Raw genomic sequence first — 47196 nt, forward strand, 5'->3', positions numbered from 1 at the left:
GCCGCGCGCCCCCGCTTCATTGCGCTGCCCACCCGGGCGCCCCCGCCGCCCCCCCCCCCCCCCCCCCCCCCCCGGGGGCGGCGGGCCGCGCCCCCCCCCCCCCCCCCCCCCCCGCCCCGCGCCGTACGACAGGAGAACACCAGCCGTGCAGCTAGTAGTCGCCCGGATCGGCCGCGCCCACGGCATCAAGGGCGAAGTCACGGTCGAGGTGCGCACCGACGAGCCGGAACTGCGGCTCGCACCCGGCGCCGTCCTCGCCACCGACCCGGCCGCCTCCGGCCCCCTGACCATCGAGACCGGACGCGTCCACAGCGGGCGGCTCCTGCTCCGATTCGCCGGCGTCCAGGACCGCTCCGACGCCGAAGCCCTCCGCAACACCCTCCTCATCGCCGACGTCGACCCCGACGAGGTCCCCGAGGACCCCGACGAGTACTACGACCACCAACTGGTCGACCTCGACGTCGTGACCACCGACGGCACCCCCGTCGGACGCATCGGCGAGATCTCCCACCTGTCCGCCCAGGACCTCCTGGTCGTCGTCCGCGCCGACGGTGCGGGAGAAGTCCTCGTCCCCTTCGTCGCCGACATCGTCACCGACATCGACCTCGAAGAGCAGCGCGCCGTCATCGACCCGCCACCCGGTCTCCTCGACGCCACGACGGGGCCTCCCGCGGCGCGCTCCGACGACGCCGCGGACGAAGCGCGCGACGTCGCCACGTCGGACGGCACCGACGTCGCCGACGCCGACGCGCCACACGCCGCGGACGACACATCGGGCGACGTACGTCGCGACGTGCCCGGCGACGTATATCGCGACACCCCGGTGCGCGACGTACCGGGCGACGTCGCGGAGGACGACGCCTGATGCGGCTCGACGTCGTCACGATCTTCCCCGAGTACCTCGACCCCCTCGACGTCTCCCTCGTCGGCAAGGCACGCGCGCGCGGCCTCCTCGACGTCCGCGTCCACGACCTCCGTGACTGGACCCGCGACAAGCACCACACCGTCGACGACACCCCCTACGGTGGCGGCCCCGGCATGGTCATGAAGACCGACCCCTGGGGCGACGCCCTCGACGACGTCATCGCCGACGGCTACGAACACGGCGCCACCCGCCCTGTCCTCGTCGTCCCCACCCCCAGCGGAGAGCCCTTCACCCAGGACCGCGCTGTCGAACTCTCCCGTCAGCCCTGGCTGATCTTCACTCCCGCGCGTTACGAGGGCATCGACCGCCGCGTCACCGACGAGTACGCCACCCGCCTGCCCGTACGCGAACTCTCCATCGGCGACTACGTCCTCGCAGGCGGTGAGGCGGCCGTCCTCGTCATCACCGAAGCCGTGGCACGTCTGCTCCCCGGCGTCCTCGGCAACGCCGAGTCCCACCGCGACGACTCCTTCGCGCCCGGCGCCATGGCCCACCTCCTGGAGGGCCCCGTCTACACCAAGCCGCCCACCTGGCGCCGCCGCGGCATCCCCGACGTCCTCCTCAGCGGCCACCACGGCAACATCGCCCGCTGGCGCAGGGACGAGGCCATCCGCCGCACCGCCGCCCACCGGCCCGACCTGCTCCGCCGCAGCGCCCCGGACGCGTTCGACAAGAAGGACCGGGCGCTGCTCACCGCCCTGGGCTGGTACCAGGACCAGGACGGGCACTGGCAGCCACCCGCCCAGGACGCGCCGTAACGCCCACCACTGCGCGACGTGGCGCCGGGGCCGCCGATTTTGGGCGCGGCGGCACCCCGTGGAAGAATGGCCCGCTGTTGTACGTCGCCCGATCGCGCCCCTGCCACAGGGGGACACGACGCGAACCGGAGCGGCCAACACCCACAGACCTCACCCACGTCCCGCCGATGACCTGTGGCATCGGCGAAGAAAGCAGACGATCATGTCCAACCTGCTCGACTCCGTCGACAGCGCCTCGCTGCGCGACGACATCCCGGCGTTCCGCCCCGGCGACACCGTCAACGTCCACGTACGCGTCATCGAGGGCAACCGCTCGCGTGTGCAGCAGTTCAAGGGCGTCGTGATCCGCCGCCAGGGCTCCGGGGTCCGCGAGACCTTCACGGTCCGCAAGGTCTCCTTCTCCGTCGGCGTCGAGCGCACCTTCCCCGTGCACACCCCGATCGTCGAGAAGATTGAGCTCGTCACTCGCGGCGACGTCCGCCGCGCCAAGCTGTACTACCTGCGCGACCTGCGCGGCAAGGCGGCGAAGATCAAGGAGAAGCGCGAGAGCTGATCGCGCGCGGGTGTTCACAGGCGGGCCGGATAGCATCCCGCTGAAATGGACACCGAAGCAGACGCACCAGAGCGCGGCCGCACCGAACTGGCCCCCGACGACGGGGCCCAACCGGTGCGGCCGCGTCGTGTCCGCGCCGCCGCGCTGCTGAGCCGGGTCCCCGGCGGCCGCCTCACCCTCACCGCGCTCCTGCTCGCCGCCCTCGTCCTGGTCGTCCTGCGCTGCGTCGTCCAGCCCTTCACCATCCCCAGCGGCTCCATGGAGCCAGGGCTGCGCCCCGGCGACCGGGTCCTCGTCAACAAACTGGCGTACCGATTCGGCGGGACGCCCCGGCGTGGGGATGTTGTCGTCTTCGACGGTGGGGAATACTTCGGCGACGGCGACTACATCAAGCGCGTCGTGGGAGTGGGGGGAGACCGGGTGGTCTGCTGCGACAGCGGGGGACGGCTTGAGGTGAACGGCAAGCCGCTCACCGAAACCCGCTACCTGTACCCCGGCGACGCCGCCTCCCACGCCCCTTTCGACGTACGCGTACCCGAGGACCGTCTCTTCCTGCTGGGCGACCACCGCAGCATCTCCAGCGACTCCCGCGACCGGCTCGGAGCCCCCGGCGGCGGGACGCTCCCGGTCGACGCGGTCATCGGCAAGGCCGAGTGGACCGTGTGGCCCCCCGGCCGTTGGGAGACCGTGTCGCGAGGCGCCACGCCGCCCACGACGACGTCGTACGGGAGCGATGCCCCAGGGGAGCGAGAGGGGTCGCCTCAGGCCGCTCAGGCGCTACGTGACGTCGCCATGCCGCTACGTGACGTTCCCACGTCGCTACGTGGCGCCCCCACGCTGCCGCCGACGACGCCGCGACGTAGCGGCGACACATCCACGCACCACGCCGCCACGGACGCGGCATACGGTGCGGCGGCGCCATCGCGCCCCGACGTAGCCGTTCCCCTGAAGCAGCAAGCCGCCGCGCACCGCCGCGACGTCCCCCCGCCCCGCACCGTCGCCAAGACTCCGAGGGCCCCGCGCCGGCACGCAGCCACGGTGCGCCACCACGCCGCCGCCGAACCGTGCGACGGCGACACCGCGCGCCCGCGCCGGGGCGGCGGCCTCCATGGGTGAGCGGGGACGTCGCCGCGGCTCGGACCCCGGCGACGGCTCCGCCGCGTCGCGCCCCGCGTTGGGCGGCCGGGCCGAACGCCGCAGACGTGCGCGACGTGTCAAACGCCGCAGACGCCGCTCCGCGCTCCGTGAGATACCGCTGCTGCTGGGCATCGCCCTGGGCATCGCGCTGATCCTCAAGACCTTCGTCGTCCAGGCGTTCGTGATCCCCTCCGGCTCCATGGAGGACACCATCCAGATCGGCGACCGCGTCCTGGTCGACAAGTTCACACCCTGGTTCGGGGCGGAGCCGCACCGCGGCGACGTCATAGTCTTCCGCGACCCCGGGCACTGGCTCGACGCCGAGAAGGGCACCTCAGGGGATGCACCCGTGGTGATCCGTCAACTCAAGGCGGGCCTCGCGCAGATCGGCCTGCTGCCCTCGGACGACGACCGCGACCTGATCAAGAGGGTCGTCGCCGTCGGTGGCGACACCGTGAAGTGCTGCGACGCCGCCGGAAGGGTCACCGTCAACGGTCGGCCCCTCGACGAGCCGTACATCCAGCGGGGCAACAAGCCGTCCGCGTTCCCGTTCGAGGTCCACGTCCCGGCGGGACGGCTGTTTGTGATGGGCGACCACCGCGCGAACTCCGCCGACTCCCGCTACCACCGCGACGAGGGCTACAGCGGCACCGTGTCCCTCGACAGCGTCGTGGGCCGGGCCCGCCTCATCGCCTGGCCCTTCGGCCACTGGAGCAAACTGGACGAACCGGCCACGTACGCGTCCGTGTCCGGCGCGTCCACGGGGCCGGGCACCGTCACAGGGCCCTCGCATAGGGTGGCCCCCGCGGATCTCAACGGATTGATCCCGCTCCCGAGCCCTGCGGAACCCCCGCTCGTTATGGGAGTGGTGGGCCTGTACCGGTACCGGAGCAGGCAGCGGCACGGACTGAGGAGTGGATGTGGGGGATGTGGCGGTCGGCGCACGTTCCGGGCACGACGGGCCCGAGGAGCCGGAGCACTCCGGTTACGGCTCGGGCACGAGCACCGAGGCGGTCGGTGTGACGCCTGATCCCGCCGACGGAGACGGTGAGGGACGCTCCCGCCACCGCAGGAGTGAGAGCACGAAGAAGCCGCGGTCCTTCTGGAAGGAGTTGCCGCTGCTCGTCCTCATCGCCCTGGTCCTCGCCCTGCTGATCAAGTTGTTCCTGGTCCAGGCGTTCTCGATCCCCTCGGCCTCCATGGAGAACACCCTCCAGATCGGCGACCGGGTACTTGTCGACAAACTGACCCCCTGGTTCGGCTCCGAGCCGGAACGCGGCGAGGTCGTCGTCTTCAAGGACCCCGACAACTGGCTCGCGGGCGAGCCCGCTCCCAAGCCGAACGCGGTCCAGCGGGTCCTCGGCTGGATCGGCCTCATGCCCTCCGCCGACGAGAAGGACCTCATCAAGAGGGTCATCGGCGTCGCCGGCGACACCATCGAGTGCAAGGGCACGGGCCCCGTCAAGGTCAACGGCAAGCCCCTCAACGATTCGTACATCTATGCGGGCAACACCCCGTGCAGCGCGGACAATCAGGGCGGCCAGTTCAAGGTCACCGTTCCCCAGGGCAAAATCTGGGTCATGGGTGACCACCGGCAGAACTCCCTGGACTCCCGCTACCACCAGCAGGACAAGAACCACGGATTCGTGCCGGTCGGCAATGTCGTGGGCCGCGCCTTCGTCATCGCCTGGCCGCCCACCCGCTGGTCGACCCTGCCGGTCCCGGACACCTTCCACCAGTCCGGCATCAGCGCGGCCGCGTCCAGCGCCGCACCCGACGCCCTCGGCCTCGCCGGAGCCGTACCACTGGTGATCTGGCGCAGGAGGCGGATCGCCGCCCGGCACTCCCGGGTTACCGACGGGCGTACCGCCGGGTAGGGTGCCGACCCGGACCACCGAACCACCCGGGTACCGCGCCCGGCCGCGGGAACGGTGCACGGGAGCGCTGGAGCTGTGGCATGAGCAGGACAAGCCGTACGGACGAGGGCCGCGGACGGCTCGGCAGCAGGCTGTCGGGCATCGCCGTGGCCCTCGGCTGTGTGATGTTCCTCGGCGGCTTCATCTGGGGCGCCGTCGTCTACCAGCCCTACACGGTGCCCACCACCTCCATGTCGCCCACCATCAACGCGGGCGACCGCGTGCTGGCACAGCGCATCGACGGCGGCGACGCACGCCGCGGCGACGTCGTCGTCTTCGAGGACAGTGACTGGGGCAACCTCCCCATGGTCAAGCGCGTCGTCGCCGTCGGCGGCGACCACGTCGCCTGCTGCGCCGACGGGCACCTCACCGTCAACGGCAAGAAGATCGACGAGCCCTACCTGGAGAAGGGGAAGCCCGCGTCGTCCAGCGGCATCCCCTCCACCGCCGTCCCGCGCGGGCGCCTCTTCCTCCTCGGCGACGAACGCAACAGCTCCCTCGACTCCAGCGTCCACCTCCAGGACGCAGGCAACGGCGCCGTGCCGCGCGGCGACGTCACCGCGCGCGTCGACGCCGTCGCCTGGCCCCTCGACGGGATGCTCGCCCGCCCCACCGGCTTCGCCGCACTCCCGGGCGGCACCTCCCGGCCCGGGCCGCTCGTCACCATGGTCGTCCTGGTCATCGTGGGCGCCGTCCTCATCCTCGGCGGCGCCGCGTACGGGCCCCTCGCGCGCCGCGGCGCACGCAGGCGCGGGCGCGCGGGACACCAGCGGGGGGAGTTCGCCGGTGTCGGCTGAGCACGCCGCGGACGGCCCCGGCGCACCCCCCGGGCCTCCGGCAACCCTCTCCGGCCGGCCGCTGCGCAGGGTGGCGCGCGTCGTCCTCCTCGATCCGGACGACCGCATCCTGCTGCTGCACGGCCACGAGCCGGGCGACGCGGGCGACGACTGGTGGTTCACCCCCGGCGGCGGCCTGGAGGGCGACGAGAGCCACGCCGACGCCGCCCTGCGGGAGCTCGGCGAAGAGACCGGGATCACACAGGTCGACCTCGGCCCCGTCCTGTGGCGCCGTATCTGCTCGTTCCCCTTCGCCGGAGAGCGCTGGGACCAGGACGAATGGTATTTCCTCGCCCGTACGGCCCAGACCCGTATCGCCGCCACCGGCCTCACCGACCTGGAGCGCCGCTCCGTCGCCGGAGCCAGATGGTGGACCTGCCGGGATCTCTCCCGCACCCGTGAGACGGTGTATCCGACCAGGCTCGCCGGGCTGCTGCGCCGTGTGCTCGACGAGGGGCCCCCGTCGCGTCCTGAGCTTCTTGACACGGAAATCGTCTGAGAGTCCGAGTGGCAGGCGCACAATGAGGGGACGCACGGCTGAAGGGGAACTGCCATGAGCGCCGAGGACCTCGAAAAGTACGAGACCGAGATGGAGCTGAAGCTCTACCGGGAGTACCGCGACGTCGTCGGTCTGTTCAAATACGTGATCGAGACGGAACGGCGCTTCTACCTCACCAACGACTACGAGATGCAGGTGCACTCCGTTCAGGGTGAGGTTTTCTTCGAGGTTTCCATGGCTGACGCCTGGGTGTGGGACATGTACAGGCCGGCCAGGTTCGTCAAGCAGGTGCGCGTTCTGACGTTCAAGGACGTGAACATCGAGGAGCTAAACAAGAACGACCTCGACCTTCCGGGTGGCTAAGTTATCCACAACTCGTGAGTTATCCACCAAGATCCACAAGGGGGCGGGGACTGCGCGACGGTGAGTGCCGAAGGAGGCACCCACCATGAACGCACCCCGCCGCAAGCCCGCCCGCACCCCGCGCCCCGCCCTCAGGACCCCCGCGCCCCACCGCGCACACCGCCCGGCCGCCCGCCGCACGGGCAGGCCCCCGGCCGACCGCTCCCGCACCGCCCTCGGCCGCTACGGCGAGACCCTCGCCGTCCGCCGCCTCACCGCGAGCGGCCACACCATCCTCGACCGCAACTGGCGCTCCGGCCCCGCGGGCGAGATCGACATCGTCGCCCGCGACGGCGACACCATCATCGTCGTGGAAGTGAAAACACGCAGGTCAGGTGCGTACCAGCACCCCATGGAGGCCATCACGGCCACCAAGGCGCAGCGCCTGAGAACCCTCGCGGAACACTGGCTCCACGCCCACCCCGACGCCCACGCCGCATCCGTGCGCATCGACCTCGTCGGCGTCGTCCTGCCCCACCGCGGAGCCCCCCTCGTCGAGCACGTCCGCGGGGTGGCCTGATGGGATTCGCCCGCACCTGCTCCGTCGCACTCGTCGGCGTCGAGGGAGTCGTCGTCGAGGTCCAGGCCGACCTCGAAGTCGGCGTCGCCGCGTTCACCCTCATCGGCCTCCCCGACAAGAGCCTCAGCGAAAGCCGCGACCGGGTACGCGCCGCGATCGTGAACTCCGGCGCCGAATGGCCCCAGAAGAAACTCACCGTCGGCCTCAGCCCCGCCGCCGTGCCCAAGAGCGGCAGCGGCTTCGACCTCGCCATCGCCACCGCCGTACTCGGCGCGGCCGACCGCATCGACCCCCGTGTCCTCCTCGACATCGTCATGGTCGGAGAACTCGGCCTCGACGGCCGCGTCCGCCCCGTCCGCGGCGTACTGCCCGCCGTACTCGCCGCCGCCGACGCCGGATACGAACAGGTCGTCGTCCCCGAGCGCAACGCCGCCGAGGCCGCCCTCGTCCCCGGCATCTCCGTCCTCGGCGTGCGCAGCCTGCGACAGCTCATCGCCGTGCTCACCGACGAACCCGTCCCCGACGAGGAGGAAGCCGACCGCGAGCACACGGGCCCCGACCCGTTCCTCGCCGCGCTCGCTCTCCCCGGCACCGGCCTCGGCGCGCCCCTCGCCGCCGGTGAGCCGGAGCCCGACCTCGCCGACGTCGCAGGACAGCACCAGGCCCGCACCGCGCTCGAAGTCGCCGCCGCCGGAAACCACCACATCTTCCTCAAAGGGCCCCCGGGAGCGGGCAAGACCCTCCTCGCCGAGCGGCTCCCCGGCCTCCTCCCGCCCCTCACCCCCAAACAGGCCCTCGAAGTCACCGCCATCCACTCCATCGCCGGGACGCTGCCACCGGGCCAGCCCCTCGTCGGACGGCCGCCCTACTGCGCGCCCCACCACTCCGCGACCATGGCCTCCCTCGTCGGCGGCGGCACCGGAATGCCCAAGCCGGGCGCAGTGTCCCTAGCCCACCATGGCGTACTTTTTCTGGACGAAGCGGCGGAATTCGCCAGCAAGGCGCTCGAAGCCCTCCGCCAGCCCCTCGAATCGGGCCACGTCGTCGTCGCCCGCGCCGCCGCCATGCTCCGCATGCCCGCACGCTTCCTCATGGCGCTCGCCGCAAACCCCTGCCCCTGCGGACGCTACGGCGCCCGCGACGGCGGCTGCGAATGCCGCCCCTCCGCCATCCGCAACTACCAGGCCCGACTCTCCGGCCCCCTCATGGACCGCGTCGACCTCCGCCTCACCGTCGAACCCGTCACCCGCGCCGAACTCCTCCAGCAGCACACCGGCGCCGAATCCACCGCCACCGTCGCCGCTCGTGTCGCCGCCGCGAGGGAACGCGCGGCCACCCGCTACGCGGACACCCCCTGGACCACCAACAGCCAAGTCCCCGGACACGAACTGCGCACCCGATGGCACCCCGCCCCGGGAGCGCTGCGCACCGCCGAGGACGACCTGGAACGCGGCCTCCTCACCGCCCGCGGGCTCGACCGGGTCCTGCGCGTCGCCTGGACCCTCGCCGACCTCGCGGAACACGACCGCCCCACCGCCGACGACGTCGCCCACGCACTCGAACTCCGCACCGGCATCCGCCGCGGCGTCCCCCTGGAAAGCACCCCCGCATGACCCGCCCCACCGACGAGGAGCGCCACGCGCGCGCCGCCCTCACCCGCATCCTCGAACCCGGCGACCGCCTCACCGCCCGCCTGCTCACCACCCACACCCCCACCGCGCTCATGGACCACCTCACCCGCGGCGGCGACCCCCCGCCCGGCGTCACCCCCACCCGCTGGGCAGGGCTCACCGCCCGCGCCGCCCGCACCCGCCCCGACGCCGACCTCGACGCCGCACACGCCGCGGGCATCCGCTTCATCTGCCCCGGCGACCTGGAATGGCCCACCCAACTCGACGACCTCGGCCCCGCCCGCCCCATCGGCATCTGGGCGCGCGGCGCCCCCGACCTGCGCGCCTGGGCCCTGCGCTCCGTCGCCATGGTCGGCGCCCGCGCCTGCACCGCATACGGCGCCCACATCGCCACCACGATCGCCGCACAGCTCGCGGAGCGGGGCTGGATCGTCGTGTCCGGCGGCGCCTACGGCATCGACGCCGCCGCCCACCGAGGCGCCCTCGGCGCCCGCGGAGCCACCGCCGCCGTCCTCGCCTGCGGCATCGACCACCCCTATCCCCGCGGCCACGAGCAGCTCATCGCCCGCATCGCCGCCCAAGGCCTCGTCCTCGGCGAACTCCCCCTCGGGGACCACCCCACCAGCAGCAGGTTCATCCAGCGCAACCGCGTCATCGCGGCGCTCACCCGTGGCACCGTCGTCGTGGAGGCCGCCCTCCGCAGCGGCGCCCTGTCCACCGCACGCCACGCCCAGCGCCTCGGCCGCCATGTGATGGGCGTCCCCGGCGCCGCGACGAGCGCCCTCTCGGCAGGCGTCCACGAACTGCTGCGGGCCGAGGGAGCGCTCGTCACCGACGCCGCCGACGTCGTCGAACTTGTCGGCGACATCGGCGAACTCCCCCCGCCCCGCCAGGGCCCCGTCCTGCCGCGCGACACCCTGCCTCCCGAGGCCGCCCGCGTCCTCGCCGCCCTGCCCGGCCGCGGCGGCGCCACCGCGCGCGACATCGCCTACGGAGCCGGTACGACGGCCGACGACGCGGTCGCCAGGCTGTACGAACTTCACTCGCTGGGGTTCGTCGAACGACATGGCGACAACTGGCAACTGACACGCCGGAAAACCCCGCCACCTTCACCCTTCACCCCGGACGTTGACCTTCCACATTGCGCCAACCGGTCGACGCCCGAAAGCCTTGACAAGCACAGCAGTTGAGATCGACACCCCCGGCGGCGAGCGCCGCACGCACCCGCTCCGGGGGGTCGAGCGGAACGTATCTGCGCATGTGCGGGCCGCCACCCTTCGCGGACCGCGACGCCTCAGTCACGCTACGCTCACGAGGAATCCGGCATCAGTCGCTCACCCCGCACCGACGGCCGGAACCGCACGGGCCGGCAGACCGACCGGCCCCACCAGATCACGGCAGAACGGCACAAGGCGACGAATGCCCCAGCACACCTCCGGGTCCGACCGGGCGGCGGCTCCCCCCGCCGCCCGAGGCGGCGTGCGGCCACCCGGCCCCTCGACACTCGACGAGCTGTGGCGGACGTACAAGGAGACCGGTGACGAGCGGCTGCGGGAACAGCTCATCCTGCACTACTCGCCGCTGGTCAAATACGTCGCGGGACGAGTCAGCGTCGGCCTGCCGCCCAACGTGGAGCAGGCGGACTTCGTCTCCTCGGGAGTCTTCGGACTCATCGACGCGATCGAGAAGTTCGACATCGACCGCGCCATCAAGTTCGAGACCTACGCCATCACCCGCATCCGCGGCGCCATGATCGACGAACTGCGGGCCCTCGACTGGATCCCCCGCTCCGTCCGCCAGAAGGCCCGCAACATCGAGCGCGCCTACGCCACCCTTGAGGCCCGGCTGCACCGCACCCCCACCGAGAGCGAGGTCGCCGACGAGATGGGCGTCGCGCTCGAAGACCTCCACAGCGTCTTCAGCCAGCTCTCCCTCGCCAACGTCGTCGCCCTCGAAGAACTGCTCCACGTCGGCGGCGAGAGCGGCGACCGGCTCAGCATCATGGACACCCTGGAGGACACGGCGGCCGACAACCCCGTCGAGGTCGCCGAGGACCGCGAACTCCGCCGCTTCCTCGCGCGCGCCATCAACACCCTCCCGGACCGCGAGAAGACCGTGGTCACGCTCTACTACTACGAGGGCCTGACCCTGGCTGAGATCGGCAACGTCCTCGGTGTGACGGAGAGCCGCGTCAGCCAGATCCACACCAAGTCGGTCCTCCAGCTCAGGGCCAAGCTGGCGTCGTTCGGACGGTGAGCGGGGCGGCGGCCGCGGGGGAGCGGCACCCGGCCCGCGCCTCATCCCCCGGCCGGCACCCCCGCCACCGGCAGCAGCCGTGAAGGTCCCGCGGGCAGCAGCCAGGGCGGCAGGAGCGACATCGGGTCCAGATACGCCTTCCCGCGGCGCAGCCCCCAGTGGAGACACGGCGCGGAACAGCGGTGGCGGCCCCGCTCCAGCAGCCCGACCTGTTGGCCGGGCCGAACCCGGTCGCCCTTCCGCACCGTCGGGAGCACCGGCTCGTACGTCGTACGCAGCGGTGGGCCGCCGGTGCCGTCCAATTCGATGGCGACGACGCCGCGTCCGGCCACCCGCCCGGCGAACGACACGGTGCCCGCGGCGACGGCCCGCACCGGCTCGCCCACGCCTGCCGCGACGTCCACCCCGCGATGGCCAGGGCCGTACGGGGTCGCCGGGGGCTCCCAGCCCCGCAGTACCTGCGGGAGCTGGTCCACCGGCCACGCCCTCGCCAACGGGGGCACGCTTGTCACCCCCGTCTGCGGGGACGGCTCCCGCGCGGCCGACCGGGCGCGTGGAGACCGCACGCGCTTGCTCTTGCGGGCCGCCGCAGGACGGCGCAGCGGCCTGCGTCCGCCGTCGCCCGTCTGGAACGAGGAGGCATGCGGCGCGGTCGGCCCCGAGGGCGGCGCGGACGCAGGAGGCGGTGCGGGCGGGGCGTCGCCGGGCGCCGGTTCCTGGGCGGCGCGCGCCATCCCGGCGGCCGCGGCGGCGGCGCCCACGGCCAGGGCGGCGGCTAGGCCGAGCACGCAGGTGGCGGCGCGGCGGGCGGTCGAGGTGCGGGCTGCGGCGCGCACCGCCTCCCGGGCGAGGGAAGCGGCGGGGGAGCGGCGCAGCAGGAGACGAAGACGCGAAGTGGTGGTCATGCCGGAACGATCTCGTGCCGGGACGATCCGTGGGGATCTTGGCCTGGATCTGTGGACTACTCGCCAGTTGTGGATAACGGCGTCACCCGCCGGGGTGTAGGTCCCGTACACTTCATGTGGCGATCCGGGACACCGGGTCGACTTCGCACGCCCCGACATCCTCCTCACCCGACGATGTCCGCGCTCCTCGGTCCCTCGTGGCACAGCGCGCCGGGGCGTCAGGTGCGACCGCCATCCGGCGGGCGCGACAACCGAGAACCAAGGAGAACACGGCCATGGCCGTCGTCACGATGCGGGAGCTGCTGGAGAGCGGCGTCCACTTCGGTCACCAGACCCGCCGCTGGAACCCGAAGATGAAGCGTTTCATCTTCACGGAGCGCAACGGCATCTACATCATCGACCTGCTCCAGTCGCTGTCGTACATCGACCGCGCCTACGAGTTCGTCAAGGAGACCGTCGCCCACGGCGGCACGGTCATGTTCGTCGGCACGAAGAAGCAGGCGCAGGAGGCCATCGCGGAGCAGGCCACCCGCGTCGGCATGCCCTACGTCAACCAGCGCTGGCTGGGCGGCATGCTCACCAACTTCTCCACCGTCTACAAGCGGCTCCAGCGCCTCAAGGAACTGGAGCAGATCGACTTCGAGGACGTCGCCGCCTCCGGCCTCACCAAGAAGGAACTGCTCGTCCTCTCCCGCGAGAAGGCCAAGCTGGAGAAGACCCTCGGCGGTATCCGCGAGATGCAGAAGGTGCCCAGCGCCGTCTGGATCGTGGACACCAAGAAGGAGCACATCGCGGTCGGCGAGGCCCGCAAGCTCAACATCCCGGTTGTCGCCATCCTCGACACCAACTGCGACCCCGACGAGGTCGACTACAAGATCCCCGGCAACGACGACGCGATCCGCTCCGTCACCCTGCTCACCCGCGTGATCGCCGACGCTGTCGCCGAGGGCCTCATCGCCCGCTCCGGCGTCGCCACCGGCGACTCGAAGCCGGGCGAGAAGGCCGCGGGCGAGCCGCTCGCCGAGTGGGAGCGTGACCTCCTCGAAGGCGAGAAGAAGGCCGACGAGGCCGGCGACAAGGCCGCGGCCCCCGCCGCCGACGCCGCCCCCGCCGAGACCGCCGCCTCCACCGAGACCGCCGCCCCCGCGGAGGCCGCCCCCGCCGACGCCGCGGAGAAGCCCGCGGAGCCGCAGGCCCCCGAGGCCCCGGCCGCGGAGACCGAGCAGTCCTGACCCGGGCAACGCCCTGACGGCGGAAGCGATGGCACCGTCCACCGCTTCCGCCGCCCCTCCGTGGGCCCGCGGGGACCGCCCCCCTCGGGCCCACGCCCTCCAAGACTTCGAGAAAGATTCAGGGACTCATGGCGAACTACACCGCCGCCGACGTCAAGAAGCTCCGTGAGCTGACGGGCGCCGGCATGATGGACTGTAAGAAGGCGCTCGACGAGGCCGAGGGCAACGTCGACAAGGCCGTCGAACTGCTCCGCGTGAAGGGCCAGAAGGGCGTCGCCAAGCGCGAGGGCCGCTCCGCCGAGAACGGCGCCGTCGTCTCCCTCATCTCCGACGACAAGACCTCCGGCGTCCTCGTCGAGCTGAAGTGCGAGACGGACTTCGTCGCCAAGGGCGACAAGTTCCAGACCGTCGCGAACGCCCTCGCCGCCCACGTCGCCAAGACCTCCCCCGCGGACCTCGACGCCCTGCTCGCCTCCGAGATCGAGGCCGGCAAGACAGTCCAGGCGTACGTGGACGAGGCCAACGCCAACCTCGGCGAGAAGATCGTCCTCGACCGCTTCGCCCAGTTCACCGGGGGCTACGTCGCGGCGTACATGCACCGCACCATGCCCGACCTGCCGCCGCAGATCGGCGTCCTCGTCGAACTGGACAAGGGCAGCGCCTCCGACGACACCGTCGCCGACGTCGCGAAGGACGTCGCGCAGCACATCGCCGCGTTCTCCCCGCAGTACCTCGCCCGCGAGGACGTACCCGCCGAGGTCGTCGAGAACGAGCGCCGCGTCGCCGAGGAGACGTCGCGCAACGAGGGCAAGCCCGAGGCCGCTCTCCCGAAGATCGTCGAAGGGCGCGTCAACGGCTTCTTCAAGGAGGTCACCCTCCTCGACCAGCCCTTCGCGAAGGACAACAAGAAGGCCGTCCGTAAGGTCCTGGACGAGGCCGGTGTCACCCTGAAGCGCTTCACCCGCATCAAGGTCGGCATCTGAGTCCGTTGGGCGACAGGGGCCCGGCCCGGCTAGGGTCGACCCAGCAGTCGCGCGCGTACGGTGCCCCCGTACGCGACGGACGCACGCAGATCTGACGAGGAGGCCATTGCCGCGCATGGGATGCCCATCACTCCCCACCGGCAATGGCCTCCTTCGTATGCGCACCGCGAGGAGATCTCCATGACCACCAGGGCCGACAAGGGCGACACGAGCGACGACGGCAAAGTAGCCGGACGCTTCCTGCTGAAGCTGTCCGGCGAGGCATTCGCCGGCGGCGGAGGACTGGGCGTCGACCCCGACGTGGTGCACGCCATCGCCCGGGAGATCGCCGCCGTCGTACGCGACGGCGCCGAGATCGCGGTCGTCATCGGCGGCGGCAACTTCTTCCGCGGCGCCGAACTCCAGCAGCGCGGCATGGACCGGGCCCGCTCCGACTACATGGGCATGCTCGGCACCGTCATGAACTGCCTCGCCCTCCAGGACTTCATCGAGAAGGAGGGCGTCGACTCCCGGGTCCAGACCGCCATCACCATGGGACAGGTCGCCGAGCCGTACATCCCGCTGCGCGCCGTACGGCACCTGGAGAAGGGGCGCGTCGTCATCTTCGGAGCCGGCATGGGGATGCCGTACTTCTCCACCGACACGACCGCCGCCCAGCGCGCCCTGGAGATCGACGCGGAGGCCCTCCTGATGGGCAAGAACGGCGTCGACGGGGTCTACGACTCCGACCCCAAGAAGAACCCCGACGCGGTCAAGTTCGACTCCCTCGGCTACGGCGAGGTCATCACGCGCGACCTCCGCGTCGCCGACGCCACCGCCGTCACCCTCTGCCGCGACAACAAGCTGCCCATCCTCGTCTTCGAGCTGCTCAAGGAGGGCAATATCGCGAGGGCCGTCAAGGGTGAGAAGATCGGCACCCTCGTAGGCGACCAGAGCGCCCGCGCCTGACACCGGGCGCAGCCGCCACCAGAGGGATGGACAAAGCCCTGCCGGAGGGACACCGTGCAGGGAAAGAGACGCGACCCAGCCGGCCGCCACCCACGGGATGCCGGACCCGCTCAAGACACGCAGGAGCAAGTGGTGATCGAAGAGACCCTCCTCGAAGCCGAGGAGAAGATGGAGAAGGCCGTCGTGGTCGCCAAGGACGACTTCGCCGCGATCCGCACCGGACGCGCACACCCGGCGATGTTCAACAAGATCGTGGCCGACTACTACGGTGCGATGACCCCGATCAACCAGCTCGCCTCGTTCTCCGTGCCCGAACCCCGCATGGCCGTGGTCACCCCGTTCGACAAGACCGCGCTGCGCAACATCGAGCAGGCCATCCGCGACTCCGACCTCGGCGTCAACCCCAGCAACGACGGCCACATCATCCGGGTGGTCTTCCCCGAGCTGACCGAGGAACGCCGCAGGGACTTCATCAAGGTCGCCAAGACCAAGAGCGAGGACGCCCGGATCTCCATCCGCGCGGTACGCCGCAAGGCCAAGGAGACCATCGACAAGCTGATCAAGGACGGCGAGGTCGGCGAGGACGAGGGCAGGCGCGCCGAGAAGGAACTGGACGACACCACCACGAAGTACGTCGCCCAGGTGGACGAGCTGCTCAAGCACAAGGAATCCGAGCTGCTCGAGGTCTGATGAACCACTCTTCCTGGGGAGCGCCGCCACAGACCGGGCACCCGCAACCCTGGCCCCCGCACGCCCAGGGGGCGGCCCCGGCGGGTCCCGCATACGATGCGCACGGCGCCCAGCAGACTCGGCCCATGCCCATCGTGCCCGACGAACCCGCGAGCGGCGGATACCAGGGGGACGGTGCGGGAGCCGGCTCACCGAGCGGCGCCCCGTTCCGTGCCCCCACGTCGCAGCCGCAGCCCGAGCCGCAGGAGCCCATGCCCAGCGCCCCCCAGCCGCAGCCGGCGCCGGCCCCGCAGAAGAAGAGCGCGGGCCGCGACCTGGGTGCGGCCATAGGGGTCGGCCTCGGCCTCGGGGTGGTGATCATCGCCTCGCTCTTCGTCGTCAAGGCCGTCTTCGTCGGCGTGATAGTCGTCGCCGTCGTCGTGGGCCTCTGGGAACTCACGTCGCGCCTGAGCGAACGCAAGGACATCAACGCGCCCTTTGTACCGCTCGCGGTCGGCGGCACCGCCATGGTCGTCGCCGGTTACGTGCGCAACGCCGAGGGCGCCTGGGTGGCCATGGCGCTCACCGCGCTCGCCGTCCTCGTCTGGCGCATGGCGCAGTCTCCGCACGGCTACCTCAAGGACGTCACGGCGGGCGTCTTCGCGACGTTCTACGTGCCATTCCTCGCCACGTTCGTCGCACTGATGCTCACCGCCGACGACGGACCGCGGCGCGTACTGACGTTCCTGATACTGACGGTCGTCAGCGACACCGGCGCCTACGCCGTCGGCTGGCGCTTCGGCAAGCACAAGCTCGCGCCCCGCATCAGCCCCGGCAAGACCCGCGAGGGCCTGGTCGGAGCCGTCGCCTTCGCTATGGTCGCCGGGGCGCTGTGCATGCAGCTCATGGTCGACGACGGGGCCTGGTGGCAAGGGCTCCTCCTCGGCCTCGCCGTCGCGGCCAGCGCCACGCTCGGCGACCTCGGCGAGTCCATGATCAAAAGGGATCTCGGGATCAAGGACATGGGCACGCTCCTGCCCGGCCACGGCGGCATCATGGACCGCCTCGACTCCCTGCTGCCGACCGCGCCCGTGGCCTGGCTGCTGATGGTGGTCTTCGTCGGCTCCTGACCGCGTTACGTCGCGCCCGCATGGCGCCCTGGTCCGCGTGCGCGGCGGGGGCGACGGTGCGGGCGCTGCGTATGTAGCGGAGCACTCGCGATATACGGGGCGCGCTACGTCGGTCCGTGCGCCGTAGCCTCCGCGGGCCCCGTTACGTCGCTACGTAGCCTTTCGCGCCGCTATATCGCGTGCCGCTACGTCGCGCGAGGCTGCACCGTTCGACGGTGCGGCGCTACGTACGTAGCCACGGCGCCCCACCCATGCCCCAGCCAGCGCCCTCCCACGTAGCCCCGCTCCGCCCCCGTGCTACGTTTCCCACACCCCACGTAGCGCCCCAGCCGCGACGTACCCCCTGCCCGCGACGTATCCGCCGCGCCCCATCGCCCGCTACGTCTCCACCCCCTCCACCCACGCCGCACCCTCGCACCCTCCCGGGTCTGCGACACTGGACGAACCATGCCTGAACCCGGAGTCCTCACCTTCGTCGCGCCCCGCGGAGCCAAGAAGCCGCCGCGGCACCTCGCCGACCTCACCCCTGCGCAGCGCAAGGAAGCCGTCGCGACGCTCGGCGAGAAGCCGTTCCGCGCCAAGCAACTGTCGCAGCACTACTTCGCGCGTTACGCGCACGACCCTGCGCAGTGGACGGACATCCCGGCGGGCGCGCGGGGCCGGCTCCAAGAGGCGCTGCTGCCGGACCTCATGTCCGTGGTGCGGCACATCAGTTGCGACGACGGAGCGACCCGCAAGACCCTGTGGCGGCTGTTCGACGGCACCCTCGTGGAGTCCGTCCTGATGCGCTATCCCGACAGGGTCACCATGTGCATCAGCTCCCAAGCCGGTTGCGGCATGAACTGCCCGTTCTGCGCCACCGGGCAGGCGGGACTCGACCGCAACCTGTCGACGGCGGAGATCGTCCACCAGATCGTCGACGGCATGCGCGCGGTACGCGACGGCGAGATGGGCACGGCCGACGACGCCGCGGCCCACGGTGCACCCACCCGCCTGTCCAACATCGTCTTCATGGGCATGGGCGAGCCGCTGGCGAACTACCGGCGCGTCGTCGACTCCATCCGCCGCCTCACCGACCCCGAGCCCGACGGCCTCGGGCTCTCCCAGCGCGGCATCACGGTCTCCACCGTCGGCCTCGTCCCCGCCATCCACCGCTTCGCGGACGAGGGCTTCAAGTGCCGCCTCGCGGTCTCCCTGCACGCGCCCGACGACGAGCTGCGCGACACCCTCGTCCCCGTCAACACCCGCTGGAAGGTCCGCGAGGTCCTGGACGCCGCCTTCGACTACGCGCACCGTTCGGGGCGACGTGTCTCCATCGAGTACGCGCTCATCCGCGACGTCAACGACCAGGCATGGCGAGGAGACCGCCTGGGCCGCCTCCTCAAGGGCCGCCACGCCCACGTCAACCTGATCCCGCTGAACCCGACTCCGGGCTCCCGCTGGACCGCCTCGCGCCCCGAGGACGAGCGCGCCTTCGTCGACGCCATCGCAGCGCATGGCGTCCCCGTCACGGTGCGCGACACACGCGGCCAGGAGATCGACGGGGCCTGCGGGCAGCTCGCGGCGTCCGAAAGGTGAACTTGTACGCTGGGGACGGTACGCGGTCCTTAGTGGACATCACGCGCGTACGGCACACGTGACGACGGACATCTTCATATTCCGACAGGGGAGCGCCACAGCGCTGAGAGTGCGGCATACGCTCGGACGAGCGGACAGGCCGCAGACCCTCTGAACCTCGCCCGGGTCATTCCGGGTAGGAAGTTCGGACCTACTCAAGCTGTTGCGCCCTGCCCACGCCCGCGACGGGGCCGCACCCGCAGCGGGTGCGAAGGGCGGGGCCGCGTCTCTTCCTGGACACCCAGGAGGACAAACAATGGGCACCACAAGAAGGATCTCGGCCGTCGTACTGGCGGCCGGACTCGGCGTCGGCACGCTCGGCGCGTGCTCCGACTCGGACTCCGGCAGCGACGCGGCAGGCGGCTCCGGGGACTCCAAGACCGTCACCCTCGTCAGCCACGACTCCTTCGCGGCGTCCAAGAGCGTGCTCGCCGACTTCCAGAAGACCACCGGCTACAAGCTGCGGGTCCTCAAGGACGGCGACGCCGGGCAAGCCGTCAACAAGGCGATCCTCACCAAGGACCACCCCCAGGGAGACGTCTTTTTCGGCGTCGACAACACCCTGCTGTCGCGCGCCCTGGACAACGGCCTGTTCCAGACCTACGAGGCCAAGGGCGCCGGTCAGGTCAAGGCCCAGTACCGCGTCGACCAGGACAAGAACCGCGTGACTCCCATCGATACCGGCAGCATCTGCGTCAACTACGACAAGAAGTACTTCACCGGCCACAAGATCCAGCCGCCCAGGACCTACGCCGACCTCGCCAAACCGGCGTACAAGAACCTCCTCGTCACCGAGAACGCCGCCACCTCCTCGCCGGGCCTCGGCTTTCTCCTCGGCAGCGCGGCCCAGTACGGCGACAACGGCTGGCAGACCTACTGGAAGAAGCTCAAGGCGAACGGCGTCAAGGTCGTCGACAGCTGGGAGCAGGCGTACAACACCGAGTTCTCCGGCTCCGCGGGCGGCAAGAAGGCCAAGGGCGACCGGCCCCTCGTCGTGTCCTACGCCTCCTCGCCGCCTTCTGAGGCCATCTACGCCGACCCGCAGCCCGCGCAAGCGCCCACGGGCGTCTCCTCCGGCACCTGCTTCCAGCAGACCGAGTACGCCGGCCTCCTCAGCAACGCCCACAACACCAAGGGCGGCAAGGCGTTCCTGGACTTCCTGATCACCAAGAAGTTCCAGGACGACATGCCGCTCAACATGTTCGTCGACCCCGTCGTGAACGGAGCCCAACCCCCCGCCTCGTACCGCAAGTACGCCGTCCAGGTGACGGACCCGCACACCATGGCGCCGAGCCGCATCGCCGACCACCGGGACGACTGGGTCGACTCGTGGACCGCACTCGTACTGAAGTGAGGACCGGAGGACGTAGCGCCGGGACGTCGCGGGCGGACGTCGCGCGCGGAGCGCTCATGACGGTGCCCGTCGTGTTCTTCGCGGCCTTCTTCGCCTACCCCGTCGTCGCGATCGTGGGACGCGGACTGAACACCGGCGACGGGCCGCGGCCCGGCAGGATCTGGGACGTGCTGGGCCGCCCCGGGATCGGCGACGTCCTCTGGTTCACGACATGGCAGGCGCTCGCCTCCACGGCGCTGACGCTCGCGATCGCCCTGCCCGGCGCCTACGTCTTCGCCCGCTTCGACTTCCCCGGCAAGCGGCTGCTGCGCGCCGCCGTCACGGTGCCCTTCGTACTGCCCACCGTCGTCGCGGGAACGGCGTTCCTGGCCCTCCTCGGCCACGGCGGCCTCCTCGACGAGCTGTGGGGCGTACGGCTCGACACGACCGTCTGGGCGATCCTGCTCGCCCATGTCTTCTTCAACTACGCCGTGGTCGTCCGCACCGTCGGCGGGCTGTGGGCTCAGCTCGACCCGCGCCAGGAGGACGCTGCGCGTGTCCTGGGAGCCTCCCGCTGGGCGGCGTGGCGCAGAGTCACGCTCCCCGCCCTCGCCCCCGCCGTGGCGGCCGCGGCGCTGATGGTCTTCTTGTTCACGTTCACGTCGTTCGGCGTCGTACAGATCCTGGGCGGCCCCGCCTACTCCACCGTCGAGGTCGAGATCTACCGCCAGACCGCCGAACTCTTCGACCTGCCGACGGCCGCGGTGCTCACCCTCGTGCAGTTTGTCGCGGTGGGCCTCGTTCTCGCCGTCCACGCGTGGACGGTGCGGCGCCGCGAGGGCGCCCTCAGGCTCGTGGACGCCGCCACGACGTCGCACCGGCCCCGTGGCGCCCTCCAGCGGACCCTGCTCGGCTCCGTGCTCGCCAGCATCATCCTGCTGCTCCTGCTGCCCCTTGGCGTGCTCGTCCAGCGCTCCCTCGACACCGCCGGCGGCTACGGGTTCGGCTACTACCGCGCCCTCACCTCATCCGACGGCGGAACGTTCCTGGTGCCCCCCGTCGACGCCATCGCGAACTCCTTCCAGTACGCGCTCGCCGCCGCGGGCATCGCCCTCGTCATCGGGGGCCTGGCGGCAGCGGCGCTCACACGTCGCGCGGGCCGCCTCCTGCGCGGCATCGACGCGCTGCTGATGCTGCCGCTCGGGGTCTCCGCGGTGACCGTCGGCTTCGGGTTCCTCATCGCCCTCGATAAACCGCCCCTCGACCTGCGCTCCAGTTGGATTCTCGTGCCGCTCGCGCAGGCACTCGTCGGGGTCCCGTTCGTCGTACGGACGATGCTTCCCGTGCTCCGCGCCGTCGATGACCGGCTGCGCGAGGCCGCCGCCGTCCTCGGCGCGTCGCCGCTACGTGCCTGGCGCGAGGTGGACCTGCCGATGGTGCGACGTGCCTTGCTCATCGCCGCCGGGTTCGCCTTCGCCGTCTCCCTGGGAGAGTTCGGCGCCACGGTCTTCATCGCCCGCCCCGACAACCCCACCCTGCCCGTCGCCGTGGCCCGTTTGCTGGGGCGCGCCGGCGAACTCAACTACGGCCAGGCCATGGCCCTCTCCGTCGTCCTCATGGCCGTCTGCGCCGTCTCGCTGCTCCTGCTCGAACAACTGGCATCCAGGCCCCAGCCGCGGCCCGGGAGCCCACGTCGCGGCGCCCGCGCGGGCACCGTGGCCCGCACCGCGCCCACCACGGGGGAGTTCTGACATGCTCACCGTCGACAAAGGCACCGTGCGCTTCAGCGGACACGTCGCCCTCGACGCGATCGACCTCGATGTCGCGGACCAGGAGACGGTGTGCGTGCTGGGCCCGAGCGGCAGCGGCAAGTCGACGCTGCTCCGTGTCGTCGCCGGCCTCCAGCGGCTCGACGCGGGGCGCGTCTTTCTCGGGGGGCAGGACCAGGGCTCCGTCCCGGTCCACAAGCGCGGCGTCGGGCTCATGTTCCAGGACCACCAACTGTTCCCGCAGCGCGACGTCGGCGGGAACGTCGCCTTCGGGCTGCGCATGCAGGGAGCCACCCGCGCGGAACGCGACGCGCGCGTCGCGGAACTTCTGAAGCTGGTCGGCCTCCCCGACGCGCAACGTCGCGGCGTCGCTACCCTCTCCGGCGGCGAGCAGCAGCGTGTCGCCCTGGCCCGAGCCCTGGCGCCACGTCCCCGCCTCCTGATGCTCGACGAGCCACTCGGCCAACTCGACCGCACCCTGCGCGACCGCCTCGTGACCGAACTCCGGGAACTGTTCGCCGAACTCGGCACCACCGTCCTCGCCGTCACCCACGACCAGAGCGAGGCGTTCGCCCTCGCCGACCGCGTCGTCGTGATGCGCGAAGGCCGCGTCGCCCAGTCCGGGACGCCGCTCCAGGTGTGGCAGCAACCCGCCGACGCGTTCGTCGCCCGCTTCCTCGGCTTCGAGAACATCGTCGACGCCACCGTGACGGGCGACGTCGCCGACACCGCGTGGGGAAAGCTCCCCGTGCCGCCCGGCACGGGTCAGGGAACGTGCCAACTGCTCGTACGGCCCGCCGGCGTACGTCTCACCGCCACGGAGGACCAGGGACTGCCCTGCGCCGTCGTGTCGCGTTCCTTCCGAGGCACCCACGTCGCCGTTCAACTGCGGCCGCCCCACGGCCCCCGCCTCGACGCCGCCTGCGGCCTGGCCGAAGCTCCTGATCCCGGGGAGAGCGTGGGGATCACGTTCGCCGCGGAGGACGTTGTCGTGCTCGCTTGACGCGGTATATCGCGTTCGCGGCTACGTAGCGGGGGACGGTGCGGTGGACGCTTCGCGAGCCGGGGGCGGGCCGGGGCGGCGCTACGTCTGCCGCTACATGGCTACGTCCCGTCGCGAACGCGTGCGCGCGCCGCCCGCTCGGCTCCGCTACGTCGCCCCGCTGCCCGCTACGTCCACGCCGTGACGCAGCGGTCAACGGCGCCCCAAGGAGCCCGCTATGCCGCCGAACGGCGCCCCACGATCCCGGCACGCAGCAGCGCCGACGTCGCGGCCACGCAGCCGAGTCACAAACGACTCGGCCTACCCCACGACCCCCATACGCGCCAACGCCTCCGGCGCCTCCTCTATGGAGTCGACAAGCGCGATACGTGACTCCATCGACCGTCCGCGCGCCAGCGCCTGGAGCAGCGGCCACGTCGGCAGGTCCTCGGCCCAGTGCGCTTTGTCGACCAGCACCATGGGGGTGGGTTCGCCCCGGGACTCGTAGTAGTTCGGGGTCGCGTTGTCGAAGATCTCCTGGACGGTGCCCGCGGCGCCCGGGAGGAAGATCACGCCGGCGTTGGAACGGGCCAGGAGGCCGTCCTCGCGCGTCGCGTTGGCGAAGTATTTGGCGATGTGCGCCGCGAACGCGTTGGGCGGCTCATGGCCGTAGAACCACGTCGGGATGCCCACGGAGGCTCCGCCGGAGCCCCAGCGGGACCGTATCTCGAACGCGGCAGCCGCCCAGTCGGTGATCGAGGGAGCGAAGGACGGCGCCTTGGCGAGGAGCGCCAGCGCTTCGTCGAGCATCGCGTCGTCGAACGGCGCCGCGTACCCGCCGAGGTTCGCGGCCTCCATCGCCCCGGGGCCGCCGCCTGTGGCGACGGTGAGTCCGGCCCGGGTGAGCGCCCGGCCGAGCCGCGCCGCTCCCGCGTACGCCGCGGTGCCGCGTTTCAGGGAGTGCCCGCCCATGACTCCGACGACGCGGGCGCCTACGAGGAGTTCGTCTAGGGCGTCGGAGACGGAATCGTCATGGATGGCGCGCAGCATTGACGCGAAGATGTCGCCGTCGTCTTTGGTCCGCTGGAACCACGCGTACGCGCGCGCGTCCGGTGTCGCCTCGTAACCCTCCTCAAGGCTGCTGAACAGCCCCTCAGGCGTGTACAGAAGCCCTCGGTAGGGATCGAACGGCAGGTCAGGCACGGGTGGGAAGACGAGCGCTCCTGCGGAGCGGACCTTCGCTGCCGTGTCCTCGACCATCGGGCAGCCCAGGAAGATGGCTCCGTCCACGGCGATGGACAGAAGCGTCTCCGACCGGCCGCTCAGATCGACGGCCTGGACGCGGTAGCCGCTGAGGGACGCCTGGTCCGCGACGACCTCGTCGAACTCGGCCAGAGTCTCGATCTCGTGGTCGGTGTGGTCCGGCGACGTCCCGCGCTTCCGCGCGTGTTGTGCGGGGACGGCGTCACTGGCGTCGGCGGGTTCAGTTATCGGCACGCGCTCATGCTAGGCGCAACTCTGCCCCGCCCCCCGTGACGGGGCAGACCCAGCCGCTACCGGACTCAGGACTCCTCAAGGGCGGCCGGGTCCATCCAGACGACCTCCCACGTGTGTCCGTCGGGGTCGTCGAAGGAGCGGCCGTACATGAAGCCCATGTCCTGCTTCTCACCGGCGGGGGATCCGCCGACCGTCAGGGCACGGTCCACCAGTTCGTCGACCTTCTCGCGGCTCTCCGCGCTCAGGCAGAGCATCACTTCGGAAGTGGTCGTGGAGTCGGCGATCTGCTTCTTCGTGAACTCCTGGTAGCGGCTCTTCTCCAGCAGCATCGCGATGATGGTGTCGCTGATCACGACGCTCGCGGTGTCCTCAGAGCAGAACTGCTTGTTGATCGTGTAACCGAGGTCCGTGAAGAACTTCTTGCTCGTCTCGACGTCGCTCACGGCGAGGTTCACGAAGATCATCTGGGTGTGCATGGCCGCCTCCCGGCATCTGCCCGGACCCGCCCGGCCGCGTCGGTCGACGGCGGCGCTCGGCTCCGGTTCATCAGTGCGTACAGGGCAGACTGCCGGTCGTCCCAGGACTCATCGGAGCGCGGCAAGAAATGCGCAACGCGCGCACGCGCGTGCCCGGCGGCGCTCTCAGCTTGTCAGAGGCAACGCCGCCAACTCCGCGATCACCCACGTCAGGGGCAGGAAGACCGCGACGAGAACCACGGTCCGTAGCGCCGCGGCCCCGCGCAGTGCCACGGCGGGAGCCCCCAGGCGCAGCAGTTCCTCGACGGTGGCCGCCCGCGACTGGCGCGCCTCGACCGCGGCCATCAGTAGCGTGGCGGCGGCGCAGCCCGCCACCAGCAGTCCGCCGAGCGCGCTCATGGGCCCCGGGCCCGGCTGCTTTGCGGCGTACAACGTCATGCCCGCGTAGGCGCCCGAGGCGACCGCGCAGAGGACTCCGAGAGGTCGGCCGATGCGACGTGCCTCCTGCTGGAGGATGCGCCCCGCGAGCAGCCGTACGGCGCTGGGACGCGCGCTCTGGAGCAGTCGTCCGCAGTGGTGCGTGAGCGCAGGTCCCGCCGTCGCGAGGCCGAGTGCGGTCAGCGCCCACCCGGCGAGGACTCCGACGGACCGGCCGCCGAGACCGTTCGGCATCGGCAACGTCGGGGCGGAGCGTCCCGCGCGCACCGAGTAGGTCTCCACGGCCAGGCCCACGGCGAGCATGGCCACGCCCCACGGAAGGCCGGAGGGCACTGGCGTGGGGGGCTCGGGCCGTTCCGGGTCGTCCTCGGTGCCGGGCCTGGCTTTCCGGGGCCGCAGCGCCGCGGCAGTGGCGACGGAGGCGAGGACGGGCACGAGGGCGAGCAGCGTCAGGGCGGCGGGTAGCGGCAGCGGCTGCTCCGCGGCCAGAAGGCCCCGGGCGGCCCCGTGGTACGGCAGCGCCGCCAGGTCTCCACGCAGGTGCAGGAAGAGCGCCAGGGCCGCTGCGGAGCCGATCGTGCAGCACGCTCCGGTCGACGCCGCCGACACGAGCATCATCCGCACCGGTCCGAGACCCACGGCGCTGAGTCCCGGCCGGGGCCGGGTGCCGGGATCGGCGCGTGCCACGGAGACCGCGAAGCCCACCGTCGCCACCAGCGGCGCGGCGCACCACACGAGTCGCAGCAGCGCCGTGCGGGACGCCTCTGGGTGGCCCAGGGCGTAGCCGAGCGTGCACAGCAGCAGGAAACCGGTGCCGGCTGCCGCCACGGTGACCAGCAGGCGACGTAGCTGGACCGCGAGGCGGGCGCCGCGCGCTAGACGGAGAGCGAGCACGCCGCTCGGCCTTCCGACTCGACGCCGGGCAGCGGAATCGTGGTGACGCGTCGCCCGTCGAGCAGGGACACGGAGCGATCGGCGAGGGCGGCGGACTCGTTGTCGGCCGTGGACATGACGACCGTGATGCCATGGGTGCGGGCCGCCGTCGTCAGCGTGCGCAGTACGAGGGTGCGGTCGGCACGGTGCAGGGGCGCCGTGGGTTCGTCGGCGAAAAGGATCGCCGGCCGGGCGACGAACGCGCGCGCGATGGCCACGCGCTGCCGTTGCGCCTGGACGAGCGCGTGCGGCCGTTTACGCGTGCACGCGCCTACATCCAGCCGCTCCAGCCACTCCATGGCGGACGACCGGGCCTCGCGGTGCGGCACACCGGCCAGGAGCAGGGGGAGCGCGGCGTTCTCCCACGCCGTGAGTTCGGGCACCAGGCCGGGACCCGCGCCGACCCAGCCGAACCGCTCGCGCCGCAGCCGTTCACGCGCCGTGGAGCTGAGCGAGTGCACAGGGTGGCCGTCGTACCAGACCTCGCCCTGTTCGGGTACGAGCTGCCCCGACAGGCAGCGCAGCAGGGTCGTCTTGCCGCTGCCGCGCGGCCCCCCGATGGCCACGATCTCTCCCTCGCGCACCCCGAGAGAGACAGCGGCCAGCGCTGGGGAGCCGCCATGGGCGAAATGGAGAGCGCGAGCGTGGAGCACGTCGTTGTCGGGCGGGGCCACCATGGCGAACACCTCAGTTTCGCTCAGAGCAGTTGATTCCCTCTCAAAACGGCGTGAACTTAACACGGCGCCGCAGCCGGTTTCCGGACCGTCGACGGGACGCGCCACTCGTACGGCGCACCACGTCGCCGACGCGGCTGGTGGACGACACGTAAGACGGAGCCCCGCACGGCGTAGCCGATCTCATCCGGACGGAGTAGGCGGGACTCGGCGCGGGGGTCGCGCCGCGTGCGCTACGTGTCACCGCGTCCTGGGGCGGATTGCGCGCTACGTCGCCCCGCTGTGACACGCGATATAACGCGAAGGCATCTCCGCTACGCACGTCGCGCCACACACGCCGCAACAGGGGCACCGAAACTGCCGAGACCCGCCCCGCGCAGCGTCCATCCTCTCGCGCCGCGCCGCCCGTCCCCGCGCCCCCTACAGCTTCGTCCAAGCCTCCGTAAGGACGCCCCGGATGATCTGCTCCATCTCGTCGAAGGTGGACTGGTCGGCGATGAGGGGCGGGGCGAGCTGGATGACGGGGTCGCCGCGGTCGTCCGCCCGGCAGTACAGCCCGTTTTCGAAGAGTTCGCGGGAGACGTAGCCGTAGAGGATGCGTTCGCACTCCTCGGCGTCGAAAGATTCCTTGGTGGTCTTGTCCTTCACGAGTTCGATGCCGTAGAAGAAGCCGTTCCCGCGGACGTCGCCGACGATGGGCAGGTCGTGGAGCCTGCGCAGCGTTTCCAGGAACGCGCCTTCCTGGTCCAGGACGTGCTGGGGGAGGCCCTCGCGTTCGAAGAGGTCCAGGTTGGCCAGGGCCACGGCGGCGGAGACCGGGTGACCGCCGAAGGTGTAGCCGTGCAGGAAAGAGTTCGAGCCCTGGTAGAAGGGTTCGGCCAGGCGGTCGGAGACGACACACGCCCCTATCGGCGAGTAGCCCGAGGTCATGCCCTTGGCACATGTGATCATGTCGGGCACGTAGCCGAACTTGTCGCACGCGAAGATGGTGCCGAGGCGGCCGAAGGCGCAGATCACCTCGTCGGAGACGAGCAGGACGTCGTACTCGTCGCAGATCTCCCGTACCCGTCGGAAGTAGCCGGGGGGCGGTGGGAAGCACCCTCCCGCGTTCTGCACCGGCTCAAGGAAGACGGCGGCGACGCTGTCGGGGCCTTCGAACTGGATCTGCTGCTCGATCTGGTCCGCCGCCCAGCGGCCGAACGCCTCGGGGTCGTCGCCGTGCACGGGGGCCCGGTAGATGTTGGTATTGGCGACCTTGTGGGCGCCGGGCACCAGGGGCTCGAACGGTGCCTTCAGGGCGGGCAGTCCCGTGATGGCGAGGGCGCCCTGCGGCGTGCCGTGGTAGGCGACGGCGCGCGAGATGACCTTGTGCTTGCCGGGCTTTCCCACCAGCTTGAAGTACTGCTTGGCGAGCTTCCAGGCGGTCTCCACGGCCTCGCCGCCGCCCGTCGTGAAGAACACCTTGTTGAGGTCGCCCGGCGCGTGCCCCGCGAGGCGCTCGGCCAGCTCGATCGCGCGCGGGTGCGCGTACGACCAGATGGGGAAGAAGGCCAGCTCCCGCGCCTGACGCGCGGCGGCGTCGGCGAGTTCGGCCCGGCCGTGGCCGGCCTGCACCACGAAGAGTCCGGCGAGCCCGTCGAGGTAGCGCTTGCCCCGGTCGTCGTAGATCGAGGTGCCCTCGCCCCTGACGATGGTCGGCACGCGCGCGTGCGCGTAGGAGCCCATGCGGGTGAAGTGCATCCACAGGTGGTCGTACGCGGCATTGCTGTGGTCCGTGCTCACGGCTATCGCGTTCCCCACATATAGGTCTGTTTCTTCAGCTTCAGATAGACGAAGCTCTCCGTGGAGCGCACACCGGGCAGGGCCCGGATGCGGTCGCTGATTACTTCCAGCAGGTGGTCGTCGTCCTCGCAGACGATCTCGACGAGCAGATCGAAGGAGCCGGCGGTGAGTACCACGTACTCGACCTCCGACATCGCCGTCAGTGCCTCCGCGACGGGATCGAGGGCGCCCTCCACCGTGATGCCGACCATCGCCTGCCGTCGGAAGCCCACGGTGAGCGGGTCGGTCACGGCGACGATCTGCATCATGCCCTGGTCCAGCAGTTTCTGGACGCGCTGGCGGACCGCCGCCTCCGAGAGGCCCACGGCCTTCCCGATGGCCGCGTAGGGCCGCCTGCCGTCCTCCTGGAGCTGCTCGATGATCGCCAGGGAGACGGAGTCCAACGCGGGGGAGCCGCCGCGGCGTCTGGCGTCCCTGGGTTCCCTGGCATCTGAAGTACGACCGGCCACACCCTCACTCTGCATGAGGACTCGACGCTTTCGCAAGGATGAACCGATGAAATTCGTTGTGTACTGCCGACATCATGACGAAATCCGTAGTCGGTGGGGTAGTGGCATGTTGAAAACGTCACGGGCCGCATTAGGCTGGTGTCTCACCCACTGGACATCGGACAGGAGGCCCGGCAGTGACCACCGAGCTGCGTCGTCTGCGCAACTACATCAACGGGGAGTTCCGCGAGGCGGCGGACGGTCGCACGATCGACGTCGTGAACCCCGTCACCGAGGAGGTCTACGCGAAGGCCCCGCTGTCCGGGCAGGCGGACGTGGACGCCGCCATGGAGGCCGCAGCGGCCGCTTTCCCCGCCTGGCGCGACCTGGTGCCGGCGGAGCGCCAGAAGGCGCTCCTGAAGGTCGCTGACGCCTTCGAGGAGCGCGCGGAGGAACTGATCGCGGCCGAGGTCGAGAACACCGGCAAGCCCACCGGTCTCACCCGCACCGAGGAAATCCCCCCGATGGTGGACCAGATCCGCTTCTTCGCGGGAGCCGCCCGCATGCTGGAGGGGCGCTCCGCCGGGGAGTACATGGAGGGTTTGACCTCCATGGTGCGCCGTGAGCCCATCGGCGTCTGCGCCCAGGTCACGCCGTGGAACTACCCCATGATGATGGCCGTGTGGAAGTTCGCCCCCGCGCTCGCGGCCGGCAACACCGTCGTACTGAAGCCCTCCGACACCACGCCCGCCTCCACGGTCCTTATGGCCGAGATCATCGGCTCCGTGGTGCCCAAGGGCGTCTTCAACGTCGTCACCGGCGACCGCGACACCGGCCGCCTCATGGTGGAGCACCCGATCCCCGCGATGGCGTCCATCACCGGCTCCGTGCGGGCCGGCACGCAGGTCGCCGAGTCCGCGGCGCGGGACCTCAAGCGTGTCCACCTCGAACTGGGCGGCAAGGCGCCCGTGGTGGTCTTCGACGACGTCGACATCGCGGGGGCCGTCGACGACATCGCCACGGCCGGGTTCTTCAACGCCGGGCAGGACTGCACCGCCGCCGCCCGCGTCCTCGTGCACGAGTCCATCCACGACGAGTTCGTCCAGGCGCTCGCCAAGGCCGCCGCGGAGACCAAGACCGGCGGCCCGGACGAGGACGTCCTGTACGGCCCGCTGAACAACTCCAACCAGCTCCGGCAGGTCTCCGGCTTCATCGACCGCCTCCCGGCCCACGCCAAGGTCGAGACGGGCGGCCACCGTGTCGGCGACAAGGGGTACTTCTATGCCCCCACCGTCGTCTCCGGCCTCAAGCAGGACGACGAGATCATCCAGAAGGAGGTCTTCGGTCCCGTGATCACCGTCCAGTCGTTCACGGACGAGGACCAGGCCGTCCGGTACGCCAACGACGTCGAGTACGGTCTCGCCTCCTCCGTGTGGACCAAGGACCACGCGCGCGCGATGCGCCTCTCCAAGGCCCTCGACTTCGGCTGCGTCTGGATCAACACCCACATCCCGCTCGTCGCCGAGATGCCGCACGGCGGCTTCAAGAAGTCCGGCTACGGCAAGGACCTGTCCGCGTACGGCTTCGACGACTACACGCGCGTGAAGCACGTCATGACGTCGCTCGGCTGACACGGGGCGGCGCGGACGCCGCGACGTGGCGCCTGGCGGTCTGGGACGGCGGCGTCCTCTCATGTCGCGGCGCTGCGTGGCGGGTCGCGCTGCGTAGTGCCGCGACACGGTGCCCGGCCATGCCGTGCCGCTGCGTAGCGCTGACGTAGCGCCACCCGCCGCACCGCTACGTCGCCGCGACGTGAGGATCTGACGTAGCGGCCCGCGCGACCTACGTCGCGGACGTACGCGGCGCCCGCAAACCGTCGCCACGCCGCCCGTCCGTGTTCATCGCGCTTCCTCGCCGTCCCGCGTCGCGCACAATACGTCGATGCGGTTGGTGGTGATCGAGTCGACACCGAGCGCCAGCAACCGGCGCATGCGGCGTCCTGTGTCGGGAGTCCACACCGACAGCAGCCTGCCGTCCCGGTGGACGCGCTCGGCGACGGCCTGGCCGACGAGCCCGAACTTGTAGTTCAGCCACCGGGGCGCGACGGCGTCGAGTACGGCGCGGCGTGGTGGCGCGCTCGTGGTCCAGGTCAGGGCGATCTCGGCGGACGGCGCGACGTCGCGCAGCGGCAGCGTGGCATGGGCGTCGCCGCAGTAGTACGCACGTTCCTCGGCGCCGCAGTCCCGTACCACGCCGACGATGGCGCGCACCGTCCGGCGGTCGGCCCCGGGCAGGTCGATCATCAGGCGCGGCGGCTCGCTGCCCGCCGGGCGCGCGGCGTCGTGTGACGTGAGGGCGTCCAGGGCGTCGGCGAGCGTGGGGACCCCGCCGTCCGTGATGTCGCGTACCTCGGCGGAGGAGAGGGCCGCCAGCGCCGCGTCGTGCTCCCACAGCCGCTTCAGCGTCGCGTCGTGCAGCAGGACGGGAACGCCGTCGCGGGTGAGGCGGACGTCGACCTCCACGGCATCCGCCCCCTGGTCCAGCGCAGAACGCAGCGACGGGAGGGTGTTCTCACGGGCACGGTACGGGTCACCCCGGTGGGCGACCGCGATCACAGTTCGCATGCGCCCATCTTGCCCGCTCGACCACACAGCTGAGGCCGAGTGGGCCGGGCAAGACAGCTTGCGGCCCCGGTCAGAAGCCCTCACGCAGCGGCCAGGCGGCCGTGTAAGCCTCGATCTCGGCGGTGAGGCCCCTCTTGCCCTCGGCGGTGAGGAAGGACGCCTCGACGGCGTTGAGGGCGATCCGGGCGAGGCCCTCTTCGTCGAGGCCGAGGAGGCGCGCGGCGACGGCGTACTCGTTGTTGAGGTCGGTGCCGAACATCGGAGGGTCGTCCGAGTTGACCGTCACGAATACCCCGGCGTCCACCATGGCCTTGATCGGATGCTCGTCGAGGGACGGCACGGCGCGGGTGGCGATGTTCGAGGTGGGGCACACCTCCAGCGGGATGTGCTGCTCGGCGAGATGGGCCAGCAGCGCCGGGTCCTTGGCGGCGCTTGTGCCGTGCCCGATGCGCTCGGCCCGCAGGTCACGCAGGGCGTCCCAGATGGTGTCGGGCCCCGTTGTCTCTCCCGCGTGCGGCACGGAGTGCAGTCCGGCCGCGATCGCCCGGTCGAAGTACGGCTTGAACTGCGGCCGCGCCACACCTATCTCGGGCCCGCCGAGACCGAACGACACCAGCCCCTCGGGCCGCAGCTTGTCCGTGACCGCCAGCCGCGTCGTCTCCTCGGCGGCCTCCAGACCTGCCTCGCCCGGGATGTCGAAGCACCAGCGCAGCACTGTTCCGAAGTCCGCCTCTGCCGCCACGCGCGCGTCTTCGATGGCCGTCATGAAGGCGGCGTCCTCGATGCCGCGCCGCGTCGACGAGAACGGCGTGATGGTCAACTCCGCGTAGCGCACGTTCTGCCGCGCGAGGTCGCGGGCGATCTCGTAGGTGAGCAGGTGCACGTCGTCCGGGGTGCGGATGAGGTCGACGACCGACAGATAGACCTCGATGAAGTGGGCGAAGTCCGTGAAGGTGAAGTAGTCCGCCAGAGCCTCGGGCGCCGTCGGCACCTTCGAGTCGGAGTGCCGGGCGGCGAGTGAGGACACGATCCGGGGGGAGGCGGAGCCCACGTGGTGAACGTGCAGTTCTGCCTTGGGCAGACCGGCGATGAAGGCATGGAGATCGGTCAAGATGTCCCTCCCGGAACGGCGCCGCGGGGCGGCGCGGGTGATCGGCTGATCGATGGTGCGGCCTCATCGTAGGCGGAGGCGGCCACCGCACGTACGGGCTGCCCACGCCGTACCACGCACGTGGTACGACGCCGCCCACACACGCGTGTACGCGGTGTTCCTGGCCGCCGGGTGGGCAGGGAAGACCCCGGGTGGCGATGCACGCGAACGGATGGGTCGGCGCCTTAATGCGCCTGACCGCTCCCGCCCGCACGATGGGGCCCCGGAAGTGCGCTCCCCGGTGCTGCCCCTGCCCGCCGCACCGCTCAGGCGGTGGCCGCCTGCCGTATGCGTTCGCGTGCCTCCATGAGGGCGAAGCCGAGCAGGTTGAGGCCCCGCCAGTCCGCGGGCCGCTGCGCGCGCTCGTCGTCCGCGGCGAGTCCGATGCCCCAGACCCGGTCCATCGGGCTCGCTTCCACCAGGACGCGCCTGTCCGTCGCGAGCAGGAATTCCGTGAGTTCCGTATGGGCGCCGAACTTGTGCACGCTGCCTTCGACAACGATGCGGAACCGCTCCCCGGCCCAGACCTCTTCATCGAACCCGCGCACCAGTCGACCGGCCTTCTTGGCCTGAGCGGGGGTCTTCGCGGCGAGCGCCGCCTCTTCGGCTTCCGCGTCGCCGAACAGGCGCGCCTTCGCGGCCATCATCCAGTGCTCCGCCGTCGCGTACTCGACACCGTCGACGGTGAACGCCGCCGGCCACCACTGGCTGAGGCACCCCGCGCCGACGCCGCCATCCTTCTGCGGCCTGTGCCCCCAGAAGAGCAGGTACTTCACGCGCGCACCCGAGGACACCAGCGTTTCCAACTCATTGCGGGACACAGGCATCCCGTCCGCGTCGACGGGCCGCAGGCCGTGCGTCCCACCAGTGGTTTCCATACGGGTGAGTCTGGCAGCGGGGTCTGACAACGCCCATCCGGTTTCCTCGTCATGAATACGACCGACCGACAGATTCCGTTGGGCGACCAAAGAGATTCAACGGATTCCCTTGTTAGGCGGAAGTCGCTCTGTCAGGATCGTCAGTCGTATCGAACTGGAGTCACGTTTCCGAGACCCATGTGAGCCCTGTCCCCTGGTGCGCCGGGGCGACGTGGCCGGTCACCGAGCACGGTCGGACGTGGCACGCCCGGGGGTCCGCATCGCGTGGCCCCGCCCGCTCTCCGGAAGGGGCACCACGATGCACGAGCGCGATCCGGACCGCCGATTCCCCATCACGCGCGCGCCCGCGCCCGTGTCCTCCGGCGGGCGGGCGTCCCTCACACGTCGCTCGCTGCTGCGCGCGGGCACGAGTGGGGTGTTCGCCGCCGGCGGGGCGGGGCTGCTGGCCGCCTGCGGCATTCCGCCCGCGGGAAGAACCGGCGACGCCCCCGCGGACGACCACTCGAAGAGGGAGAAACGGCTCACCTTCTCCAACTGGACCGAGTACATGGATGTCGACAAGAGCGAGCGCCACCACCCCACTCTTGACGACTTCACCCGCCGTACAGGTATCGCCGTCAAGTACACCGAGGACATCAACGACAACGTCGAGTTCTTCGGCAAGATCAAGCCTCAACTGGCCGCCGGGCAGGACACGGGGCGCGACCTCATCTGCGTCACCGACTGGCTCGCTGCCCGACTGATCCGCTTCGGCTGGGTAGAGAAGCTCGACCCGTCGCATCTGCCGCACGCTTACGCGAACCTGTCGCAGCAGTTCCGCAGCCCCGACTGGGACCCCGGGCGCGCCTACTCGTACCCGTGGACCGGCATCCCGGCCGTGATCGCGTTCAACCGCAAGGCCCTCGACGGCCAGGAGGTCCACTCCCTCTCCGACCTCCTCGACGACCCCCGCCTCAAGGGCCGCGTCGGACTGCTGTCCGAGATGCGCGACACCGTGGGGCTCACGCTCCTCGACATGGGCAAGGACCCGGCGCACGTCACCACGGCGGACTACGACGCCGCCCTGGCCCGCCTCCGCAAGGCGATGGACCGCGGCCAGATACGCCGCTTCACCGGCAACGACTACACCGCCGACCTCACCAGCGGCGACCTCGCGGCGTGCCTCGCGTGGGCGGGCGACATCGTCCAGCTCCAGGCCGACAGCGACGACATCGGCTTCGTCGTCCCCGACAGCGGCTACATGCTCTCGTCCGACAACCTCCTCGTCCCCGCGCACGCGCGCCACAAGGCCAACGCGGAACGCCTCATCGACTACTACTTCGAGCCGCCCGTCGCCGCCCGCCTCGCGGCATACATCAACTACGTGTGCCCCGTCGACGGCGTCCGCCCGGAACTCGCGAAGATCGACAAGAACGCCGCCGACACCCCCCTGATCATCCCCGACAAGCGCATGGCGGCGACGTCGCACACCTTCCGCTCGCTCACCTCGAAGGAGGAGACGGCCTACGAGGCGAAGTTCGCCGCTCTCACAGGCTCCTGACGGCTCCGTGACCGCAGCGTCCCGGGGCGACGTCGGCGGCCACGTAGCGGTGCCCCGTGCGGCCACGTCGCGCGCTACGTGCCCCCGCTCCGTGCCGCTACGTATCCCGACGGCGCCGCGCCATGTAGCCCCTGCCACCGCTCGCGCAGTTGCGCCCATCCCTCAACCCCTCAGCCTCGACAGACCACGGGAACGCCCATGACGACCCCACACGGCGGCGACGTCCGCCTCGCCGGGCTCAGCAAGACCTATGGCTCCTTCACCGCGGTGCACCCGCTCGACCTGGCCGTGCCGCGAGGCTCCTTCTTCGCCCTGCTCGGCGCCTCCGGCTGCGGCAAGACCACGACGCTGCGGATGATCGCCGGTCTTGAAGAGCCCAGCAGCGGCTCCGTCCTCCTCGGCGACCGGGACGTGACGGCGCTGCCCGCGTACAAGCGACCGGTCAACACGGTCTTCCAGTCGTACGCGCTCTTCCCCCACCTCGACGTCTTCGAGAACGTCGCTTTCGGCCTGCGGCGACGGGGCATACGCGCGGTACGCAAACAGGTGGCGGACATGCTCGACCTCGTGCAGCTCGGCGACCGGGCGCACCGCAAACCGCACCAGCTCTCCGGCGGGCAGCAGCAGCGCGTCGCACTCGCGCGTGCCCTCATCAACCGGCCCGAGGTCCTGCTCCTCGACGAGCCGCTCGGCGCTCTCGACCTGAAACTGCGGCGCCAGATGCAACGGGAACTCAAACGCATCCAGACCGACGTCGGCATCACCTTCATCCATGTGACCCACGACCAGGAGGAGGCCATGACGATGGCCGACACCGTCGCGGTCATGCACGCGGGGCGCGTCGAGCAGCAGGGCGCGCCCGCCGGCCTGTACGAGAACCCCCGTACGGCCTACGTCGCGGGCTTCCTCGGCACTTCCAACCTCATCGAGGCGACGGTCGGCGGCAGGAGCGGCGACGGCATCGTCGTGACGGCGGGCGGCCACCGGCTGCTGCTCCCCGCCGTACGGTGTGCCGCAGACGCCCCGCCCGGGGGCACCGTCCTCGCGGGCGTCCGCCCCGAGAAGATCTCCCTCACCCACGCCGACGACGCCGTGCAGGTCCCCGAAGAGCGCAACCGGATCACCGGCGTCATCGCCGACACCGGATTCATCGGCGTCTCCACCCAGTACGCCGTGGACAGCCCCGGCTGCGGCGCCCTGGAGGTCTACGTACAGAACCTCGACCGGGACACCCGCCTCGTACCGGGCGCCGACGTGGTCCTGCACTGGGACCCGCAGCACACCTTCGGCCTCGACGCCGCCCCCGGGCACGGAGCGGAACGCAGCGACGTCGCGCTGGACGACGTCGCGGCGGAGCGCTCCGCCGCCGGACGTGCGGCCGCCGGGAAGTCCGCGACATGACAGAGGCCGCCACGCAGCCCACGCGCGCGGGAAGCCGACCCCCGCAGACGGCACGTCGCGCACGCGCGCGTGCACGCCTCGTCCCGTACTGGCTGCTGCTGCCAGGCATGCTCTGGCTAATCGTCTTCTTCGCCCTGCCGATGGTCTACCAGGCGTCCACCTCGGTCCAGACCGGCTCACTCGAGGACGGCTTCAAGGTCACGTGGCACGTGGCGGCGTACTGGGACGCGCTGTCGGCCTACTGGCCGCAGTTCCTGCGCTCGGTGCTCTACGCCGCCGCGGCGACGGCGCTGTGCCTGCTGTTCGGCTACCCGCTCGCCTACGTCATCGCCTTCCGCGCGGGCCGCTGGCGGCATATCGCGCTCGTGCTGGTCATCGCGCCGTTCTTCACGAGCTTCCTGATCCGCACGCTCGCGTGGAAGACCATCCTGGCCGACGGCGGCCCCGTCGTCGGAGCGCTGGGCTCCCTGCACGTCCTGGACGTGTCGGGCTGGCTCGGCCTGACCGAAGGCCACCGCGTACTGGCGACCCCGCTCGCCGTGGTCTGCGGGCTCACCTACAACTTCCTGCCCTTCATGATCCTCCCGCTCTACGCCACGCTGGAACGCGTCGACGTACGGCTTCACGAGGCGGCCCGGGACCTCTACGCGGCACCTTTCACGGTATTCCGCCGGGTGACCTTTCCCCTGTCGCTGCCGGGCGTCGTCTCGGGAACCCTGCTCACTTTCATTCCGGCGAGCGGGGACTACGTGAACGCCGATCTGCTCGGCTCCACCGACACCCGGATGATCGGCAACGTGATCCAGGCCCAGTTCCTGCGCACACTCGACTATCCGACCGCGGCCGCCCTCTCTTTCCTCCTGATGGCCGCGATCCTCATCGTCGTCACCCTCTACATCCGCAAGGCGGGAACGGAGGAAATCGTCTGATGCGGGCGCTCTCCGCGACAAGAACATCGCTGCGGTGGCTGCGCCGACGACTCGTCGTCGTGGCCGGACTGCTCACGCTCGCCTATCTGCTCCTGCCGAACGTGGTGGTGACGGTCTTCTCCTTCAACCATCCCGAAGGCCGCTTCAACTACGCCTGGCGCGAGTTCTCCACCGAAGCCTGGACCGACCCCTGCGGAGTCGCCGGCCTGTGCGGCTCGCTGACCCTCAGCCTCCAGCTCGCCGGCTGGGCGACACTGGGGGCGACCGTGCTCGGCACCATGATCGCTTTCGCGCTGTCCCGCTACAGGTTCCGCGGCCGCACCGCGGTCAATTCGCTGATCTTCCTTCCGATGGCAATGCCGGAAGTGGTGATGGCCGCGTCCCTGCTCACCCTGTTCCTCAACATGGGTGCGCAACTCGGATTCTGGACGCTCCTCATAGCCCACGTCATGTTCTGCCTGAGCTTTGTCGTCACGGCCGTCAAGGCCCGGGTGATGTCCATGGACCCGAATCTCGAACAGGCGGCCCGCGATCTCTACGCGAGTCCCGTCCAGACATTCCTCCGCGTCACGCTGCCGATTGCGGCACCGGGTATCGCGGCGGGTGCCCTGCTCGCCTTCGCGCTGTCCTTCGACGATTTCATCATCACCAATTTCAACGCGGGCTCCACCGTGACTTTTCCCATGTACGTCTGGGGCTCCGCCCAGCGTGGTACGCCCGTTCAGGTCAATGTCATCGGCACCGTGCTGTTCATTGTCGCCGTGGCGGCCGTTCTCCTCGGCATGCTCGTCGGAAGACGCCGCGGGCGGAGCGCCCGAGAAATCCGCACCTGACCGGCCCCGTAACCGATCTGCCGGGAGCTGACACCATGGCAGCCGACACCGAGACCCGCTGGACCGCCGCGCTGGCCGAGGCCCGGCCCGTCCCCTTCTGGCTCGATGACCCGCACAAGCCCGCTGCGCGGCTCGCGCTGACCCGCCGTGAGGAATGCGACCTCCTGGTCGTCGGAGGCGGCTACAGCGGCCTGTGGACGGCTCTGCTCGCCAAGGAGCGTGACCCCGGCCGCGACGTCGTGCTCGTCGAGGCCAAGGAGACCGGCTGGGCCGCCTCCGGCCGCAACGGCGGCTTCTGCGCCGCTACCCTCACCCACGGCATCGACAACGGGCTCAGCCGGTGGCCGGGCGAAGTCGCCACGCTGGAACGGCTCGGCGCCCGCAACCTCGACGCCATCGAGAGCACCGTCGCCCGCTACGGCATCGACTGCGACTTCGAACGCACCGGAGAGATCGACGTCGCCACGGAGCCCTACCAGGTCGCGGAACAGCGCCGTGGCCACGCCGAGTTGCGACGCCGCGGCCTCGGCACCGGCCTCGAACTCCTGGACGCGGAGCAGGTACGCCGCGAGGTCGACTCGCCCACCTTCCTCGGCGGCGTGTGGGACCGCGACGGGGTCGCCATGCTGCATCCCGCACGACTCGCCTGGGGCCTCAGACGCGCGTGTATCGCGCGCGGTGTACGCCTCTACGAGCACACCCCCGTGCTCCGCCTCACCCGCCGCGGCGCGGGACTCGACGCGCCCACCCCTTACGGCGCCGTCCGCGCCCGCCAGGCGGCCCTCGGCACCAACGCCTTCCCCTCGCTGCTGCGCCGGGTCCGCCCGTACACGGTGCCCGTGTACGACTACGCGCTGATGACGGAGCCCCTGGACGCGGCCCGACGCGCCGCCATCGGCTGGGAGAGGCGCCAGGGGCTCTCGGACACCGCCAACCGGTTCCACTACTTCAGACTCACCTCCGACGACCGCATCCTGTGGGGCGGCTACGACGCCGTCTATCCCTACGGCGGCCACATCCGCGCCGAGTACGAGAACAGGCCCGCCACGTACGCGAGGCTCGCCCAGCACTTTTTCCGCTGCTTCCCCTCACTCGAAGGGGTGCGTTTCAGCCATGCATGGGGCGGCGCCATCGACACCTGCTCCCGCTTCTCGCCCTTCTTCGGTACGGCGCATGGCGGCCGCGTCGCCTACGCGGCCGGGTACACGGGGTTGGGCGTCGGCGCCACGCGGTTCGGCGCCGAGGTGATGCTCGACTTCCTCGCCGGGGAGCGCACGGAGCGCACCGTCCTGACCATGGTGCGCAGCAAGCCGCTGCCCTTCCCGCCGGAGCCGTTCGCCTGGGCCGGCATCGCGCTCACCAAGTGGTCCCTGGCACGCGCCGACAGCCATCAGGGACGGCGCAACCTGTGGCTGCGCACCATGGACCGCCTGGGCCTCGGCTTCGACAGCTGACCACGACCCGCGCGCCGCGACGTCGCGGCTCCCGGCGACATCGGCGGTGCGTTGTGACCGACGTCACGTCCCTGCCCCGTCGCGACCCGCGTAACGCCGCCCGTACTCCCCGCTCTCCCGGTGGGGCGCCGCACCGGCGCCTGCCGTGACAACCCGGGGAGGGAGCCCGCGTGACATGTCCTGGGCGGAGGGCCGCAGTGGACTGGCTGGTGTCCGTGGCGCCCGATCCGGCGGCGTGCCGCCGACGATGGGCGCACAACCCGCGCGCGGTCGTCCCGCTGCCGGCGGGGCGCCGCTGGGACGTGCTGATCACGCCCGACGTCCTCGGCCGCGCCGCCCTCGACGTGCTGGTGCGCCTCGTCGGCAGGCCGGGACCCGTGCTGGACGGCCTGGGCGGCGCACGCATCGGCTTCTTCGTGCCCGCAGGCGCGGCGGCCCACTGGGTCGGCACCGGCCTCTCCACGGCGGGGCCCGGCGCCTGGATCGGGGCCCCGCATCCGAGGCGGGTGGCCGAGGGCGGCGTGCGGTGGCTGGTCCCGCCCGACGGCACCGGCACCCTCACGGACGCCGCCCTGCTGGAGCTCGTTCTGCACGAGGCGGTGGCGCAGCGGCGGGATGAGGGCGACCGCTGAACGGCGCGACGTGTGCCGCCTGACGGTGCGACGCGCGCCGCGTATCCGGGCGCCGACTTGTGAGCGGCACCTTGACAACCCGATTGGTCTGGACCAAATTGGGCGCACTTCACCCGCACCCACCGCTCCGTCTCGTACCGAGCCCCCCACCGGAGGTTGCCGTGGACGCCAACAGATCCGCCTCGTCGCCCATACGCGCGCGCAGTACCGCTCTCCTCGCCGCGGCGTTGCTCGCGCTGCCCGTCCTCGGGCTCGCCGCTCCGTCCGGGGCCCACGCCGCGGTCCGCGACGCCCCCGCACGCTCCGCGGCACGTGCCGACGCGGCGCTTCCGCAACATGCCCTCGTGGGCTATCTGCACGCGAGCTTCGCCAACGGTTCCGGATACACGCGCATGGCCGATGTCCCCGACAGTTGGGACGTCATCGACCTGGCGTTCGGCGAGCCCACCTCGCCCACCTCCGGGGACATCCGCTTCGACCGCTGCCCCCAGAGCGAGTGCCCCACCGTGGAGAGCGACGCCGAGTTCAAGGACGCCATCAAGGCCAAGCAGGCGGCCGGCAAGAAGGTCCTGATCTCCATCGGCGGTGAGAACGGCCAGGTGCAACTGACCACCGCCGCCGCCCGCGACGCCTTCGTGTCCTCGGTCTCGGCGATCATCGACGAGTACGGCCTCGACGGCCTTGACATCGACTTCGAGGGACACTCGCTGTCCCTGGACACGGACGACACCGACTTCAAGAACCCGACGACACCGGTGGTCGTCAACCTGATCTCGGCTCTGAAGACCCTCAAGGATCGCTACGGCGATGGCTTCACCCTCACCATGGCCCCGGAGACGTTCTTCGTCCAACTCGGCTACCAGTACTACGGCGCGGGCCCCTTCGGCGGCCAGGACCCCCGGGCCGGCGCCTACCTCCCCGTCATCTACGCGCTGCGCGACGACCTGACGCTGCTTCACGTGCAGGACTACAACTCGGGGCCGATCATGGGCCTCGACGACCAGTACCACACCATGGGCAGCGCCGACTTCCACATCGCGATGACCGACATGCTCCTCACCGGCTTCCCCGTCGCGGGCGACGCGGACAACAAGTTCCCCGCGCTCCGCCCCGACCAGGTCGCCATCGGCATGCCCGCCTCGCAGACCGCGGGAAACGGCTACGTACCCCCCGCGGACGTGACGACCACGCTCGACTGCCTCACGGCGAACACCGGCTGCGGCTCCTACACGCCCCACGGCTCCTGGCCCGACCTCCGGGGCCTGATGGCCTGGTCCGTCAACTGGGACCTCTACAGCGGCGGAGAGTTCGCCAAGACCTTCGACGGCTACTTCGGCTGACGGCTCCGTACGCCCCCTCCCTGCACCCGAAGCCCTTGAGGCGTCGGTGTGCGGGGAGGGGTCGTTCAGGCCCTCCTGCGGCCGTACAGCGCCGTCACGGCGGCCACCGGCCACAGGAGCAGGGCGGTCAGGCACCAACTGCCCAGCACATCCAGGGGCCAGTGGTAGCCGCGCCGCACCAGACAGAGCCCGATGACGACGTTCAGCGCCACCGCGCCCGTCGCCACAGCAAGGCGCGCGAACGCGCGCGCGAGTCGCGGCAGGATGAGCACGGCCGCGGCACCGTAGGCGACGCCCGCCGTCGCGGCGTGGCCCGACGGGAAGTAGCCGACCCCGTCCATGCCGGGCGGCCCCGCGCGCCCGACGGCGGACTTCAGCGGTACGACTACGGCGGGCACCGCGGCCATCGCCAACGCCGCGGCGAGCGGCGCCGCCCACCCTCTGCGCGAGCCGCGACCCCACCACGCGGCGCACATGAGGATGGCCACGAGCAGCGGCACCGCGACGACGGCGTTGCCCAGGTCCGCGAAGAACCCCGCGACATCGCGCGGCAGCGGCGCCGAGCTGCCCCGTACGGCGCCGCCCAGCCGTTCGTCGGCGCTCCGTACGGCGCCGCCCGCGACGACCTGCCAGACGGCCAGAGAGAAGAGCGCGGCGGCCACAGCGCACAGAAGCGCCCACCGCCGGGTCGGAGAAGAGGCCGGCCGCCCCGGAACCGGGGGGATGGTTCCGGGGCGGCCGAGATGACCGGTGGACCGCTCGCCCCGGGGGGTTTGGGGCGGGCGGCCGTCCGATCGGTGAGGAGTTCCGGAACGCGGGGCTCCGGGTGTGTGCGCGAGAACGGAACCGGAACGGAGCTGGGGAGGCTTCGAACTGGCTTCGTCCGCAGTATCCCGCGGACGGGGTGTCTCGCTCATCTGTGAAAAACCTAGGGCAGGGGAGGCGGGCTACAACAGTCCGAACGGTATGTCGTCATTGGCCTCCCACACCTTCTTCACACGCTCTGCCTGTCGTCCCAGGCCACAGCCCCTGTCACCCACGTCACAGACTGACCGGGGGCCGTTCGGGGAAGCGCGCCGCCCGTGCTCCGGGCGGCGCCGCGCCCCGGCCTCTCAGGCGCTCGCGAAGGCTTCCTCGATGATGTCCAGGCCCTCGCTCAGCAGGTCCTCGCCGATCACCAGGGGCGGCAGGAAACGGAGCACGTTGCCGTACGTGCCGGTCGTCAAAACGACGAGACCGGCCGCGTGGCACGCCTTCGCCACCGCCGCGGTCCGCTCCGGGGCCGGCTCCTTGGTCTCACGGTCCTTCACCAGTTCGAGGGCCATCATGGCGCCGCGGCCCCGTACGTCGCCGATGAGGTCGAACTTCTCCGCCATCGCGGTGAGTCGGCCGTGCATGATCTCCCCGATCCTGCGCGCCTTCGCGGGCAGGTCGAGTTCCTTCATGGTCTCGATGGCGCCGAGCGCGCCCGCGCACGCCACCGGGTTGCCGCCGTAGGTACCGCCGAGACCACCCGCGTGGGCGGCGTCCATCATCTCCGCCCGGCCGGTGACGGCGGCCAGAGGCAGACCGCCCGCGATGCCCTTGGCGGTGGTGATCAGGTCCGGCACGACGCCCTCGTCCTCACACGCGAACCACTGCCCCGTACGGCAGAAGCCGGACTGGATCTCGTCGGCGACGAACACGATGCCGTGCTGCGTGGCGAACTCCCGCAACGCAGGCAGGAACCCCTTGCCGGGCTCGATGAAGCCGCCCTCGCCCAACAGCGGCTCGATGACGATGGCCGCGACGTTCTCGGGGCCGACCTGCTTCGTGATCTCGTCGATGGCCTGCGCCGCCGCCTCGGGGCCGCAGTTCTCGGGGCCGGTCGGCCACCGGTACGGGTACGCGACGGGCACCCGGTAGACCTCGGGCGCGAACGGACCGAAACCGTTCTTGTACGGCATGTTCTTCGAAGTCAACGCCATCGTCAGATTGGTACGCCCGTGGTAGCCGTGGTCAAACACGACGACCGCCTGCCGCTTTGTGTACACGCGTGCGATCTTGACGGCGTTCTCCACGGCCTCGGCGCCGGAGTTGAACAGCGCGGACTTCTTCGCGTGGTCGCCCGGCGTCAGCTCCGCCAGGTGCTCCGCGACGGCCACGTAGCCCTCGTACGGCGTCACCATGAAGCAGGTGTGGGTGAAGTCCGCGAGCTGGGCCGACGCACGCCTCACGACGGCCTCCGCGGACGCCCCGACCGTGGTGACGGCGATACCGGAGCCGAAGTCGATCAACCGGTTGCCGTCGACGTCCTCCAGAATGCCGCCGCCCGCCCGCGCGGCGAACACCGGCATCGTGGAGGCCACGCCCGCCGCCACGGCGGCGTTGCGTCGGGCCTGTAGCTCCTGCGACTTCGGACCGGGGATCGCGGTGACGAGGCGGCGCTCCTGCGGAAGTGCGGTCATGAGGCGCTCCTGGTGGGGGTGGTGCGGATGTGTGGTCTTCTGCGGCGACGGTGCGCGACACGGTGCTGCCGCACGCGCTGCTTCGCACTGTTCCGGTTGTTCGGCTGCCGACGGCGTCTTTCGCGGCGATTGCGGCGCTATCAGACCCTCTCGGCCGCTTTTTCTCCGCCGTCTTCCGCAGGCTAGGGGCTTCGGCAGGGTGGAGGCATGCTCCACGGGGGAGTTCTTCTGGTGAGGGGTTGTCCGCCGTGGACACATGCGATGTGGCGGCGACGCACCGTATGTCGCGATACACCGCGCCGACGGTGCGCCGGTGGCGCATTAGCGCGGGCGCGGGCGCGTAGCCGGTGAACGGGCCCCGGACTGGCACTAGATTGATCCGCGAACCAGCGGCAGGTCAGGGGGCAAGGGGAGATGAACACCGAGGGCACACAGGACCCGCGTGGCGCGGGCGCCCGTCCGGCTCCAGCGAAACCCGCCGTTCCGCCCCAGCCCGTGACGCAGCCGGGCGCCGTCGCGCACCCCGGCGGCGTGCCCGGAGCACCCACCGCGCCGCCGCTGCCCAACGGCAACGCGTTCCTCGCCTGGCTCAGGCAACCGCGCCCCGAGGCACCGCCCGGCATCTGGCGCCTGGGGCACCGTCCCCGGCCCGCACAGCAGCCGGAGACCATCCCCGCGCGCCAACTCCTTGGCGGCGCGCTCATCGCCTTCCTGGTGGGCTGGCTCGTCTGGTCCCTGCTCTGGAACGGTTACCTGGGCGGCTGGTGGCTTGTCCCGCTCTACGCGATGATCCCGGACTCCTGGGCCGAGCCCCACTCCTTCGGGTCGGTGGTCGTGGTCTATGCGTACTACGTCGTGGTGGCCGTCGCGATCATGATCGGAGTCGGCAGACTCGGCCGCTGGGGCGAGGTGTGGCGCCGCTACGGCCTGCCCGCATGGCGCCGCGCCGTCCCCGCCGCGCCGCCCCCCGTTCCCCCGCAGCAGGACCCCGCGGAGTGGCCTCAGCTCCGCGCCGCCGGCGCCGGGGAGGCCGCGGAACGGCTCGCGGCGGACGCGCGCGCGGGCCTCATGCGCGACGTCGACCACGCGCGACTCGCGCGCGCGTGGCAAGGAGTGCGGAACGGACGCAACACCCTGGCGGCGTTCGTCGCCGCGGTGCTCAAGGACGGGGCCGCCGCGTGCATCCACCCGTCCGGCGCGCGCGACCTGCCGGGACGCAGCGGACGCCACGACCTCGTCACCGCCCAGGTGCGCATCGGCGCCAGCGCCGAAGACGAACGCAACCCCTACGAGTACCGCGGCGCGGGCGTCGCGCTCGGACCCGACCTGCTCGGCACCTCCCTGCTTGCCGTGGGCCCGCCCGGCTCCGGCAAGACCGGCAGCGTGGTGTGGCCGCTCGCCGAATCCCTCTGCCTCCAGGCGCTCGCGGGACGCGCCGCCGTGGTCGTCGTCGGGGCCGCCGGAGCGGGACTCGGCCCGACGGAGGCGTACGACGTCGTCATCCGGATCGGCCGCCCCGAGTCCCGCTACGACCTCGACCTCTACGGCGGCGCCACCGACCCCGACGAAGCCGCCGCCGTCCTCGCCGAAGCCCTCGTCGGCGATCTGAGCGACCCGCACACGGGCAGCGACGGCCGACGCTCCACCACCGTCCTCGCACAGCTCCTCGGCCCCTTCCAGGCCGTCCACGGCCGCTTCCCGTCCGTATCCGAGCTGCGCGCCCTGCTCGACGGCTCGCCAGGCGCCCTCGGCACCCTGCGCAAGGCGCTGACCGACACCCGCCAGGACGCCATGCTGCGCGAACTCGACGCCAGGGAGCGCCAGCTCGCCCACCCCGGCGACGTCGCCGGCGCCCTCGCCGACCGCGTCGCGCTCCTGGACCGGCCCGCCTTCGCCGACTTCTTCGACACCTCGGGCAACGGGCGGCCCTTCTCCCTGCGCGCCCTCGACCACCCGGTACGCGTCCGCATCGACCTGCCGCAGCGCGGCCACGCCGACGCGTCGCGCATCCTCACGCGCCTCGTCCTGGCGCAGTTCATGGCCAACGTCGCCGTCCGCGAGGACCGCTCGCTCTTCGCCTGCCTGATCCTCGACGACGCCACGGGCGCCGTCACCCCGGAGGCCGTCCGCGGCATCCAGCGGCTGCGCTCCGCGAACGCCGGCGCGGTACTCACCCTGCGCACCCTCGACGACGCGCCACGTCCCCTGCGCGGCCCCCTGCTCGGCGCGATCGGCTGCCGCATGGCACTGTCCGGACTCACCCCGTGGGACGGCCAGGACTTCGCGGAGGTCTGGGGCAAGGAGTGGATCGAGGCGCGCGACATCACCGACCGGCAGATCATCGCCGAGACGCCCCTCGGCAAGACGGTGCACATGCTGCGGCGGATGATCACGGGACGCGCCCCCACCGCGCGCGCCGTCACCGTCCGCCAAGTGGAACGCGAGCGCTGGTCGGCCTCCGAACTGGCCCACTCCGTGCCACCCGGCCACGCGGTGCTCTCCCTCACCAGCATCCGCGGCGAACACGCACCGCCGCTCCTGGTCGACCTGCGCGGCTGAGCCCGGTATCTCCCCGCCGGAGCCACGGAGCCACGGAGCCACGGAGCCACGGAGCCACGGAGCCACGGAGCCACGGAGCCACGGAGCCACGGAGCCACGGAGCCACGGAGCCACGGAGCC

The 47196-nt window shown here is 71.1% G+C and carries 40 protein-coding genes, 3 pseudogenes and 1 riboswitch; of the genes and pseudogenes, 31 read left to right on the forward strand and 12 right to left on the reverse strand.

Features of this window, described 5'->3' with window-relative positions:
* Window positions 1-145 precede the first annotated feature (145 nt).
* The 13 genes and pseudogenes from rimM to whiG all read left to right on the forward strand — a co-directional run.
* A pseudogene (gene rimM, locus ACIBIW_RS30555) lies at window positions 146-703 on the forward strand (ribosome maturation factor RimM); the annotation flags it as partial.
* 161 nt (window positions 704-864) lie between these two features.
* Window positions 865-1683, forward strand: a complete 819-nt coding sequence (gene trmD, locus ACIBIW_RS30560; RefSeq protein ID WP_399340692.1) for a tRNA (guanosine(37)-N1)-methyltransferase TrmD — start codon at window positions 865-867, stop codon at window positions 1681-1683.
* A gap of 202 nt (window positions 1684-1885) precedes the next feature.
* Window positions 1886-2236, forward strand: coding sequence for a 50S ribosomal protein L19 (gene rplS, locus ACIBIW_RS30565; RefSeq protein ID WP_399340694.1), 351 nt, complete (start codon window positions 1886-1888; stop codon window positions 2234-2236).
* Window positions 2237-2281: 45 nt separating this feature from the next.
* Window positions 2282-2938 (forward strand): annotated as a pseudogene (gene lepB / locus ACIBIW_RS30570) (signal peptidase I); the annotation flags it as partial.
* Between the two features lie 406 nt (window positions 2939-3344).
* Window positions 3345-4403 (forward strand): signal peptidase I, encoded by a 1059-nt coding sequence (gene lepB / locus ACIBIW_RS30575; protein WP_399340696.1) that lies wholly within the window; start codon window positions 3345-3347, stop codon window positions 4401-4403.
* Window positions 4294-5250 (forward strand): signal peptidase I, encoded by a 957-nt coding sequence (gene lepB, locus ACIBIW_RS30580; protein WP_399340699.1) that lies wholly within the window; start codon window positions 4294-4296, stop codon window positions 5248-5250. Before lepB (ACIBIW_RS30575) ends, lepB (ACIBIW_RS30580) begins: the two co-directional genes overlap by 110 nt.
* 80 nt (window positions 5251-5330) lie before the next feature.
* A complete protein-coding gene (gene lepB / locus ACIBIW_RS30585) occupies window positions 5331-6086 on the forward strand; it encodes a signal peptidase I (protein ID WP_399340700.1) in 756 nt (251 codons plus the stop codon).
* Window positions 6076-6624: an NUDIX hydrolase gene (locus ACIBIW_RS30590; protein WP_399340702.1), complete on the forward strand. Its 549-nt coding sequence runs from the start codon at window positions 6076-6078 to the stop codon at window positions 6622-6624. Before lepB (ACIBIW_RS30585) ends, ACIBIW_RS30590 begins: the two co-directional genes overlap by 11 nt.
* Window positions 6625-6678: 54 nt before the next feature.
* Window positions 6679-6987, forward strand: a complete 309-nt coding sequence (locus ACIBIW_RS30595) for a DUF2469 domain-containing protein (protein ID WP_399340703.1) — start codon at window positions 6679-6681, stop codon at window positions 6985-6987.
* Between the two features lie 85 nt (window positions 6988-7072).
* A complete protein-coding gene (locus ACIBIW_RS30600) occupies window positions 7073-7546 on the forward strand; it encodes a YraN family protein (RefSeq protein WP_399340705.1) in 474 nt (157 codons plus the stop codon).
* Entirely contained in the window at window positions 7546-9159 is a 1614-nt protein-coding gene (locus ACIBIW_RS30605; protein ID WP_399340706.1) for a YifB family Mg chelatase-like AAA ATPase, read from the forward strand. Before ACIBIW_RS30600 ends, ACIBIW_RS30605 begins: the two co-directional genes overlap by 1 nt.
* A complete protein-coding gene (gene dprA / locus ACIBIW_RS30610; RefSeq protein WP_399340708.1) occupies window positions 9156-10367 on the forward strand; it encodes a DNA-processing protein DprA in 1212 nt (403 codons plus the stop codon). Before ACIBIW_RS30605 ends, dprA begins: the two co-directional genes overlap by 4 nt.
* Window positions 10368-10596: 229 nt before the next feature.
* Entirely contained in the window at window positions 10597-11433 is an 837-nt protein-coding gene (whiG, locus tag ACIBIW_RS30615) for an RNA polymerase sigma factor WhiG (protein ID WP_399340710.1), read from the forward strand.
* Between the two features lie 41 nt (window positions 11434-11474).
* Here the strand turns inward: whiG and ACIBIW_RS30620 are convergent, their stop codons facing one another.
* On the reverse strand, window positions 11475-12338 hold the full coding sequence (locus ACIBIW_RS30620) for a M23 family metallopeptidase (RefSeq protein ID WP_399340711.1): 864 nt from the start codon (window positions 12336-12338) through the stop codon (window positions 11475-11477).
* A 275-nt stretch (window positions 12339-12613) separates the two neighbouring features.
* Between ACIBIW_RS30620 and rpsB the strand changes: the two genes are divergently transcribed.
* The 9 genes from rpsB to ACIBIW_RS30665 all read left to right on the forward strand — a co-directional run bounded on the left by rpsB (window position 12614) and on the right by ACIBIW_RS30665 (window position 23022).
* Window positions 12614-13570, forward strand: a complete 957-nt coding sequence (gene rpsB / locus ACIBIW_RS30625) for a 30S ribosomal protein S2 (protein WP_399340712.1) — start codon at window positions 12614-12616, stop codon at window positions 13568-13570.
* Between the two features lie 128 nt (window positions 13571-13698).
* A complete protein-coding gene (tsf, locus tag ACIBIW_RS30630) occupies window positions 13699-14553 on the forward strand; it encodes a translation elongation factor Ts (protein WP_399340714.1) in 855 nt (284 codons plus the stop codon).
* A gap of 180 nt (window positions 14554-14733) precedes the next feature.
* On the forward strand, window positions 14734-15501 hold the full coding sequence (gene pyrH, locus ACIBIW_RS30635; RefSeq protein ID WP_399340716.1) for a UMP kinase: 768 nt from the start codon (window positions 14734-14736) through the stop codon (window positions 15499-15501).
* 132 nt (window positions 15502-15633) lie between these two features.
* Complete coding sequence (gene frr, locus ACIBIW_RS30640) at window positions 15634-16191, forward strand: ribosome recycling factor (protein WP_399340718.1); 558 nt, start codon at window positions 15634-15636, stop codon at window positions 16189-16191.
* A complete protein-coding gene (locus tag ACIBIW_RS30645; RefSeq protein WP_399340720.1) occupies window positions 16191-17300 on the forward strand; it encodes a phosphatidate cytidylyltransferase in 1110 nt (369 codons plus the stop codon). The genes frr and ACIBIW_RS30645 overlap by 1 nt, the downstream gene beginning before the upstream one ends.
* 447 nt (window positions 17301-17747) lie before the next feature.
* Window positions 17748-18878: a 23S rRNA (adenine(2503)-C(2))-methyltransferase RlmN gene (gene rlmN, locus ACIBIW_RS30650; protein WP_399340722.1), complete on the forward strand. Its 1131-nt coding sequence runs from the start codon at window positions 17748-17750 to the stop codon at window positions 18876-18878.
* A 76-nt stretch (window positions 18879-18954) separates the two neighbouring features.
* Window positions 18955-19078, forward strand: a riboswitch (TPP riboswitch).
* A 95-nt stretch (window positions 19079-19173) separates the two neighbouring features.
* The gene (locus ACIBIW_RS30655) at window positions 19174-20271 is read left to right on the forward strand and encodes a thiamine ABC transporter substrate binding subunit (protein WP_399340724.1); all 1098 of its coding nucleotides are present in this window, start codon (window positions 19174-19176) and stop codon (window positions 20269-20271) included.
* Window positions 20272-20327: 56 nt separating this feature from the next.
* A complete protein-coding gene (locus ACIBIW_RS30660) occupies window positions 20328-22001 on the forward strand; it encodes an ABC transporter permease (RefSeq protein ID WP_399340727.1) in 1674 nt (557 codons plus the stop codon).
* 1 nt (window position 22002) lies between these two features.
* Window positions 22003-23022, forward strand: a complete 1020-nt coding sequence (locus ACIBIW_RS30665) for an ABC transporter ATP-binding protein (RefSeq protein ID WP_399340729.1) — start codon at window positions 22003-22005, stop codon at window positions 23020-23022.
* Window positions 23023-23322: 300 nt separating this feature from the next.
* Here the strand turns inward: ACIBIW_RS30665 and ACIBIW_RS30670 are convergent, their stop codons facing one another.
* The 6 genes from ACIBIW_RS30670 to ACIBIW_RS30695 all read right to left on the reverse strand — a co-directional run bounded on the left by ACIBIW_RS30670 (window position 23323) and on the right by ACIBIW_RS30695 (window position 29325).
* Window positions 23323-24405: an LOG family protein gene (locus ACIBIW_RS30670; protein ID WP_399340872.1), complete on the reverse strand. Its 1083-nt coding sequence runs from the start codon at window positions 24403-24405 to the stop codon at window positions 23323-23325.
* A 158-nt stretch (window positions 24406-24563) separates the two neighbouring features.
* On the reverse strand, window positions 24564-24974 hold the full coding sequence (locus ACIBIW_RS30675) for a VOC family protein (RefSeq protein WP_399340731.1): 411 nt from the start codon (window positions 24972-24974) through the stop codon (window positions 24564-24566).
* A gap of 165 nt (window positions 24975-25139) precedes the next feature.
* Window positions 25140-26306, reverse strand: a complete 1167-nt coding sequence (locus ACIBIW_RS30680; RefSeq protein WP_399340732.1) for a hypothetical protein — start codon at window positions 26304-26306, stop codon at window positions 25140-25142.
* Window positions 26288-27022 (reverse strand): ABC transporter ATP-binding protein, encoded by a 735-nt coding sequence (locus ACIBIW_RS30685; RefSeq protein ID WP_399340734.1) that lies wholly within the window; start codon window positions 27020-27022, stop codon window positions 26288-26290. Before ACIBIW_RS30685 ends, ACIBIW_RS30680 begins: the two co-directional genes overlap by 19 nt.
* Before the next feature lie 417 nt (window positions 27023-27439).
* Complete coding sequence (locus ACIBIW_RS30690; RefSeq protein ID WP_399340737.1) at window positions 27440-28819, reverse strand: aspartate aminotransferase family protein; 1380 nt, start codon at window positions 28817-28819, stop codon at window positions 27440-27442.
* Window positions 28804-29325, reverse strand: a complete 522-nt coding sequence (locus ACIBIW_RS30695; RefSeq protein ID WP_399340738.1) for an Lrp/AsnC family transcriptional regulator — start codon at window positions 29323-29325, stop codon at window positions 28804-28806. The genes ACIBIW_RS30690 and ACIBIW_RS30695 overlap by 16 nt, the downstream gene beginning before the upstream one ends.
* A 161-nt stretch (window positions 29326-29486) precedes the next feature.
* On the opposite strand from ACIBIW_RS30695, the gene ACIBIW_RS30700 reads away from it, so the two are divergent.
* Entirely contained in the window at window positions 29487-30920 is a 1434-nt protein-coding gene (locus ACIBIW_RS30700) for a gamma-aminobutyraldehyde dehydrogenase (RefSeq protein ID WP_399340740.1), read from the forward strand.
* Between the two features lie 267 nt (window positions 30921-31187).
* Here ACIBIW_RS30700 and ACIBIW_RS30705 read toward each other — a convergent pair whose 3' ends face one another.
* The 3 genes from ACIBIW_RS30705 to ACIBIW_RS30715 form a co-directional block, all read right to left on the reverse strand.
* On the reverse strand, window positions 31188-31913 hold the full coding sequence (locus tag ACIBIW_RS30705) for a glycerophosphodiester phosphodiesterase (protein WP_399340742.1): 726 nt from the start codon (window positions 31911-31913) through the stop codon (window positions 31188-31190).
* Between the two features lie 70 nt (window positions 31914-31983).
* Complete coding sequence (locus tag ACIBIW_RS30710) at window positions 31984-33078, reverse strand: adenosine deaminase (RefSeq protein WP_399340874.1); 1095 nt, start codon at window positions 33076-33078, stop codon at window positions 31984-31986.
* A 251-nt stretch (window positions 33079-33329) separates the two neighbouring features.
* Window positions 33330-33890 carry an NADAR family protein gene (locus tag ACIBIW_RS30715; protein ID WP_399340876.1) on the reverse strand — a complete coding sequence of 187 codons (561 nt, stop codon included), beginning with the start codon at window positions 33888-33890 and terminating at the stop codon, window positions 33330-33332.
* Between the two features lie 349 nt (window positions 33891-34239).
* Here ACIBIW_RS30715 and ACIBIW_RS30720 point away from each other — a divergent pair, with 349 nt between their 5' ends.
* The 7 genes and pseudogenes from ACIBIW_RS30720 to ACIBIW_RS30750 form a co-directional block, all read left to right on the forward strand.
* Entirely contained in the window at window positions 34240-35481 is a 1242-nt protein-coding gene (locus ACIBIW_RS30720; RefSeq protein WP_399340744.1) for a spermidine/putrescine ABC transporter substrate-binding protein, read from the forward strand.
* 198 nt (window positions 35482-35679) lie between these two features.
* On the forward strand, window positions 35680-36882 hold the full coding sequence (locus tag ACIBIW_RS30725) for an ABC transporter ATP-binding protein (protein WP_399340746.1): 1203 nt from the start codon (window positions 35680-35682) through the stop codon (window positions 36880-36882).
* A complete protein-coding gene (locus ACIBIW_RS30730; RefSeq protein ID WP_399340748.1) occupies window positions 36879-37811 on the forward strand; it encodes an ABC transporter permease in 933 nt (310 codons plus the stop codon). Before ACIBIW_RS30725 ends, ACIBIW_RS30730 begins: the two co-directional genes overlap by 4 nt.
* Window positions 37811-38644, forward strand: coding sequence for an ABC transporter permease (locus ACIBIW_RS30735; protein WP_399340749.1), 834 nt, complete (start codon window positions 37811-37813; stop codon window positions 38642-38644). Before ACIBIW_RS30730 ends, ACIBIW_RS30735 begins: the two co-directional genes overlap by 1 nt.
* A gap of 35 nt (window positions 38645-38679) precedes the next feature.
* The gene (locus ACIBIW_RS30740; protein WP_399340751.1) at window positions 38680-40098 is read left to right on the forward strand and encodes an NAD(P)/FAD-dependent oxidoreductase; all 1419 of its coding nucleotides are present in this window, start codon (window positions 38680-38682) and stop codon (window positions 40096-40098) included.
* Between the two features lie 170 nt (window positions 40099-40268).
* The gene (locus tag ACIBIW_RS30745) at window positions 40269-40730 is read left to right on the forward strand and encodes a hypothetical protein (RefSeq protein ID WP_399340753.1); all 462 of its coding nucleotides are present in this window, start codon (window positions 40269-40271) and stop codon (window positions 40728-40730) included.
* A gap of 326 nt (window positions 40731-41056) precedes the next feature.
* A pseudogene (locus ACIBIW_RS30750) lies at window positions 41057-42070 on the forward strand (chitinase); the annotation flags it as partial.
* Window positions 42071-42135: 65 nt separating this feature from the next.
* On the opposite strand, the gene ACIBIW_RS30755 reads toward ACIBIW_RS30750, so the two are convergent.
* On the reverse strand, window positions 42136-42732 hold the full coding sequence (locus ACIBIW_RS30755) for a phosphatase PAP2 family protein (RefSeq protein WP_399340754.1): 597 nt from the start codon (window positions 42730-42732) through the stop codon (window positions 42136-42138).
* A 450-nt stretch (window positions 42733-43182) separates the two neighbouring features.
* Window positions 43183-44517 carry a 4-aminobutyrate--2-oxoglutarate transaminase gene (gene gabT, locus ACIBIW_RS30760; RefSeq protein ID WP_399340756.1) on the reverse strand — a complete coding sequence of 445 codons (1335 nt, stop codon included), beginning with the start codon at window positions 44515-44517 and terminating at the stop codon, window positions 43183-43185.
* 414 nt (window positions 44518-44931) lie between these two features.
* Between gabT and ACIBIW_RS30765 the strand changes: the two genes are divergently transcribed.
* Window positions 44932-47076 (forward strand): ATP-binding protein, encoded by a 2145-nt coding sequence (locus ACIBIW_RS30765; RefSeq protein ID WP_399340757.1) that lies wholly within the window; start codon window positions 44932-44934, stop codon window positions 47074-47076.
* Window positions 47077-47196: the final 120 nt, after the last annotated feature.

Origin of the sequence: Streptomyces sp. NPDC050560 (assembly GCF_044457285.1) — a bacterium.
Classification (GTDB): Bacteria; Actinomycetota; Actinomycetes; order Streptomycetales; family Streptomycetaceae; genus Streptomyces.

What these genes read in the sequence shown, in the direction of transcription:
- trmD (WP_399340692.1), top strand. Translation starts at nt 865, where the DNA reads ATGCGGCTCGACGTCGTCACGATCTTCCCCGAGTACCTCGACCCCCTC.
- rplS (WP_399340694.1), top strand. Translation starts at nt 1,886, where the DNA reads ATGTCCAACCTGCTCGACTCCGTCGACAGCGCCTCGCTGCGCGACGAC.
- lepB (WP_399340696.1), top strand. Translation starts at nt 3,345, where the DNA reads ATGGGTGAGCGGGGACGTCGCCGCGGCTCGGACCCCGGCGACGGCTCC.
- lepB (WP_399340700.1), top strand. Translation starts at nt 5,331, where the DNA reads ATGAGCAGGACAAGCCGTACGGACGAGGGCCGCGGACGGCTCGGCAGC.
- ACIBIW_RS30595 (WP_399340703.1), top strand. Translation starts at nt 6,679, where the DNA reads ATGAGCGCCGAGGACCTCGAAAAGTACGAGACCGAGATGGAGCTGAAG.
- ACIBIW_RS30600 (WP_399340705.1), top strand. Translation starts at nt 7,073, where the DNA reads ATGAACGCACCCCGCCGCAAGCCCGCCCGCACCCCGCGCCCCGCCCTC.
- ACIBIW_RS30605 (WP_399340706.1), top strand. Translation starts at nt 7,546, where the DNA reads ATGGGATTCGCCCGCACCTGCTCCGTCGCACTCGTCGGCGTCGAGGGA.
- dprA (WP_399340708.1), top strand. Translation starts at nt 9,156, where the DNA reads ATGACCCGCCCCACCGACGAGGAGCGCCACGCGCGCGCCGCCCTCACC.
- whiG (WP_399340710.1), top strand. Translation starts at nt 10,597, where the DNA reads ATGCCCCAGCACACCTCCGGGTCCGACCGGGCGGCGGCTCCCCCCGCC.
- ACIBIW_RS30620 (WP_399340711.1), bottom strand. Translation starts at nt 12,338, where the DNA reads ATGACCACCACTTCGCGTCTTCGTCTCCTGCTGCGCCGCTCCCCCGCC.
- rpsB (WP_399340712.1), top strand. Translation starts at nt 12,614, where the DNA reads ATGGCCGTCGTCACGATGCGGGAGCTGCTGGAGAGCGGCGTCCACTTC.
- tsf (WP_399340714.1), top strand. Translation starts at nt 13,699, where the DNA reads ATGGCGAACTACACCGCCGCCGACGTCAAGAAGCTCCGTGAGCTGACG.
- pyrH (WP_399340716.1), top strand. Translation starts at nt 14,734, where the DNA reads ATGACCACCAGGGCCGACAAGGGCGACACGAGCGACGACGGCAAAGTA.
- ACIBIW_RS30645 (WP_399340720.1), top strand. Translation starts at nt 16,191, where the DNA reads ATGAACCACTCTTCCTGGGGAGCGCCGCCACAGACCGGGCACCCGCAA.
- rlmN (WP_399340722.1), top strand. Translation starts at nt 17,748, where the DNA reads ATGCCTGAACCCGGAGTCCTCACCTTCGTCGCGCCCCGCGGAGCCAAG.
- ACIBIW_RS30655 (WP_399340724.1), top strand. Translation starts at nt 19,174, where the DNA reads ATGGGCACCACAAGAAGGATCTCGGCCGTCGTACTGGCGGCCGGACTC.
- ACIBIW_RS30660 (WP_399340727.1), top strand. Translation starts at nt 20,328, where the DNA reads ATGACGGTGCCCGTCGTGTTCTTCGCGGCCTTCTTCGCCTACCCCGTC.
- ACIBIW_RS30665 (WP_399340729.1), top strand. Translation starts at nt 22,003, where the DNA reads ATGCTCACCGTCGACAAAGGCACCGTGCGCTTCAGCGGACACGTCGCC.
- ACIBIW_RS30675 (WP_399340731.1), bottom strand. Translation starts at nt 24,974, where the DNA reads ATGCACACCCAGATGATCTTCGTGAACCTCGCCGTGAGCGACGTCGAG.
- ACIBIW_RS30685 (WP_399340734.1), bottom strand. Translation starts at nt 27,022, where the DNA reads ATGGTGGCCCCGCCCGACAACGACGTGCTCCACGCTCGCGCTCTCCAT.
- ACIBIW_RS30695 (WP_399340738.1), bottom strand. Translation starts at nt 29,325, where the DNA reads ATGCAGAGTGAGGGTGTGGCCGGTCGTACTTCAGATGCCAGGGAACCC.
- ACIBIW_RS30705 (WP_399340742.1), bottom strand. Translation starts at nt 31,913, where the DNA reads ATGCGAACTGTGATCGCGGTCGCCCACCGGGGTGACCCGTACCGTGCC.
- ACIBIW_RS30715 (WP_399340876.1), bottom strand. Translation starts at nt 33,890, where the DNA reads ATGCCTGTGTCCCGCAATGAGTTGGAAACGCTGGTGTCCTCGGGTGCG.
- ACIBIW_RS30720 (WP_399340744.1), top strand. Translation starts at nt 34,240, where the DNA reads ATGCACGAGCGCGATCCGGACCGCCGATTCCCCATCACGCGCGCGCCC.
- ACIBIW_RS30725 (WP_399340746.1), top strand. Translation starts at nt 35,680, where the DNA reads ATGACGACCCCACACGGCGGCGACGTCCGCCTCGCCGGGCTCAGCAAG.
- ACIBIW_RS30730 (WP_399340748.1), top strand. Translation starts at nt 36,879, where the DNA reads ATGACAGAGGCCGCCACGCAGCCCACGCGCGCGGGAAGCCGACCCCCG.
- ACIBIW_RS30735 (WP_399340749.1), top strand. Translation starts at nt 37,811, where the DNA reads ATGCGGGCGCTCTCCGCGACAAGAACATCGCTGCGGTGGCTGCGCCGA.
- ACIBIW_RS30740 (WP_399340751.1), top strand. Translation starts at nt 38,680, where the DNA reads ATGGCAGCCGACACCGAGACCCGCTGGACCGCCGCGCTGGCCGAGGCC.
- gabT (WP_399340756.1), bottom strand. Translation starts at nt 44,517, where the DNA reads ATGACCGCACTTCCGCAGGAGCGCCGCCTCGTCACCGCGATCCCCGGT.
- ACIBIW_RS30765 (WP_399340757.1), top strand. Translation starts at nt 44,932, where the DNA reads ATGAACACCGAGGGCACACAGGACCCGCGTGGCGCGGGCGCCCGTCCG.